Annotated in this window: 36 protein-coding genes, 1 riboswitch and 1 other annotated feature (1 of these 38 only partly in view); of the genes, 22 read left to right on the plus strand and 14 right to left on the minus strand. The window is 58.1% G+C overall.

The features are described from left to right. Both GPK89_RS01295 and GPK89_RS01300 read left to right on the plus strand, forming a co-directional pair. Positions 1-2,416: the 3' portion of a phospholipid carrier-dependent glycosyltransferase gene (locus GPK89_RS01295; RefSeq protein ID WP_215691087.1), read on the plus strand. 530 nt of this gene lie to the left of the window's left edge; only the last 2,416 of its 2,946 coding nucleotides appear in the window; its start codon lies off the left edge, out of view; it ends in the stop codon at positions 2,414-2,416. A 97-nt stretch (positions 2,417-2,513) separates the two neighbouring features. Then, positions 2,514-2,882: an endonuclease domain-containing protein gene (locus GPK89_RS01300; RefSeq protein WP_215691091.1), complete on the plus strand. Its 369-nt coding sequence runs from the start codon at positions 2,514-2,516 to the stop codon at positions 2,880-2,882. A gap of 330 nt (positions 2,883-3,212) precedes the next feature. On the opposite strand, the gene GPK89_RS01305 is transcribed toward GPK89_RS01300, so the two are convergent. Next, positions 3,213-4,448, minus strand: a complete 1,236-nt coding sequence (locus GPK89_RS01305; RefSeq protein ID WP_215691095.1) for a 6-phosphofructokinase — start codon at positions 4,446-4,448, stop codon at positions 3,213-3,215. 430 nt (positions 4,449-4,878) lie between these two features. Then, positions 4,879-5,141, plus strand: a binding site (T-box leader). 69 nt (positions 5,142-5,210) lie between these two features. On the opposite strand from GPK89_RS01305, the gene asnB reads away from it, so the two are divergent. The 17 genes from asnB (at position 5,211) to GPK89_RS01390 (ending at position 25,201) form a co-directional block, all read left to right on the plus strand. Beyond that, the gene (gene asnB, locus GPK89_RS01310) at positions 5,211-6,791 is read left to right on the plus strand and encodes an asparagine synthase B (protein ID WP_215691098.1); all 1,581 of its coding nucleotides are present in this window, start codon (positions 5,211-5,213) and stop codon (positions 6,789-6,791) included. 74 nt (positions 6,792-6,865) lie between these two features. Next, a riboswitch (THF riboswitch) is annotated at positions 6,866-6,979 on the plus strand. A 95-nt stretch (positions 6,980-7,074) separates the two neighbouring features. Then, complete coding sequence (locus GPK89_RS01315) at positions 7,075-7,665, plus strand: folate family ECF transporter S component (protein WP_215691101.1); 591 nt, start codon at positions 7,075-7,077, stop codon at positions 7,663-7,665. Between the two features lie 141 nt (positions 7,666-7,806). Further along, a complete protein-coding gene (locus GPK89_RS01320; RefSeq protein ID WP_215691104.1) occupies positions 7,807-8,832 on the plus strand; it encodes a LacI family DNA-binding transcriptional regulator in 1,026 nt (341 codons plus the stop codon). After that, positions 8,817-10,175, plus strand: coding sequence for an MATE family efflux transporter (locus GPK89_RS01325; RefSeq protein WP_215691106.1), 1,359 nt, complete (start codon positions 8,817-8,819; stop codon positions 10,173-10,175). Before GPK89_RS01320 ends, GPK89_RS01325 begins: the two co-directional genes overlap by 16 nt. Positions 10,176-10,472: 297 nt before the next feature. Next, a complete protein-coding gene (locus GPK89_RS01330; protein ID WP_215691109.1) occupies positions 10,473-11,804 on the plus strand; it encodes a BMP family ABC transporter substrate-binding protein in 1,332 nt (443 codons plus the stop codon). A gap of 302 nt (positions 11,805-12,106) precedes the next feature. Then, positions 12,107-13,648: an ABC transporter ATP-binding protein gene (locus GPK89_RS01335; RefSeq protein WP_215691111.1), complete on the plus strand. Its 1,542-nt coding sequence runs from the start codon at positions 12,107-12,109 to the stop codon at positions 13,646-13,648. After that, the gene (locus tag GPK89_RS01340; RefSeq protein WP_215691113.1) at positions 13,645-14,748 is read left to right on the plus strand and encodes an ABC transporter permease; all 1,104 of its coding nucleotides are present in this window, start codon (positions 13,645-13,647) and stop codon (positions 14,746-14,748) included. The genes GPK89_RS01335 and GPK89_RS01340 overlap by 4 nt, the downstream gene beginning before the upstream one ends. Position 14,749: 1 nt before the next feature. Next, on the plus strand, positions 14,750-15,742 hold the full coding sequence (locus GPK89_RS01345) for an ABC transporter permease (protein ID WP_215691118.1): 993 nt from the start codon (positions 14,750-14,752) through the stop codon (positions 15,740-15,742). A 312-nt stretch (positions 15,743-16,054) separates the two neighbouring features. Next, positions 16,055-17,725 (plus strand): efflux RND transporter periplasmic adaptor subunit, encoded by a 1,671-nt coding sequence (locus GPK89_RS01350; RefSeq protein ID WP_215691121.1) that lies wholly within the window; start codon positions 16,055-16,057, stop codon positions 17,723-17,725. A gap of 89 nt (positions 17,726-17,814) precedes the next feature. After that, positions 17,815-18,507: an ABC transporter ATP-binding protein gene (locus tag GPK89_RS01355; RefSeq protein WP_252261426.1), complete on the plus strand. Its 693-nt coding sequence runs from the start codon at positions 17,815-17,817 to the stop codon at positions 18,505-18,507. Beyond that, positions 18,494-19,804, plus strand: coding sequence for an ABC transporter permease (locus GPK89_RS01360; protein WP_215691128.1), 1,311 nt, complete (start codon positions 18,494-18,496; stop codon positions 19,802-19,804). The genes GPK89_RS01355 and GPK89_RS01360 overlap by 14 nt, the downstream gene beginning before the upstream one ends. Positions 19,805-20,087: 283 nt before the next feature. Beyond that, positions 20,088-21,434 carry an MATE family efflux transporter gene (locus tag GPK89_RS01365; protein ID WP_252261393.1) on the plus strand — a complete coding sequence of 449 codons (1,347 nt, stop codon included), beginning with the start codon at positions 20,088-20,090 and terminating at the stop codon, positions 21,432-21,434. 15 nt (positions 21,435-21,449) lie between these two features. Next, a complete protein-coding gene (locus GPK89_RS01370) occupies positions 21,450-22,205 on the plus strand; it encodes an exodeoxyribonuclease III (protein ID WP_215691131.1) in 756 nt (251 codons plus the stop codon). A gap of 290 nt (positions 22,206-22,495) precedes the next feature. Further along, positions 22,496-23,029 carry an RNA polymerase sigma factor gene (locus GPK89_RS01375; protein ID WP_215691132.1) on the plus strand — a complete coding sequence of 178 codons (534 nt, stop codon included), beginning with the start codon at positions 22,496-22,498 and terminating at the stop codon, positions 23,027-23,029. Continuing rightward, a complete protein-coding gene (locus GPK89_RS01380) occupies positions 23,026-23,556 on the plus strand; it encodes a hypothetical protein (RefSeq protein ID WP_215691133.1) in 531 nt (176 codons plus the stop codon). The genes GPK89_RS01375 and GPK89_RS01380 overlap by 4 nt, the downstream gene beginning before the upstream one ends. A 3-nt stretch (positions 23,557-23,559) precedes the next feature. After that, positions 23,560-24,093 carry a hypothetical protein gene (locus GPK89_RS01385; protein ID WP_215691134.1) on the plus strand — a complete coding sequence of 178 codons (534 nt, stop codon included), beginning with the start codon at positions 23,560-23,562 and terminating at the stop codon, positions 24,091-24,093. Positions 24,094-24,304: 211 nt separating this feature from the next. Beyond that, positions 24,305-25,201 carry a hypothetical protein gene (locus tag GPK89_RS01390; RefSeq protein WP_215691135.1) on the plus strand — a complete coding sequence of 299 codons (897 nt, stop codon included), beginning with the start codon at positions 24,305-24,307 and terminating at the stop codon, positions 25,199-25,201. Between the two features lie 178 nt (positions 25,202-25,379). Here the strand turns inward: GPK89_RS01390 and GPK89_RS01395 are convergent, their stop codons facing one another. The 13 genes from GPK89_RS01395 to GPK89_RS01455 form a co-directional block, all read right to left on the minus strand. Then, entirely contained in the window at positions 25,380-26,375 is a 996-nt protein-coding gene (locus GPK89_RS01395) for a LacI family DNA-binding transcriptional regulator (RefSeq protein ID WP_215691137.1), read from the minus strand. Positions 26,376-26,394: 19 nt separating this feature from the next. Then, positions 26,395-27,327: a carbohydrate kinase family protein gene (locus GPK89_RS01400; RefSeq protein WP_215691138.1), complete on the minus strand. Its 933-nt coding sequence runs from the start codon at positions 27,325-27,327 to the stop codon at positions 26,395-26,397. A 158-nt stretch (positions 27,328-27,485) separates the two neighbouring features. Further along, positions 27,486-28,223: a PT domain-containing protein gene (locus GPK89_RS16480; protein WP_215691139.1), complete on the minus strand. Its 738-nt coding sequence runs from the start codon at positions 28,221-28,223 to the stop codon at positions 27,486-27,488. Then, positions 28,147-30,555: a pectate lyase-like adhesive domain-containing protein gene (locus GPK89_RS01410; protein WP_215691140.1), complete on the minus strand. Its 2,409-nt coding sequence runs from the start codon at positions 30,553-30,555 to the stop codon at positions 28,147-28,149. The genes GPK89_RS16480 and GPK89_RS01410 overlap by 77 nt, the downstream gene beginning before the upstream one ends. 285 nt (positions 30,556-30,840) lie before the next feature. Continuing rightward, entirely contained in the window at positions 30,841-31,377 is a 537-nt protein-coding gene (locus GPK89_RS01415; RefSeq protein WP_215691141.1) for a DUF3592 domain-containing protein, read from the minus strand. A 36-nt stretch (positions 31,378-31,413) separates the two neighbouring features. Beyond that, positions 31,414-31,614, minus strand: coding sequence for a hypothetical protein (locus GPK89_RS01420; RefSeq protein WP_215691142.1), 201 nt, complete (start codon positions 31,612-31,614; stop codon positions 31,414-31,416). Positions 31,615-31,628: 14 nt separating this feature from the next. Then, complete coding sequence (locus GPK89_RS01425) at positions 31,629-32,507, minus strand: DUF3137 domain-containing protein (protein WP_215691143.1); 879 nt, start codon at positions 32,505-32,507, stop codon at positions 31,629-31,631. A 9-nt stretch (positions 32,508-32,516) separates the two neighbouring features. Next, on the minus strand, positions 32,517-33,224 hold the full coding sequence (locus tag GPK89_RS01430; protein ID WP_215691144.1) for a hypothetical protein: 708 nt from the start codon (positions 33,222-33,224) through the stop codon (positions 32,517-32,519). A gap of 81 nt (positions 33,225-33,305) precedes the next feature. After that, the gene (locus GPK89_RS01435; RefSeq protein ID WP_215691146.1) at positions 33,306-34,895 is read right to left on the minus strand and encodes a hypothetical protein; all 1,590 of its coding nucleotides are present in this window, start codon (positions 34,893-34,895) and stop codon (positions 33,306-33,308) included. A 40-nt stretch (positions 34,896-34,935) separates the two neighbouring features. Further along, positions 34,936-35,178 carry a DUF2442 domain-containing protein gene (locus GPK89_RS01440; protein ID WP_215691148.1) on the minus strand — a complete coding sequence of 81 codons (243 nt, stop codon included), beginning with the start codon at positions 35,176-35,178 and terminating at the stop codon, positions 34,936-34,938. Positions 35,179-35,439: 261 nt separating this feature from the next. Beyond that, a complete protein-coding gene (locus GPK89_RS01445) occupies positions 35,440-37,920 on the minus strand; it encodes a helix-turn-helix transcriptional regulator (RefSeq protein WP_215691150.1) in 2,481 nt (826 codons plus the stop codon). A 278-nt stretch (positions 37,921-38,198) separates the two neighbouring features. Continuing rightward, positions 38,199-42,944: a Spy0128 family protein gene (locus GPK89_RS01450; RefSeq protein WP_215691152.1), complete on the minus strand. Its 4,746-nt coding sequence runs from the start codon at positions 42,942-42,944 to the stop codon at positions 38,199-38,201. Between the two features lie 208 nt (positions 42,945-43,152). Continuing rightward, complete coding sequence (locus tag GPK89_RS01455; protein WP_215691155.1) at positions 43,153-45,642, minus strand: LuxR C-terminal-related transcriptional regulator; 2,490 nt, start codon at positions 45,640-45,642, stop codon at positions 43,153-43,155. A gap of 199 nt (positions 45,643-45,841) precedes the next feature. Here GPK89_RS01455 and GPK89_RS01460 point away from each other — a divergent pair, with 199 nt between their 5' ends. The 3 genes from GPK89_RS01460 (at position 45,842) to GPK89_RS01470 (ending at position 47,502) form a co-directional block, all read left to right on the plus strand. Further along, the gene (locus GPK89_RS01460) at positions 45,842-46,591 is read left to right on the plus strand and encodes an N-acetyltransferase (RefSeq protein ID WP_215691157.1); all 750 of its coding nucleotides are present in this window, start codon (positions 45,842-45,844) and stop codon (positions 46,589-46,591) included. A 357-nt stretch (positions 46,592-46,948) separates the two neighbouring features. Beyond that, positions 46,949-47,155, plus strand: a complete 207-nt coding sequence (locus tag GPK89_RS01465; RefSeq protein WP_215691159.1) for an antitoxin PHD — start codon at positions 46,949-46,951, stop codon at positions 47,153-47,155. Further along, positions 47,152-47,502 (plus strand): type II toxin-antitoxin system RelE/ParE family toxin, encoded by a 351-nt coding sequence (locus GPK89_RS01470; RefSeq protein WP_215691162.1) that lies wholly within the window; start codon positions 47,152-47,154, stop codon positions 47,500-47,502. Before GPK89_RS01465 ends, GPK89_RS01470 begins: the two co-directional genes overlap by 4 nt. The last annotated feature ends 132 nt before the right edge of the window (positions 47,503-47,634 follow it).

The following is a 47,634-nucleotide window of genomic DNA, read 5'->3' on the forward strand; positions in this document are numbered from 1 at the left end:
GCTGGCTATCAAGCCGCAGGCGCTGCTGTTCGGGCCGGTGCTGGCGGCCTGCTACCTGGCGGCTATCGCGCTGGAAGAAGATAAGCCCCGCGCCTTTGGCCGCTGCTTCGGCGGTGCGGCGCTGGCATTGCTGCCCCCGCTGGCGGCGGGGCTGCCGTTTTTCGGCATCGCACAGCTGCTCCCTAAGCTTGTAGAAAAGTACACAGGTACGATGTCCGGCTACCCTTACGCCACCATCAACGCCTTCAACTGGATGGCGGCGCTGGGCGGCAACTGGAAGGGCCTGGACGAGACGGTACTGCTGGGCATCACCTGGCAGCAGCTGGGGTGGTTCAATATCCTGCTGGTCACGGCGGGCCTGGCCTACTTTGCGGTGCGCAGCGCCCGGGGCGGCAGCTTCTCGCCGCTGCTGCTGGCGGCGTATTACGGCATCGGTGTGTTCACGCTGGCCCACTGTATGCATGAGCGCTACATGGTGCCCGGCGTGCTGCTGACCCTGCTGGCCGCTGCGCATTGGAACGATATCCGCCTTTACGCGGCCGGGGTGGGCCTGTCGCTGACCGGGTTCATCAACCTGGCCACGGTCTACTCGCTGACCGGCTCCGACGACGAATGGCTGACCAGCGCCACCAGTTCCACGGTGGCGATCTTGACCGGCCTGGTCGAGACGGTCTGCTTTGTGCTGCTGCTGTTTGCCATGTGGGATATCACCCGCCACAGCCACACGCTGCCCCTGCCGGAGCGTGAACCCGAGCAATCCCCGCTGCAGCCTGCCGCACAGCCGAAATGGACCCGCCGCGAGGTGGGCGCACTGCTGGCATTGACGGCGGCCACGGCGGTGCTGAGCTTTGCCTACCTGGGCAGCCGCACCGCGCCGCAGAACCCGCTGGACGCCACCGATACCGTACTGACCGAGACGGTGACGCCGCAGGGCGACGCGGTCTCGCTGTGGGTGTACCCGGGCATTTCCTTCGGCGGCAGTATGACCGTGACCGACGCTGCGGGCAATGTGGTCTTTGAAAAAGAACTGAACTACGGCACCTGCTTCAGCTGGACGGCCAACGATGTGGCCGCCGCGTCAGGGCAGCCCCTGACCGTGACCGTGCAGAACGCCCAGCTGTTTGAGCTGGCCTTCCGCGACGCGGCGGGGCAGCTGGTGCCGGCAGCGGGCGGCGGTGCGCTGCTTGATGAGCAGGCCGCTGTGCCGGACACTATCAGCCAGCTGAACAGTATGTATTTTGACGAGATTTACCATGGCCGTACCGGTTATGAGCAGCTGCACAAGATGCCTGTCTACGAGACGACCCACCCACCGCTGGGCAAGGATCTGATCATGATGGGCATTGCGATGTTCGGCATGACCGGCTTTGGATGGCGGTTCTCCGGTACGCTGTTCGGCGTGCTGCTGGTGCCGCTGGCCTGGTGCTTTGTGCGCCGCCTGACCCGCAAGCCATGGGTGGCGGCGGTCTCCGGCGTGCTGCTGGCGCTGGATTTCATGCGTTTTTCCCAAAGCCGCCTGGCAACGATTGACGTCTACGGCACGTTTTTCATCCTGCTGGGGGCGTACTTCATGCTGTGGTACTGCCAGCAGGTGCTGACGGCAGGCGTGGACAGCGCCCTTCTGCCGATGGCGCTGGGCGGGCTGGCCTTCGGCCTGGGCTGCGCGGCCAAGTGGACCGGCATCTACGCCGGGGCCGGGCTGGCGGTGCTCTACCTGGGCGTTCTGTACGCCCGCTGGCGGCAGAAGCAGCCCGGCTTCTGGGCAGAGTTCCGCACGGCGGCGGTGGGCGGCGTACTGTTCTATGTGCTGCTGCCGCTCTGCATCTACATTGCGTCCTACCTGCCGTACTGGTGGCGCAACCCCTCGTTCAGTCTGGGCGATTGGTGGCAGTGCCAGGTCTCGATGTATAGTTACCATTCCACTTTGCAGGCGACCCACCCGTTTGAGAGCCGCTGGTACACCTGGCTGCTGGGCCTGCGCCCGGTGTGGTACTACCGCAACGGCTATCTGCCCTACGGCACCAAGGCCAGCATTGTGGGCATGGCAGGGCCGGTCATCTGGCTGGCCGGGCTGGCGGCGCTGGTGGGCCTGCTGTGGCGGCAGGTCAGCGGGCGCGGCAGCCGCCAGGGCGCGGGCGTGCTGATTTTGTACGGCACGCAGCTGATCCCTTGGATGCTGGTGTCGCGGTGTACGTTCTTGTACCATTATTTTCCCAGTTCCATGTTCTGCCTGGCGGCGCTGGTCCTGGTGCTGGCCCGCATGAAGCGCCGCGACTGGGCCAGGCGCATTGCGGGCGGCCTGTGCGTGGCGGCGGCCGTTCTGTTTGTGCTCTACTACCCGGCCCTCTCCGGCCTGCCCATCCCCGCCTGGTGGGCGGATGCCCTGGAAGTGCTGCCGAGCTTTGGGTTCTATTAATAAAAAGGCTCCCTTGTCAAAGGGAGCAGTCGCCGATAAGGCGACTGAGGGATTCCAGGCCATCAGCCTTGCGAGAAACCGAAAGGAATCATTACTTATGACCGGCAAGCACAACAAAGAGCTGACTCCCATTGCCAGAAGGCTTCGCAAAGATATGACGAAGGAAGAACGTCACCTTTGGTACGACTTTCTCCGGGGGTATCCCATCCGCTTTCTGCGGCAGAAAGTTGTCGGCAAGTATGTTGTTGATTTCTACTGTGCGGCGGCAAATCTGGTGGTGGAACTGGACGGTTCGCAGCATTTTGAGGATGCCGGACGTGTATGCGATGCGGCCCGCACGAAGTTTTTGCAAAAGTACGGTCTGCGGGTGCTACGGTTTGCAAACAATGATGTGATGAAAAATTTTGAAGGCGTATGCACTGCGATTGACAAAGCGGTGCAGGAGAGGATGGAGCTGCTTCCGTAAGGCAGCAGGAATCCCTCCGGCCTCGTGAAGCTCGGCCACCTCCCTTTGACAAGGGAGGCTTTAGAAAAACGCCGCAGTAACGGAAGTGATTTCCCGTTGCTGCGGCGTTATTGTATTAAGGCAACACCGCACAATTCCCGCCTGACGGCTTAAGCACCGCTCCGGCGGCTGCGGCACGGCATCTGCGTTGCCAAAATGCTCGATAAGACATCCAGTATTATCTGCGCTTTTGGCTTAGCAGCTGCCGCACCTCGCTCGCCGTATCGGCACTTAGAATTATGCGGTATTGCCTTAAGCTTCTTTAGTTACTTTCTTCTCGAAGAAAGTGACTTACGCCTCCGGCAGGTAGATATGATGCGGTAGGCCCTCGACGTAAATCGGGGTCAGCTCGGCCTGGACCAGGGGCAGGGCGTAGGCCAGGAACTCATCCGTCATGGCGGTGTGGTCGGCGTTGACCCACTCCAGCGGCACCTTCTTTTCCAGGTTGGCAACCTCGCTGATGGGGTGCAGGCTCGTACCGCACTGGTACGGCGCGTTGGAAATGCGGTCCAGCGCGACCATCTCGCCGGTGTGGCCCTCAAATGCGGCCTTGGCGGCGGCACCACCGACCTGGTAAGCCTCGGTGATATCGGTGCGGCTCGTCAGATGACCCGCGCAGCGCTGCAGGGTAGAAAGCTCGATGCAGCGGGTTTTCGTGTTCAGGCGGCGGGCAACGGTGTTCGCCAGAAAACGCGCCGTGCCGGTTAGGGCCTTGTGGCCGAAAGCATCCACCGCGTGGACATCGTCGGCCAGCTCGCAGACGTAGCGGCCATCCTCGAGCTTGACGCCCTCGGACACGGCGATGACGATGGACGGCTTCTCCTTTTGCATCCGCTCGACCTTCTCCACGAAATGATCCACGTTGAAGGGCACTTCGGGCAGGCAGATCATGTCCACGCCCTCGCAGTCCTCGGCCTTGGCCAATGCAGCGGCGGCGGTCAGCCAGCCCGCGTTGCGGCCCATGATTTCAACAATGGTCACGTACTTGGTGCCGTAGACTGTCGCATCGCGGATGATCTCCTTCATCACGACACCGATGTACTTGGCGGCGCTGCCGTAGCCTGGAGTGTGGTCGGTGACCATCAGATCATTGTCGATGGTCTTAGGCACGCCCATAAAGCGGATGTCGCTGCCGATGTGTGCGCCGTAGTCGGCCAGCTTGCCGATGGTGTCCATCGAGTCGTTACCGCCGATGTAGAAGAAGTAGCCGATGTCCAGCTCCTTCAGGATCTCAAACAGCTGGATGTAGACGGCCTCGCCCTCGGCGGTGTGCCAGTCGGGCAGCTTGTAGCGGCAGGAACCCAGATAGCTGGACGGCGTGCGCTTCAAAAGCTCAATGTCCAGTGCGGTTTTCAGCTTGTCGTCCAGCACACAGGTGCGGCGCTCTAACAGGCCGGCCACGCCGTGCAGCATGCCGTAGACCTTGCCCGCGCCGCGGCGCTTGCAGCTTTCATACACGCCCGCGAGACTGGCGTTGATGACGGAAGTCGGGCCGCCGGACTGACCGACGATCGCATTTTTTGCCATAGTTTTCCTCCTTGCAGGCAGGGCCTGCAGCTTGTGGGTGGCGTGCCCGCGCAGGGTAGAGGCGCGGCGCAGAGCACACGAATATTGTCATCCTCAGTGTACCATGCGGCGGCGGTTTTGGCCATTGCGGCGGTTGCTTAGATGAAGGCGCGAGCGGCAGAACGATGCGATTCCGCAGGGTGGAACTGCGGTGCGCGGCAAAATTCGGCAGATGGAATAGCGTTCCATAGTATGGAATTTTGCATCACGAATATTTGCAAGAATCATTCGGCAACCTTGCAAAAATTGCGGAACCGGGGCAAAGTTGTGCAAGATGACGAAGCACGGCGCACCCGCCGTGCCGCCGACCTGCTGAAAAAAACAGGGCGGACGCCCAAAAATCTGAAATTTATTCTTGACAGGACTGCATGACCGTGTTATTCTTTACTCAACAAAAGCGTTGATGGGGAAAAGTACCGCCCAAGACCAGCACAGAGAGCCTGGCATTTGGTGTAAGCCGGGACGGTGACAGGGCGCGAAAGAACACCCCGGAGCTGCAGCCTGAAATGCAAAAAGTAGGGTGCGCCGCAGGCCGTGCGTTACAGCGGCAGCGTTTCAAAGGTGAACGTGTACGGAAAAAGTGACCGTATGCCTTTATTTCGGCTGCGGTAATTTAGGTGGCACCGCGGATCAAGACAGCGATTCGTCCTAATGACAGGGCGAATGGGCTGTCTTTTTGTTTTACCATTCGGAAAGTGTAAGACCGAAAAGGAGAAACAAACAATGTGCTGCATTATGGGTTATGCCGGGCATGATCTGCCCAAGGAAACGTTTACGGAGTATCTGCTGCGTACCACCAGCCGCGGGCCGGACGACCAGCGTGTGGCCGAGACTGAGTTCGGCCTGCTGGGCTTTGGCCGTCTCGCCATTATGGGCTTGACGCCCGAGGGCATGCAGCCCTTCTTCCGCGGTGCGGACTGCGTGGCCTGCAACGGCGAGCTGTACGGCTTCCGCCCCATCAAAGCCGAACTGGAAGCCGAGGGCTACACCTTTGAGTCCGACTCCGACTGCGAGATCATCCTGCCGCTCTACTACAAATATGGCCTGGATATGTTCAAGCATCTGGACGCTGAGTTTGCGATGATTCTGTACGACAGCCGGAAAAAGCTGCTCATCGCCGCCCGCGACCCCATCGGCATCCGCCCGCTGTTCTACGGGTACAGCGAGAGCGGCTGCATTGCCTTTGCGTCCGAGGCGAAAAACCTCGTGGGGCTGTGCAAAAAAATCTATCCGTTCCCCATCGGCAGCTATTACTGCAATGGTCAGTTCGTGCGGTACTGCGATATCGCCGACACCCCCGCGTACAGCCAGGATGAACTTCCCGATGTATTGACGAACATCCGGGAAAAGCTCGTCGCGGGTGTAGACAAGCGGCTGGATGCCGACACGCCGGTCGGGTTCCTGCTCTCCGGCGGTCTGGATTCCAGCCTGGTCTGCGCCATTGCGGCCAAAAAGCTGGGCAAGCCCATCCGCACCTTTGCCATCGGCATGAGCGAGGACGCCATCGACCTGAAATACGCCAAGCAGGTGGCTGACTACCTGCACGCCGATCACACCGAGGTCATCATCAACAAGGACATCGTCCTGGATGCGCTGGAAAGCGTCATTGCCATGCTGGGCACCTGGGATATCACGACCATCCGCGCGTCGGTGGGTATGTATCTCGTCTGCAAGTACATCCACGAGCACACCGACATCCGCGTGCTGCTGACCGGTGAGATCTCCGATGAACTGTTCGGCTACAAGTACACCGACTACGCACCCAGCGCCGCCGCGTTCCAGGCCGAGAGCCAGAAGCGCATCCGCGAGCTGTATATGTACGACGTGCTGCGCGCCGACCGTTCCATCAGCGTCAACAGCCTGGAAGCCCGCGTGCCTTTCGGCGACTTGGATTTCGTCAAGTACGTCATGGCCATCGACCCCGAGAAGAAGCTGAACACCTACGGCAAGGGTAAGTACCTGCTGCGCAAGGCTTTCGAGGGCGACTGGCTTCCCGAGAGCATCCTCTGGCGCGAGAAGGCCGCCTTCAGCGACGCGGTGGGCCACTCGATGGTGGACGATCTGAAGGAGTATGCCGAGACGATCTACACTGACCGCGAGTTTGCCGAGAAGTGCGGCAAGTACACCTATGGCCGCCCCTTTACCAAGGAAAGCCTGCTGTACCGCGAAATTTTTGAGAAGTACTACCCCGGCCAGGCAGAGATGATTGTGGATTACTGGATGCCCAACAAGGCATGGCCTCACTGCGACGTCAACGACCCCAGCGCGAGAGTGCTGGCAAACTATGGGGCGAGCGGGCAGTAAAATCCCCAAGGCTCAGCGGAAGAAAAACTTCCCCTTGCATTTCCCCAAAACCCGTGTATAATAAAAAACGATATCGCAGAGTAGGAATCCGCGCGTGGGGCGCTGCCCCAAAGTGCCTGACCAACGGGGAGTTGTGGCAGGACGAAGTAACCGCAAGGTTCGCGGTGCGGGTTCCGCATCCCACTGCTGCATGATGGTGTGCAACGGCGGATGCGGCGTTGTGCCCGTCCCAACCAAAATTGCCTCCTCCCTTGTGCGGCAAACGCACAAAGGAGGATTTTTTATGTGCACTGTATCCGAACAAACCCTGTCCGTCCTCACCCCCGACTACTGGCGCACCGCCCGGCGGGAACTGAACAACCCCCGCGTGCTGGCGTTCTCGGGCCTGGTCTGCGCTATGGCCATCGTGCTGGAAAGCCTGCCCATCTACCTGATGGGGCCGAGCCTGAAAATCTACTTTAGCTTTTTGGCCGTCTCGCTGGGATGCAGCTGCTACGGCCCGGTCGTGGGCATGATGGCCGGTGCCATCATTGACAGCGTCGGCTTTCTGCTCTCCGGCTACGGCGAGCCGTATTTCCCCGGCTACCTTGTCACGGCGGTGCTGTCGGGGCTGATCTACGGCGTTATGCTCTACCGCCGCAAACCGACGCTGCCGCGCATTATTGTGACGCGGCTCATCATCAACTACGGCAGCAATGTCTTGTTGGGCAGCGTGTGGAAAGCCATGCTCTACGGCAAGGGGTACCTGTACTACCTGACATCCGGTGCGGTGAAGAACACAATCATGCTGCCCATCGAGGTATTCCTGACCTGGGTCGTCCTGAACGCCGCCGCCAAGCAGGGATTGGACAGGAAGTTTATTCATAAGCGGTAAAGTATGCCCGGTGCTGGCGTTTTCACCAAAATTAACGGAAATTTTCTGTGCGTGGTTACGCGTTTAACCTTTGCCCTGGGGCGGCCTCTGCCGTATAATGGTAGTGCGTTGCATAATGGAAGTACAGAGAGGGGGCGCACCATGCAGGAAAATCGTATCCGCATTGTGGATATCGCAGAGCGGCTGGGGCTGAGCACGGCCACAGTGTCCAACGTCATCCACGGCAAGACGTCCAAAATGTCACCGCGCACGGCCCAGCGCGTCTGGCGGGAGCTGGAAGCTGTGGGCTATATCCCCGATATGGCGGGCGTCTGGCTGGCGCAGAAAAGCTCCCGCATCATCGGCGTGGTCGTCGACGACAGCCCCAAGTACGAGGGCAAAGTCCTGGAGGATGGCTTCGTTACAGCGTCGCTGAACGCACTCTCCCGCGAGGCAAACGAAAAGGGCTTCTTCTTGATGGTTAAAACCACCCGGACACTGGATGAGGTCCCGGCGTTTGCGTCGATGTGGCGGATGGAAGGGCTGATTCTGATGGGCTTCTGTGAGGCTGACTATGCCGCACTGCGCCAGGCCATCCGCACGCCCATCGTCGTGTACGACGGCTATATGCAGGGCTGTCCGGGTGTGGTCAATCTCGTGATCGACCACGCCGACGGCGGGCGGCAGGCCGGGCAATACCTGAAAGCCGCAGGCCACACCCGGGCACTCTGCCTGGCAGACAACAATATCTGCATGGACAAGGAGCGAATGGACGGCTTTGCGGCGGCCTTTGGCCCCGACCGTGTGACCCGCTGGCAGGTTCCGGTGCAGGCCCGGCCCCGGCAGCAGTTTTATGAAGAAAATTTCGCAGCTCTGCGCACATCCGGCATCACGGCCATCTTCGCAGTGTCGGATTTTTACGCGCTGGAATGTATGCGCTTTTTGCAGGCCAAGGGGCTGCGGGTGCCGGGGGATATGGCCGTTGTTGGCTTTGACGACAGCGAGGCCAGCCGCACCGGATACCCGTCGCTGACGACGGTACGGCAGGACGCCGCGCTGCGGGCGGGCATTGCCGTCGCCAGCATTGAGGCCATGGGCCGCGGCCAGAGCTGCGCGGAAAAGATCGTACTGCCGGTCACATTGCTGCCGAGGGAGAGCACAGGAGGCGTATCATGTCAAAATTTATAAGGGAACTGGGCAAAATTGCTGTGCCGGTCACACTGCAAAGTATGCTGCAGGCGTCGTTTTCTATCGTGGACCAAATCATGATTGGCCAGCTGGGGGCAGTCAGCATCGCGGCTGTGGGGCTGGGCGGCAACTATTCGATGATTTTCAATGTAGTCAGCGGCTCGGTGGGCACGGTGGCGGGCATTCTCATTGCCCAATTTCTCGGCGCAGGGGATAAAAAAGAGGCGTGGAGCAGCCTGACGCTGAGCACCGTGATAAGCCTGTGCCTGGCGGGGGTGTTCCTGGGCGTCTCGCTGGGGGCGACGGCGCAGATTCTGGGGCTGTACACAAAGGACGCTGCCATCATCGCCGAGGGATGCGTCTACTTTAAAATTATCGCGTTCTCCTTCGCGCCGATGGGCCTTTCCACGGTCTTGTCTGCCTGGCTGCGCTGCAGGGGGCACGCGAACATTCCCTTCGCGGCCAGCATCGGCGCGGTGCTTTCTAACGTGGTGCTGAACTATGTGCTGATTTTCGGCAAGCTGGGCCTGCCCGCCTGCGGGGTGCGCGGGGCGGCGATTGCCACGCTGGTGTCGCAGCTGGTAAATCTGGCGCTCATCGCGACGGGATTCCTACACTGTCTGCGGCAGGACGGCGAGCGGGTGCAGCCCTCGCTGCATTTTACCAAAATCACTCGGTGGGACTATCTGGGCATGATCACGCCGATTCTGGTCAGCCAGTTTTTGTGGAGCCTGGGTCAGAACGTGGAATCCGCCGTGTATGGACACCTGGGCACGCAGAATCTGGCGGCCTACACGCTGACCTGCCCGATACAAAGCCTCATCGTCGGGGCGCTCAGCGGACTTTCCGCGGCGGCGGGCGTGCTGATCGGCAAGCGGCTGGGCCGCAAGGAGTACGACGCAGCCTACGGCGACGCCAAGAAGATCATGGTCACTGGGCTGGTGGGCGCGGCGGTGGTTTCATCACTGCTGGTCGGGCTGGCCGGGCAGTACGTGGGGCTGTACCGCGTGGAAGACGAAGTCCGCACCCTGGGCCATATGCTGCTGGTGGTGTTTGCGCTGTATGCGCCCATTAAAGTGGAAAACATGATTTTGGGCGGCGGCATCCTGAAAAGCGGCGGCAACACCCGGATGGTCATGATCATCGACATAGCTGGCACCTGGGGCATCGGCATTCCGCTGTGCTTTTTTGCGGCCTATGTACTGCACTGGGGCATTGTGGGCGTGTACACGCTGCTGACGGCGGAGGAACTGTTCCGCCTTGTGGTGTCGCTGATGGTGTTCCGTAAGAGAAAGTGGATGGTGAGCTTGGCGAAAAAAGCAAAAACGCCAAAATATCCCTAGTATCGTAATAGTTCCGGTACTTATACAAAGCCCTCCAAAAGTCATACTTTTGCGCAAAAAAGTGTGACTTTTGCTTTTTTTTGTTGTGCGTTCTGCCCGATGTTGTGTGCACGCAGGCAAAACATTTACCCTTTTCGCCAAACTTTTCACAAAAATTTAAAAATTATTGCAAACGGTTTGTAAAGCGTCTACAATGGGTCATGCAAGGTTACAAAATGCGTTGATTTCCGGCACGTTCCGACAAAATGAAACGCATTTTTGCTATTTATGCACACACAACAGGGAGGAACAACACACATGAAGAAATTGATGGGTATTCTGCTGGCCACCTCTATGGTGTTCAGCCTGGCTGCCTGTGGTTCCACTGCAGACACCGCTGCAAGCACTGCCAGCACTGCCACTGCCTCTGCCGCTACTGCTGAGGGCAGCAGCGACAACCAGGCCCCCGACGTCAAGGTCGGTGCCATCATCCTGGGCGATGAGACCGAAGGTTACAGCGCCGCGCACATCAACGGCATCAAGGAAGCTGCCGCCGAGCTGGGCATGTCCGATGACCAGATCGTCTGGAAGTACAAGATCGCTGAGGGCGGCGTCACCGCCGACGCAGCCGAGGACCTTGTCGGCCAGGGCTGCAACCTGATCATCTCCAACTCCTACGGCCATCAGACCTACATAGAGGAGGAAGCCGAGAAGTACCCTGACATCAACTTTGTGGCCATGACCGGCGACTTCGCCGCCATCTCCGGCCTCGACAACTTCTACAACGCCTTCACCGCCGTCTACCAGAGCCGCTATGTCTCCGGTGTCGTCGCCGGCATGAAGGTCAAAGACCTGGTCGAGTCTGGCACGCTGACCCCCGAGACCCAGCCTGACAGCTTCACCGCTGACGGCAAGGTCAAGATCGGCTACGTGGGCGCTTACAACTACGCCGAGGTCGTCTCCGGCTACACCGCCTTCTTCCTGGGCGTCCAGAGCGTTTACCCCGATGTCCAGATGGAAGTCATGTACACCAACTCCTGGTTCGATATCGACAAGGAGGGCGCTGCCGCCGAGGCCCTGATCGCCAACGGTGCGGTCATCATCGGCCAGCACGCTGACTCTACCGGTGCCCCTGCCGCTACCCAGAAGCTGAAGGACTCCGGCAAGATCTGCTACTCCATCGGCTACAACATCGATATGCTTGCCACCGCCCCCACCGCTGCCCTGACCTCCGCGACGAACGTCTGGAAGGTCTACTACAAGGAGCTGTTCGAGGGTGCGCAGGCCGGCAGCATCCCGCAGGACTGGTGCAAGGGCTATGAGGATGGCGCTGTCGCCATCACCGACCTTGGCCCCGAAGTTGCCGACGGCACCGCCGAGAAGGTCGCCGAGGTTGAGGCTGCGCTGAAGGACGGCAGCCTGCATGTCTTCGACACCAGCAAGTTCACCGTCGACGGCGCGGAGGTCACCACCGCCCCCATCGACCTGACCTACTACGATTTCAGCACCGGTTCTCCTGTGGCTGTCTATCAGGGCGAGACCAAGGAGGCCATCTCCGACGGTTACTTCCACGAGGGTGAGCTGCGTGCAGCCCCGACCTTCTCCCTGCGCATCGACGGCATCATTGAGGATGCTGACCCTGTCGCCTGATTCTGATTGAGTCATCAAGGGAAGACTGCGGTAGAAACGCAGCCTTCCCTTTTGGTGGTTATATCTGTCGTTGCAAATCCGCCCCTACGAAGATGTAAGGGTCGGCCTCCACGATGCCCCGAACCGTTGGCCGCACCACAATCACAAAATTGTTCCTGCCTTGATTTTTTGAATCCCTGTAGGGGCGAGGCATGCCTCGCCCGCAGCGTGACCGCGATTGCCCGCTTATGGGTGGCCGCGCAAGGCTGCGGGCCGGGCATGCCCGGCCCCTACCTACTTGACTCTTGAAAGGAGCCTGCATAATGGCGCAGAACGAATATGCTGTGCGCTTGGAGCACGTTACCAAAACCTTCGGCCCGGTCGTGGCCAACAAGGATGTCTCCCTGGGCGTGCGCCGCGGTGAAATTCTGGCCCTGCTGGGTGAAAACGGCAGCGGCAAGACCACGCTGATGAACATGATCGCCGGTATCTACTTCCCCGATGAGGGCGAAATCTACGTCGGAGACAAGGCCGTGACCATCCGCTCCCCGCGTGACGCGCTGGATCTGGGCATCGGCATGATCCACCAGCACTTTAAGCTCGTGGATGTGTTCTCCGCCACCGAAAATATCGCCCTGTCCATGGGCGGCGGCGAAAAATTCGACCTGAAAAAAGTCCACGACAAGGCCCGCGCCATCTGCGAAAAATATGAGTTCAACCTCGACCTTGACCAGAAGGTCTACGAGATGAGCGTCAGCCAGAAGCAGACGCTGGAGATCGTCAAGGTGCTCTACCGTGGCGCGGATATCCTGATTCTGGACGAACCCACGGCGGTTCTGACCCCGCAGGAGACCGAGAAGCTGTTCAGCGTCATCCGCAACATGAAGGCCGACGGCAAGGCAGTTATCATCATCACCCACAAGCTGCACGAGGTGCTGTCCATCAGTGACCGCGTTGCCATCCTGCGCAAGGGTACGTATGTGGGCGACATTGCCACCAGGGACGCCGACGAGGCCAAGCTGACCGAAATGATGGTGGGCGAGAAAGTCGAGCTGAACATCGACCGCCCCGAGCCGGTCGACCCGGTCAAGCGGCTGGACATCCAGCATTTGACCGTGCACAGCGCCGAGGGTATCACCGTGCTGGACGACGCCTCCTTCCCGGTCTACGGCGGTGAGATTCTGGGCATTGCGGGCATTTCCGGCAACGGCCAGAAGGAGCTGCTGGAAGCCATCGCGGGCCTGCAGCCCACCGAGAGCGGCGCGAGCATTGAGTACTACGCCCCCGAGGCCAGCGCCCCGGTGCAGCTCATCGGCAAAAGCCCCAAGGCCATCCGCGAGGCGGGCATCCACCTCTCCTTCGTGCCGGAGGACCGCCTGGGCATGGGCCTGGTCGGTTCAATGGGCATGACCGACAACATGATGCTGAAAAGCTACGGCAAGGGACATTCGCCCATTGTCGACCGCAAGGCCCCGCACGACCTGGCCGAGACCATCAAAAAAGAACTGGGTGTTGTCACGCCCGATTTGAACACCCCCGTCTCCCGCCTGTCCGGCGGCAACGTGCAGAAGGTGCTGGTGGGCCGCGAACTGGCCGCCAACCCCATCGTATTGATGACCGCCTACGCGGTGCGCGGGCTGGATATCAACACGTCCTACACGATTTACCATCTGCTGAACGAGCAGAAAAAGCGCGGTGTGGCGGTCATTTATGTCGGCGAGGATCTGGACGTCCTGCTGGAACTGTGTGACCGTATCGTCGTGCTCTGCGGCGGCAAGGTCAACGGCATTCTCGACGGCCGCAAGACCACGAAGGAAGAGGTCGGTCTGCGTATGACCAACCTGGTAAAGGAGGAGCAGGCATGAGTCAGACTGCCGCTGCGGCCCGCGAGCCGCTGCTGCGCATTGCCAAGCGCGAGGGGACTACGATGCCCCAGAAGATCGCTGTGCGTGCCATTGCCATTCTGCTGGCGCTGGTCGTCGATGCGCTGTTTATCTTTTTTGTCACCGGCCTGAACCCGCTGGCCGTCTACGGCGTCATGTGGGGTGGCACCTTTGCCAACATGACCCGCTTCAGCTGGATGCTGCGCGATCTGTCCACGCTGCTCTGCGTCGGCATCGCGCTGGCCCCCGCGTTCAAGATGCGCTTCTGGAACTGCGGCGGCGAGGGTCAGATTCTGATTGGCGGCCTGACCGCCGCCCTTATCATGGTGTACCAGGGCAACAACCTGCCGCTGCCGCTGCTGTTTGCGGCCATGGCGCTGGGCAGCATTGCCGCCGGTGCGCTGTGGGGCTTCATCCCTGCGTGGTTCAAGTCCCGCTGGAACACGAACGAGACGTTGTTTACCCTGATGATGAACTACGTGGCAACGTCGATCGTCGCCTGCATGACCAACATCATGCGCGGCCAGGCGTCCAGCCTTGGCACGCTGAACAAGGCCACCAAGGCGGGCTGGTTCCCGGTCATTTTGGGCCAGCGCTATACGATCAACATCATCGTTGTCATTGTGCTGACCTTCGTCATGTACGCCTACCTGCGCTTCTCCAAGCAGGGGTATGAAATTTCCGTCGTCGGTGAGAGCGAGAACACCGCGCGGTACGCGGGCATCAACGTCCGCCGCGTCACGGTGCGCACGATGCTGATTTCCGGTGCCATCTGCGGCCTGTGCGGCTTCCTCATCGTCGCGGGCAAGGATCAGACGATTTCCACGGCCTCTGCCAATGGGCGCGGCTTCACGGCTATCATCGTGGCCTGGCTGGCAAAGTTCAACACCTTCTATATGGCGCTGATCTCCTTCCTGCTCGTGTTCCTGGAGCGCGGCGCGTCGGAGATTGCGTCCGCCTACTCGCTGAACGAGTACGCTGCCGACATCATCACCGGCATCATCCTCTTCTTCATCCTCGGCAGTGAGTTCTTCATCAACTACCGCGTCATCCCGCGCGGCGCACACAAGGAGGGCAAGTGATATGCACAGCAGTTTGATTGCATGGATTTTACGCGCCATCCCCTTTGGTACAATTATCATGTACGGTGCGCTGGGCGAGACTGTGACCGAGAAATCTGGCAACCTGAACCTGGGCGTGCCGGGCATCATGTACCTGGGCGGCTTTGCCGGCTTTGCCAGCGCCTGGGCCTATGAGAACACCGCCGCCAACCCGAGCGGCGCGGTCAGCGTTGTCATTGCCCTGACCTGCGCTATTCTGGCATCCATGGCGGGCGGCCTGATTTACGCATTCCTGACGATTTCCCTGCGCGCCAACCAGAACGTCACCGGCCTGGCGCTGACGACCTTCGGTATGGGCGTGGCGAACTTCTTCGGCGTGTTTATCTTAAACGGCGCCAGCTACTCCGCTGCCCCCATCGCCAACAAGGCATTCAGCGCCAAAATCCCGGTGCTGTCCACGTTGGGCGGCTTCGGGCAGGTCGTGTTCAGCTACGGGTTCCTCGTCTATGCCGCCATTGCACTGGCGATTGCGCTGCACTGGTTTTTGACCCGCACCCGCGCGGGCCTTAACCTGCGCGCCGTGGGTGAGAACCCCGCCACCGCAGATGCGGCGGGCATCAACGTTACGCTGTACAAGTACCTGGCAACCTGTATCGGCGCGGGCATCTGCGGCATTGGCGGCCTGTACTACGTGCTGGACTACAACCAGGGCATCTGGGCCACCACCGGGCAGATCGAGGCGCTGGGCTGGCTGGCCGTGGCGCTGGTCATCTTCACGACCTGGAAACCGCTGAACGCCATCTGGGGTGCGTACCTGTTCGGTATGCTCTACTGGCTGTATCAGTTCCTGCCAACGCTGCTGGGCATCACGATGGCAAGCCACATCACCGACCTGGTGCAGATGCTGCCCTACGTCGTTACGATTGTGGTTTTGATTGTGGTATCCATGCGCAAGAAGAAAGAAAACCAGCCCCCGGCACACCTGGGCCTGGCCTATTTCCGCGAGGAGCGGTAAACCCGGGCGAAAAAGGAGCGGGGTAGGGGCCGGACATGTCCGGCCCTCAGCTTGGCCCGAACTGTGCGGTATTCCATATGTTGCGGGCCGGGCATGCCCGGCCCCTACGGCACTAACAGGTTTTGTAGGAGGCGGCGTCCTCGACGCCCCGCAGGTCGATGCGGGCATCGACCCCTACCATAGCACGACTTATACAGCGGCACACTTTCCCAAAGGTGTGCCGCTTTTTCATGCTTCTTTCATAGTTTAAACACATTTACCCTCTATACTAAATTTTGTCAAAAAATCTCCACACACAGAAGGGAACCCGGTATGGCAGAACAAACAAAAACCCGGCGCGGTCCGTTGGCTTGGGTCAAACGACACAAAAAACTGATGATCTTTTTGGTCATTGTGCTCGTTATCGCGCTGGTCATCACCAACGTTGTGCGCAAGGCCAATAAGGCGGCCGCCGGTACGACCTACCAGTATGTGCGCACGACCGTCCTGCAAAAGACGACCCTCAGCGATTCGGTCAACGTCAACGGCACGGTAAAGTCCGGCAGCAGCGCCAGCGTCACCGCCTCGGATTCCGTCAAGACCTACAAGGTCACGGCGGTCAATGTGGCTGTGGGCGATACGGTCAAAAAGGGCGACGTCATTGCCACGCTGGACACCACCGATGTGGAAAAGCAGATCGCCAACGCCGAGCTGAAGCTCAGCGACACCCAGACCGACGCTCAGAAGAGCTATGACCAGGCTGTCGAGGATCAGTCTACCGACCTGGCCAGTGCCCGGGCGGATCTGGAAGAAGCCCAGAAAAAGTACGACACCCTCGGCCTGGATGACTACTACGGCTCAATGGCCGACGGCAGCAACAGCGGCAAGACGAACCGTGAGATCGTCACCGAGTATTACACCCGCTACGCTGAGGAAATTGCCGGGTACGAAAACACCCTGGCGAACCTGCGCATCCAGCTGACCCAGGCCCAGCAGGACGGCGACGCCGACCGCGCCGCGGGTCTGCAGGGGCAGATCGACGATTACACCAACCGTGAGAGCGTCGCCAAGGGCCAGTGCAGCATCCCGGAACTGGGCCTGCAGGGCTTTGACGCCATCAGCCAGTGCTACAACCAGATCGAGCAGCTGGCCCAGGCGCTGGACAAGGCCCAGCAGTCCTACCAGAAGGCTGCCACCGGCGCGTCCCGCAGTGTGGACAACGCCGAGACGAAGCTTGAGCAGTCCCAGCGCGAGGACGACACCCTGACCAGCTTGCAGACCGCACTGGATAACTGCACCCTGACCGCCACGATGGACGGCACCATCACGGCGCTGAACGCCACCGTGGGTGACGTGTGCAGCGGTGCAGTTGCCACCATTCAGGACGTGGACAACCTGACCGTCGAGGTCACGATCCCCGCCAGCTCGGTGGGCAAGCTGAAAGCCGGCATGCAGTGCAACATTACCAGCGATGCTACCGAGGACACCGTCACCGGCACGCTGACCCGCATTGACCCGGTCGCCAACGACAGCGGCAGCTTCGGCGCGACTGTCACGGTCAACAACCAGGACAGCGGCCTGCTCATCGGCATTTCCGCCAAAGTGGAGATCATCGTCAGCGAAAAGGATAACGTCTTTACCGTCCCGCGTGACGCAGTGGGCACCAACGACGACGGCTCGACCTACGTGCTGCGCAAGACCGGCGGCGAGGGCGTGGACATGACCTTTGAGCAGGTCGCCGTCACCGAGGGCGACACCAACGATTACTACGTTGAGATCACCGGCGACGACCTGAACGAGGGCGACGTCATCCGCGCCACGGCCGACCTGACCCAGGGCGTGGAGACTAGCTCGTCCGGCGATGGGATGCAGGTGATGGAGAACGGCGATCTTTACGTCGGCGACCCCAGCAATATGCCGGAGGGCACCGTGGTCATGGGCGGCGGCGACGCCCCGGCGGGCGGCCCCGGTGGCGGCGGCCCCGGCGGCCCGGGAGGTCAGTGATGCCGGAAAATACACAACAGTTCGCGCAAAATATCGCGCATACCCTGATTGGTGACGAGGCCGCGCACCCCGCACAGCCGCTCATCCAGATGCAGGGCATCCGCAAAAGCTACTACATCGGCCAGCCGAACGAGCTGGAAATCCTGCACGGTATTGATTTGACCGTCTACCCCGGCGAGTTCGTCGCCATCGTGGGTGAGTCTGGCTCGGGCAAATCCACGCTGATGAACATTATCGGCGTGCTGGACAAGCCCACAGCGGGGGAGTACGTGCTGGACGGCGTGAACATCCACGACGCCGACGACAACGACTTGGCGGCCATCCGCAACCGCAAGATAGGCTTTGTGTTCCAGACCTACAACCTGATCGGCCGCCAGAGTGCGCTGAAAAACGTCGAACTGCCGATGCTGTACGCGGGCGTCCCGGCGGGCGAGCGTACCCGCCGCGCCAAGGAGTGGCTGGACCGCGTTGGCATGGCCGAGCGCATGAAGCACCAGCCGAACGAGCTTTCCGGCGGCCAGAAGCAGCGTGTGGCGATTGCCCGCGCCATGGTCAACGAGCCTGCGCTGATTCTGGCTGACGAGCCGACCGGCGCACTGGACAGCCAGACCAGCCGCGTCGTGATGAACCTCTTTCACGAACTGCATGAAAAATACCACAAGACCATCGTGCTCATCACGCACAACCCTGAACTGGCCGAGGAATGCCAGCGGGTGCTGACGCTGCGCGACGGCCTGATCGTGGGCGAACGAAAGGGGACAGGCGAACGTGCAGCTTTTTGAGAATATCAGCATGGCGCTGACCAGCGTCAAGTCCAACAAGATGCGCAGCCTGCTCACGATGCTGGGTATCATCATCGGCATTGCAGCGGTCATCGCCATTGAAACGGTCGGCAACAGCATGACCGGCTCGGTCATGGACTCGATGTCCGGCATGGGTGCCAGCAACATTTCGGTCACGGTAACGCAGAAAAGCAGTTCCAGTACCTCGGGCACATCCCAGGGTGTCCGGCTGCGCCGGTTCATGGACTCACAGCCGTCGGATTCCGACCTCATCACCCAGGATATGATGGATGACTTTATGGCCACCTTCCCGACGCAGGTGGATCACATCGAACTTTCCCAGCAAGTAGGCGATGGGACGATTGCCAAGTACGGCGAACCGACCACGACCATCAAGACCAGCGTCAGCGGTGCCAATGCTGCCACACTGGAAAATCTTGGCGCAGATTCGCAGATTTTGTATGGGCGCTGGCTTGACGATGAAAAGGACGCAGGCCGCAGGGTCGCTTGTGTGTCAGAAAAATTCGTCGAACAGGCTGTCGGCGGCACCGCGCAGGAGGCCATCGGCAAGGCGGTCACGCTGACGATCAACAAGAATTTGTATACGTTCTATATACAAGGCGTATATAAATACACAGAGGAAGACTACTCCAGTATGTTCGGCGGCAGCGACGATGACAGCATCCAGACGAACTTTTATATCCCACTGGACGTGGCAAAGTCCATCGTCGGCGCGGGCGCAGGCTACCAGAGCATCACGGTGGTGGCAAACGGCGGCAGTGTGAACGTGACCACCTTTGTGGACACGGTGGGCGATTTCTTTGCCAGCTACTACACCCGCAACGATTCCTGGACCGCCAGCGCGTCGAGCCTGGCGAGCCTGCTGGATTCGATGTCTGAAATGATGAGCACGATTTCACTGGGCATTTCGGCCATTGCGGCGCTGTCGCTGCTGGTCGGCGGCATCGGCGTCATGAATATCATGATGGTCTCCGTCACCGAGCGCACCCGCGAGATCGGCACCCGCAAGGCGCTGGGGGCCCCCGCGTCGGCCATCCGGATGCAGTTCATCACCGAGAGCGTTATTCTCTGCCTGATTGGCGGTGCCATCGGCATTGTGCTGGGCCTGGGGCTGGGCGCAGCGTTGAGCAAGGCCGTGGGCTATACGGCGCGCCCGAGTCTTGCGGCCATTGTGATTGCCGTAGGGTTCAGTATGGCGATTGGCGTGTTCTTCGGGTATTACCCCGCCAATAAAGCGGCGAAGCTGGACCCGATCGAGGCGCTGCGGTATGAATAAAACCCCATGCCTTCCCCCTTGGGGCTGCGCCCGCAGGCGCGTGTCGGAGCGCAACCGCCGAAGGCGGCTCTTAGCGCGTAGACTGAAGGTAGCCCCGCAGGGCCGGATGAGGGGCGCGTCTATGGTAGTGTCCCCATAAAGAGGCAGTAAGGCAAGGCCGCCCCTCATCAGTCCGCTTCGCGGACAGCTTCCCCCAAAGGGGAAGCCTTTTATCTCCCCGCGCATTGCGCGGGGACTTTTTTTGTGGTATACTCAACCTGGGAAAGTGAGATGCTTTGAAAAATTGAAAAAAGAAAGGTTATTTACCAATCGGCAGCTGCTTACGCTGTTGTGGCCGCTCATCATAGAGCAGGCATTGGAAATCCTCGTAGGTATGGCAGATACTGTCATGGTATCCTCGGTGGGTGAGGCCGCCATCTCCGGCGTTTCGCTTGTCGATATGATCAACCAGCTTATCATTACGTTGTTCGGCGCGCTGGCTACCGGCGGCGCGGTCGTTACCAGCCAGCACCTGGGTGCCAAACGGCGTGAGGAGGCCGCCCACAGCGCCGGACAGCTCGTGACGCTCAGTGCCATTCTGGGTGTGGGCGTGGCGGCGTTCTGCCTTATCACCCGCACGGCACAGCTGCGGCTCTTCTTCGGCACGATCACCGACGATGTCATGCAGGCCTGCCTGACCTACTTTACCATCACGGCGCTGTCCTTTCCGTTTCTGGCATTGTACAACGCGGGCGCGGCCATCTTCCGCTCCACCGGCAACAGCGCAGTATCGATGAAAGTATCGGTCATCGTCAATGCCATCAACTTCTGCGGCAACGCGCTCTGCGTGTTTGTGCTGAAGATGGGCGTCGCGGGCGTCGCGGTGCCTACGCTGATTTCCCGCGCGGTGGGCGCGGTTATCATCCTGTTGCTGGCAGCGCGGCCCGACTATGTGCTGCAGATTACGCCCCGCAGCGTCACCCGGCTGGAAGGCAAAACTGTCAAGAGCATCCTGTACATCGGCGTCCCCTCGGCGTTTGAAAACAGTCTGTTCCAGCTGGGCCGCGTGCTGGTCGTCTCGATGATTTCGCTGTTCGGCACGGTGCATATCTCAGCCAACGCGGTGGCGAACAACCTGGACGCCATCGGCTGCATTGTGGGCAACGCCATGGGCCTTGCCATGATTACCGTCGTGGGCCGCTGCGTCGGTGCACAGGACTTTGAACAAACGAAATATTACACCAAAAAGCTGCTGCTGTGGGATTACATCGCCCAGGGCGCGGTGAATGTTACGGTGCTGCTGCTGCTCAACGAGATTTTGAGTATGTACACCCTGACGCCGGAGACCCGGGCGCTGGCGTTCACGCTGGTCATGATCCACGACGGCTTTTCAATTTTGCTGTGGCCGGCCAGCTTTGTGCTGCCCAACGCCCTGCGCGCCGCCAACGATGTGCGGTACACGATGGTGGTCGCCACGATTTCCATGCTGGTATGGCGCATGGGCCTGAGCTGGGTGCTCTGCGTCAATATGGGCATGGGTGCGGTCGGCGTCTGGTACGCCATGCTGGTTGACTGGGTCTGCCGTGTGATTTGTTTTGTCGCCAGATTTGCCACCGGGGCGTGGAAGAAGAATGCGGTGAAAAAAGTATAAAAAGGAGCCACCCACATGAAATTTATCAGCTGGAATGTCAACGGTCTGCGGGCCTGCCTGAAAAAGGGGTTTGAGGATGTGTTCAACACCCTTGACGCGGATTTCTTCTGCATCCAGGAAACGAAAATGCAGCCCGGGCAGGCGGATTTTGCGCCCGAAGGTTACACCGAGTACATATACAGCGCCGATAAAAAAGGCTACTCCGGCACGGCCATCTGGGCCAGGGAACCGGCGCTGTCGGTACGGTACGGCCTGGACGAGGATATCCACAACCACGAGGGCCGCGCCATCACGCTGGAATACCCGGACTTTTACCTCGTGAACCTCTATGTGCCCAACTCCCAGAACGAGTTGGCCCGCATCGACTACCGTATGCAGTGGGAGGATGACCTGCGCCGCTACCTGCAAAAGCTGGATGCCGAGAAGCCGGTCATCCTGTGCGGGGACCTGAACGTGGCGCACGAGGACATTGACCTGAAGAACCCCGGCCCCAACCGCGGCGCGGCGGGTTTTTCGGATCAGGAGCGCGGTAAGCTGGGCGAGCTGCTGGCGGCGGGCTTCACGGATTCCTTCCGCCATCTGCACCCCGACGCCACCGGTATGTACAGCTGGTGGAGTATGCGCTTCCGCGCGCGGGAACGCAACGCGGGCTGGCGTATCGACTATTTTCTGGTCAGTGACCGCATTGCCGACAAAATCGAGAAAGCGGATATCCTGATGGATGTGATGGGCAGCGACCATTGCCCGGTGGAGCTGGATATCAACCTGTAAAGCCTTCTCCCTGGGGAGAAGGTGGCCGCAGGCCGGATGAGGGGCGGCCTTCCGGTGGCTGCCCGGTAAAAGGGCGATAACGGCACACCTGCCCCTCATCAGTCTGCTTCGCAGACAGCTTCGGTCTCCGCGCTAAGAGCCGCCTACGGCTGTTGCGCTTCGACACGCGCCTGCGGGCGCGGCCCCTCGGGGGAAGCCAAAGAAGAAAACTTTTTTTAAAAATTCCCCCGCGCTTGCAATATCGGCGCCGGGGGATTCGTTTTAGTATACAGAAGGACAAAGCAAGGGAGGTGTGGGCACTGACAAATGAAGAATTTACCGGGCTGATGCAGCAATACCAAAAGCTCATCTACACGGTCTGCCTGCAATTTGTGCACGAGCCCCACACCGCCGAGGACCTGACCCAGGATACCTTCCTCTCCGCGTTTTCGGCTATCGACCGATGCGAGCCGCAGTATTACAAACAGTGGCTCGTGCGGGTGGCGGCCAACAAATGCAAGGATCACCTGAAAAGCGCCTGGGTGCGCAAGGTGGATGCCCCGGGCGACGATGCCCTGCCGGAGCCGCGCGGCGCACCCGGCAGTGACGCCGACGACCCGGCGGTAAACCTGGCCGACCGCGCCGGGGCCGCAGAGCTGGAACAGCTGGTGCGGAACCTGCGTGAGCCTTACGGAAAAATCGCAGTCATGTACTTTTTGGAGCACAAGGAAAGCACCGAGATTGCAAAGCTGGTGGGCCGCCCGCCTGCGACCATCAACAGCCAGCTGTGGCGCGCCAAACTGCTGCTGCGCCAGCAAATTACCGAGAGGAGGCAGAACGAATGAGCCTTTATTTTGATAACGAAAAACTCTTTGACGCCGAAGGCCATTTGACCGACGAGGGCCTGTACGCTTTGAAGGACGGCACTCTGGACGACTTGGGTGCGCTGGAGGCTGCCGAGCATCTGAGCTTCTGCGACTACTGCCTGCTGCGCTACACAGCCATGATCGAGGCTGCGCCCGACTGCATGAAACAGCCCATGCGCGACCTGATCCCGCAGGTGCAAAACCTGATGCGGCTGCGCAGCTTCCGCATTATGACAAACCGCTATGTGTCGGCGGCGGCCGCCGTCGTGCTGGGGTTTGTGATGTGGGGTGCGGTCAGGACCTTTGGCGTGCCCAACGCCGCCGCCCTGTTGCCGCAGCAGCCCACCGCCCCGCATGAGCGGTTCGGCACCAAATTCAGCACCGCCGTCAACGGCTTTTACAAGAGCCTCGACGATACCTTTAAAAACTTTACCCTGACCGCTGAGAGCGGCCTGGAACAAATGCGAACCAAACCGATCGGCGGCAGCACCGCCAAGGGAGAATGACCTATGAAAAAGAATGGATTCCTGACCTTTATCTTCGCCTGCATCCCCGGTGCGGGGCAGATGTACTACGGCTATATGCAGCGCGGCCTCTCGATTGCGATGATACTGATACTCTGCGTGATGGCGGCCACCGTCGTTGAACCGCTGCTGTTCCTCTGCCTTGTTATCTGGATGTACAGCTTTTTTGACACCTATGACCTCATCCGCCACATGGCGGCCGGTGAGCCGAAGGAAGATTCCCTGCTGGTTCTGGGCAATTATGAGGAGATCAAAAAGCTGGTCCCCCAGCATAACAGGCTGATTGGCTGGGGTCTGGTCGGCTTCGGCGTCTGGGCACTGTATGAGACATTCATCTCAACCTGGCTCTATACGCTGCTGTGCAATCTTGTGGGCAACGGCTACGCCTACGACATCATTACCGGCATACCGAATGTTGTCATTGCGGCATTGCTGATTTTCGCAGGCCTCAAGCTGCTGGGCCTGCACCCCGAAACGAAGCACGGCGATGACGAGCTGCCGCCGTATCCGCATGAATAACGCCCTGCCTTCCCCCTTGGGGGAAGGCGGCGCCGCAGCGCCGGATGAGGGGCGGCTGTGAGTAGGCTGCCTGTGTGGCTTCCACTTCCGGGTAGGGGTGGGATAGGTCCCGCCCGCTGCTGACCCACCGCCGCTGTGCCCGCCATACACGCGCGGGCCGGGCATACCCGGCCCCTACTGTGCAACGAAGAATAAATGAGGTAATAGAATCATGGACGAAAAAACCACCCCGAAAAAGACACGCCGCGTGGGGACGCTGGCGTTTGCACTGGTGCTGATCCTGGCCGGTGTGCTGCTGATGCTCTACCAAATCGTGCCGGCGTTCAACCTGCTGCAAATTGTAAAGTTCTCCCCGGTCATCCTCATTGTGCTGGGTATTGAAATGCTCGTGTACAGCGCCAAGCCCGATGTGCTGGTCAAGTTTGACTGGCTGGCCATGCTGGGTACGGCGTTCACCCTTTGCGTTGTCGGCGCGGCGGCGCTGCTGCCCCTGGCTGTCAGTGAGTGGGGCCCTGCCCGCAGCAGCGCCATAAGCCGCATCGAGACGGAAAAGGTGGACGCCCTGTACAGTGCCCTGACCGCCGACCCGGAGCTGAAAGCCAAAACGGGCTACTGCGGTGTCAACGTCTGGTTCAACCACGGCGCGGGCGGCAGCTACACGCTGCAAAGCGGCGACGACTGCGTGCTGAACGCCACCCTGACCGGCCCCTACGCCGACGCCGAGTCCTTTGCCGCCGACTGCATAGGCATTATGCAGCTGGCCGCGGACAAGGACCTGGGCTTTACGAGCTACCACTTTTCCAGCGGGGAGGACACCGACGACGGCATCAGCTACTACCTGGACTGCGTCGCCTCCTACCCGGCGGGGCTGACCGCTGCCCAGGTGGCCCAGCGCGTGCAGGCCAGCTACCACTATGACGGCTCCAGCTTCTCCAGCGAGGCCGACCGCGACGAGTACATCAAGACCCGGCTGCGCGATGATATCGCCGAGGAATACGCCAACGCCCACGACGATGTCTACCCCGACGACGACTATGTAGACGCCGAGGTCGAGCGGCAGTTCAACGAGCAATTTGGCATAGCCACCCCGGAGAGCGCGGCAGAATGATAGAAAAAAAGCAGGTATCCACGGTAAAACGTGGGTACCTGCTTTTTTTCATAGAGTTGTAGGGGCCGGGCATGCCCGGCCCGCGGCATAAGGGCAGCTGAGCGGTTATGGCAAGGTGGAGGGCCGGACATGTCCGGCCCCTACGGTGCGATATTGGGAAAGGGGGGAAGCCTTTGTATCACACGCTCTCCCCCAAAATAAGCTCAAACGGCACAACCTCATGCACCGCAGGGGCGTTATGCTCGATGCTGGCAAGCAAAATCTGCGCGGCACGCTGGGAGAGCAGCGCGGTGTTCTGGCGGATGGTCGTCAGCCGCGGCACGGTGAACCGCCCCAGCGAAATACCGTCGTACCCGGCCACGCCGATATCCTGCGGCACCCGCAGGCCGTGATCCTGGAAGGCGCGCACGGCCCCCAGCGCCATCAGATCCGACATGGCAAACACGGCGTCCAGATCGGGGCAGTGGGCCAGCAGGTACTCCGCCGCCGCGTAGCTCTCCTCCATGGAAAAGCGGGCGTAACCGTACTGCTTGTCAAAATCAAAGGGCAGGCCAAGCTGCTGCATGGCCTCCAGACAGCCGTCCAGACGCTGTTGGCTCGGGCGGCTGCAATCGGGCCGGTCGCCAATGATGCCGATGCGGCGGCGGCCCTGCTTGTACATATGCTCGATCATGACCTTTGCGGCGGCGCGGTCGTCCACGCTGACGCTGGACAGGTTCGGGATGCCCAGGCTCGCCGCATTGTTCGTCAGCAGCACGCAGGGGATGCCCAGCCCGGCCAGCTCCGGCGTGAAGCAGTGCGGGTGCGAGCCGATGAAAAAGATGCCGTAGGGCTTGCGCTCGGTGCAGAGCATCTGGGCGTAGGCCATCTCGTCGCCGGTCTCGTTGATGTAGTAGACCGTGGGCGTGTAGCCGCATTTTTCAACATATGCCTGCAATTTGTCCAGCAAATCCGCAAACAGGGCGTTCTTGGTGCCCTTTACCACCAGGGCAAGGCCCTCGTAGGCCTGCTGCTTCAGGTGCTTGGCGTTGGCATTGGGCTGGTAGCCGTACTGCGCCACCACGGCAAGGATCTTTTCCCGTGCCTCGGGGCGGACGCTGGGGTTATGGTTCAACACGCGGGAGACGGTCCCCACCGCGTAGCCCGACTCGCGGGCGATATCCTTAATGGTCAAAAGGGTCTGCCTTCTTTCCTCAATCCACCACTTCCACGTCCAGCCCGAACTCCTGCGGGCGGAAGCGGGGGCAGACGTTTTCGGCGGTGCAGATGACCGACGCCGCCAACCGGCTGCCAATTTCGCAGGAATCCGCCAGGCCCTTGCCGTAGGTCAGGCCAATGACCGTACCCGCAAAGAACGCGTCGCCCGCGCCGGTCGTGTCGATGACATCCACCTTCTTGGCGGGCACAATGCCGCACTCGCCGTTGGCGCGGGCGTAGACAGCGCCCTGGCCGCCCATCGTCACCACCATGCAGGGGATGCGGGCACTGCGCACATTGTCGGCCAGCACGCGGCACATGGCGGCGGGGGCAAGGTGGTCGTAATCGTCGGAGAAAAGCATCCCCGCCTCCTGCTGGTTGCAGACAAAACAGTCGATCTGCTGTAAAAAGTCGCGGCGCTCCATCGCAATGCTCATGTTGGAAATGACCGCATACACCCGCTTGCCGTACTTTTTGGCCGAGCGCAGCACCTGCTTGACCGTCTCTTTTTCCAGATCCAGCTCAATGGCGACGCTGTCGCAGTCGGCAAAGATGCCCTCCTCGTTCTCGGCCAGCAGGGCGGTCAGCGGGCGGGTGTCGGGCCGCTTCGAGATGGCGGCGGTCACGTCACCGTCATTGTCAAACACGGCCAGCCAGGTGCCCATGCCGTCATGCACGCGGCGGATGAACCGGGTGTTGACCTTGTGCTTGTCCAGTTTGTCAATGACGTCCTGGCCGGAGCCGGTGTCGTCCACCAGGCTGACGAAGGTGGGGCGCAGCTCCACATTGGCGATATCCTCGGCCACGTTGCGGCTGACGCCGCCGTGAACCTGCTCGACCCGGCCGGCGTTGCGCCCGCCCGGGATATAGGTGGATAGGGGATACCCCTTGATGTCAACAAAAACTGCGCCGATTACTACGATTCCCATGGTGTGTTTCCTTTCCGTTTGCTATAAAACCAGTGTACCGTATTACGGCAAAAATTGCAAGAATTTTACAATAAACGACACGCAGAGGCCGGACATATCCGGCCCCTGCAAATGCGGCATAAAAAATGTAGGCAGCCACGAACAGCTGCCTACACTTTTTATGAACGGTGTCTGTTTTTCTTATATGCCGTTACTGCCAAACCCGCGCCGCTGCAAAGCAGCAGGGCGGCCCACAAAATGGGGCTGCTGGTATCGCCGGTGGCGGGGATGGTGGATACCGGCTGCACGGTGGGGGCGGCCGTGGGCTGCACCGTGGGCTGTGCGGTCCGGCGGGGCTGCTCCGCAGCCTGCGGCGCGGTGGTGGGCTGCGCCGTGGGGGATGCGGTCGGGGTTGCCGTCGGCGGCGTGGTGGGCTGGGGCAGCTTGGCCGTCACGGTGTCGGCCCGGGTGATTTCCGTTTTTGCCGCAGCATCGGAGAAATACTTGTTGCAGTCGCCGCAGTGCCAATACTCAATGTTGCCTTCTTCGGCAGCGGTGGCGGCCTTTGCGGCAATGTGTTTCAGGTCGGCGTGGCTGTTCTGGTCAAGGCTGCCATAGCTTTCTTTGCAAATATCACAGACAGCCTTAGCCTTGCAGGTCGCTTTGCCGCCGGAGTGCGCCGCCTTATTAAATACCACGCCGCAGGTGCAGACCTGCCAGTGCTCGGTGTCGTTGTGTTCCCACTTGTCGCTCTGATGGTTGTGAGTATCGCCCTGTCCCTTGAACACCGGCAGGGTCTTACCCGCTGCATCCAGATACTTGCATTCGTCTGCCCACGGGTCAGCTCCGGTGCGTTCGCCAGCCTTGAGCAGCTCCCGCACTGTGCCGTCGGCAAATTCCCGTTGCAGTTTTGGCAATTGACGCCTTGTCGCCCCTGCCTTTCCTAATTACCGAGCCATCCAGATAGTAGCAGTTGGAGATTTTGTCAGAGGAGTAACTGCCAATGATCGCACCGGCATTTGCTGTTCCGGTGACCGTACCGGCGTTATAGCAGTTGCTGATCGTTTCATGCCAGCTGCATTGTCCGATGATCCCGCCAGCATGTCTGCCGGTGATACTGCCGACATTATAGCAGTCACGGACGATCAGTACGTAATCCATATTTAACGCAAATCCGATAATTCCGCCGGTGGTACCACCTTCGGTGCTATCACTTTGTACTACACACAGGTTGGCGCAATTCTCGAAGGTGCCGCCATCAGCGCCGCCCGCGATGCCGCCGGTATGTCCGCTGCCTTTCACAGAACCCGACACCGTCAGATTCCGGATGGTGCCGCCGAGCACATAGCCGAACAGGCCGACAAAATTCGCGCTGCTGTTGTCGATGGACAGATTTTTGATGGTATGGCCCTTGCCGTCAAATGTGCCGGAGTAGGAAAGACTCCCCCAATAAACGCCTTGACCAATGCCGATTGGCGACCATTCTTCGCCGCTCAAATCAATGTCTTCCGTCAATTCGACGCAGATTTTGGTTTCATCTGGGGTTTTGGCATTATTCACCTTATCCCGGAACCATTTCAGCCCATCGGCGGTGCCGATCTGATAGGGGTCGTTCTTCGTGCCGCTGCCGGTGGCAAGCGCGGGGGTGCCGGTGATTGTACCGTTGAACGTGCCGCCGGTGATGGTTCCGTTGTTGATGACCTCGCCGGTAAACGTGCCCTTTTCGATGATGCCGTTGTTATTGAGCACAGAACCCTTAAACTCGGTGACGCCCTCATCGCTACCGGTGATCATGAGCGTGACTCCATAATTTGAGCTATTATTGAGCACCACTTCGCCCGCGATCACGCCGCCGTTGGCATACAGATTTTGGGAAACAATGAAATTGGGACCCACCTCCATGTATATGCCGCTTCCGACAGCAGCAGAGCAGCCTTCGCCAACCTCCGCAAGGCCCGCTATGGTAAGGGTTCCTTCAGCAAATATACCGCCGCCATAGGTCGCTCCACCAGCGGTATTCTCGGCGCTGCAATTCCGAATGGCAGCCTGATCCTTTAGGGTGAGTGACGATCTGCTGCTGACAAAGACGCCGCCGCCGTAGCTCTTTGTCCAACTATCTGGAGAAGATGTCGTCACTTTGCAGTTCTCAATCACGGCATTGTCGCTCATGGTAAATGTAGTAGTATTGTTGTGGTAAGCCAAATAGACGCCGCCGCCCCCGGCGCGCGAGCTGTCCGCGATGCATTCGCAATTGCTGATGGCCGCTTTGTCGGACATGGTGAAGTTGCCGAGAACATACACGCCGCCGCCTGATGCATTACTCGAGACGGCTTTGCAGCAGCGGATGATGGCATTGCCGCTCATGCTGAAAGTGGCACTCTCGTTCTCCCCCACTGCCATATGCACACCGCCGCCGCGGTTCGCTGCACAACCGATGATGCTGCCGCCGGTCATGGAAAAGTTGCCCTCAACATGCACACCGCCGCCCTTGCCGCTCATCGCCGAGCAACCGACAATATTACCGCCGGTCATGAATAAGCTGCCGCCGACTTTGACGCACACAGCGCCGCCGGCTTCTTCGGTATATCCCTGTCCGTTGGGGTGTACCTTTTGGTACTGATAACCCGTGCCGCCGGTGATGACGCCGCCGGTGACGGTCTCGCTGCCGTTTTCATCCAGCACCCACAAGCCGTCGCTGTTGGGCTTGAACCTGTGCGTCGCGTTTGAGTTGCTGTCGATGATGGTCAGGTAACCGCCCTTCTCCACGGCCAGCAGACCGCCGTGCGTCTGATCGTTCTCGTACTTGAGCACATGGCCGTTCAGGTCGAGGGTGACGGTGCGGTTGACGGTCAGGGTGTTGCTGATGTCAATGTCCGTCGTCAGCTTGACGGTGTCGAAATTAACATCAGCAATCGCCTTAGTCAGCTCATCCACGGTGCTGACTTCTTTTTCCGTCGCGCTCCCGCCAATTAACGCCGTCAAGGCTGTCTCCGGCTGGGGGTCGGACACGTCCCCCTCCGGCTGGGCTGCCGCATCGTCTGCGGGCTGGGCGCACTTTTCACAGTTCTCCGGCAAAGCGCCCTCCGCGCCGCAGACGGGGCATTCCGCATTCATGCTTTCCGCCGTGCAGGCTGTTTCACAACTGCACTCGGGCGGGGTTTCCGTGCTTTCCTCCGCAAAAGCCGCTGTTGGCACAAGGCAGAGCACCATGCACAGGGCAAACAGGATGCTTACAAGCTGCTTTTTCATCATGTCTCCTTCTTCGCGCTGTTGGGCAGCAGTGCCCAAGGTATTTATAAAAATTATAGGGGTAAAAATCGCAAATTGTCAAGCCCTTTTTGAAAAAACATTGCGCAGTATCGAAAAAGCCAAAACGCAGCCGAACACGCGGACTATCTGCGAAAGAAATGCTTGCATGGAGAGATAAAACAAAAGTATGGCAGCAAGTATCCTGTTTTTTTGCAGCACGCGCTGCGCACACAAGTTTTTGGGGGCTGAAATGCGCCTGCTGCGACCCGGCATGGGTACGCAGTATCAGGAAATGGAAAGCATACCGGCAAAGGACATGATACCGAACCAGAGCAGGAACGCGGCAAACATAAAGAAGCACATCCCACCCAAAACAGGCTTTCGCGGCTTGTTTTCGGTAATACGGTCGGGCCGAGTGGGATCGTAATAACCGACCACCTGCCGTCCCAGTTCCCGCTTGCCGGAAACGGTCTGACGGCTTGCGTACCGGTAGGTTTTGCCGTTCACGGTGTACTCATAAGTTGGAAGATAGACTGTCTCCCGGCGCAGCTGTTCGCTGCCGTCCTCCTGCTGCTCCCACCGTTCATTGACCGATTCCTCGATCCATACCACCTTCATCATCGTGGTGCCTGTGTACCGCCGCACAGTATCCTCGTATTCCTTCTGCGCGCCTTTCCGCCGGCGCACCCCGAGCCATGCCGCCGACACAGCCCCGAGAATGAAACCGATTCCCGCTGTGATGTTCCGCGTAGATTCTATGGGACACGCCACAAACGCTATCGCAAGAACGATACTGATAATGAGGATTCGATTCTTTTTCATACGGCCTCCTTCACACCTCTGCCGGTGCCTTTCCTGTCACAATGCGGGCGGCTGGTTTTGCACCGCATCCACAAAGAGAAGGGTCAGACCGATATACAGGATGCAGGCCAACGCCAGCAGCACACAGATACTGATACCGAGGATGCGCACGGTTTTGTTTCGGCGCAGATATTTACGGCACAGCACGATGCCGATAACCGCCGATGCCAACAGCACCACAGCAAGCCAAAGCGGCATATTGCCCACCTCCTTTACGCGCCGCGGAACACATCGATCATATTCGTAAACCACGTCAGCTCACGGGTAAAGCGCTGGCGCAGCTGTGCCGGATCCTCACGGCCCTTGCCGAGGTCAAAAAAGCCGTGCCCGCTGTGAACCGCGAGATACAGTCTGCCGTCACGGTTGAGGTTTATGGCAAGCTTACCGAAGGAGGAATCCGCCAGCGCCAGAATTTTCTCTGCGCAGTCGGGCGTCAGAATGCGAAGGGCTGCAGCTTCATCATCGCTGCTTACATTAAAACGCTTATCGAAAGCCTCGTTTCCTGTCTGGATGGTTTTGCTGCCGAACAGCTTATCCATCCGTTCTCTTGGCCAGATGGTCAGCCAGGTCGGAAATTCCCGGTTCAGCTCACACAGCATCCACTGCCCGGTATAGACCTCACGCTCGTTTTTCTCCCACTGACCGGTTTCCTCGCGCTGAAACTCGTTCACCTCCGTCAGCCTGACGGTGCACAATTCGGTGGTCAGCCCCTGATAGGTTCCGCGGATATACCCGCTGCCGCTGCAATAGGTGTGGCCGGGCAGGGGGATGTTTGTATCCTTCGCATCCAATATGTGCGGGGTGGGATCCATCTGTATGTTGTCAAAGACTGTGCTTACAATATCCGGTGCCAGGGCATCGAAGGTCTGGCGGCCGGCCTGCTCCCTGGATTTTCCCTTTGCCGTCTGCCCCAGCGCGAGGATCAAAACGCCCGCAATGATCAGTACAAGATTGCCGCCCTGCACGATACCCGCAAAGACGACCACGCCGCCCAGCAGGGAAAGGAGCATTCCGCCCCATTTTCCGCCTTTACTCTTACGGAGCTGCTGCGAAAGCTGTTCATCCGTCAATTTTTTATTCTTCTCTTCCATATTCGTCTCCTATTCCGCCTTGCCGGTTACTCTCCGCCGGAAAAGCATATCGCCGTTCACGCTGTTGATGAGATCGCCGCTGACGCTGCGATCCAGCTGCAGGGTATCGCCGCTGCCGTCAAAGTGCAGCGTCACGCCGTTTTCGTCCGCCCATAGTGTGCCGTACTCAATAACATCTTCCTGATCATTTACAAATTCCCATGTCGCATCCTCATAGATACGCAGCCAAAGATTTTCGTCCGGGTACTCCCAAAGCCCTGCATACTCGCTTGGACTACCCTCGTCAGCCGGAACTGCGGACAGATCCTCCCGATAGACATAGCGCTCCTCCGAATCCCAGATCCAGATCAGATCCGTTGCATCCCCGTTTTCGTGGAGAAAGCTCACCCATACATCGCTCTCGCCGTCGCCGTCCAGATCGTCAAAGGAGATGCTGTGAAATGCCTGCTCCGCATCGGGAATGTCCATGGGGAAGGCGACACTGTCGAATAGCACCTGCTCCGGGATGTCCCGGTAGAAGGCTGCGCTGCTCTCGCTCACTGTGACCAGAACATCCACACTGTCGCCGTCATGGGTGATGGTTCCGCTGTCGATCACCATGCCGGTTGTGCGCCAATCATCCCCCGCCACATCATCGGAATTGCCGCAGGCAGCAAGGCACAGGCACAGCACCATCACCTGCGCAAGAAATGCGGTGTTCTTCCACCGGTTTTTCATGATACGCCTCCTTCCGGTCACTCCATCAGGTAATAAAGTGACATTGCGCGGCACCGGCAGCGCACGTTCAGAGCCTGTATCTTACTCATCAAAGTAGTCGCCCCAACCTTCGTCATCGTAAGAGTAATCGTCCCAGCCGTCACCGGGGTCAGACCACGGATCGTAGTCGTCGTAGTACTCATCCGAGTAATCCCAGCCGGCATCGTTGGATTCCATGTATTCGCCAGAATCGTCGTCAATATAGCCGTCCGAGCCGTAGGAGATGAACTCGTTTTCATAGCCGTTCCAGTACCACACGTCGCCGTCTTCATCATACCAGTAGTATGGCGTGCCGTAGTCGCCGGTATCGCCGGAATAGATTGCCTGAGTGGGTACGGGCTTGGGCGCGGTGCTCCATCCGGCGGTGTAGGAGATGGTTTCGAGCATGTTGTTGCAAATCTCAAAGTAGTTGTGGATTCGACCCTCGAGCGCGATGGTCGTTGCGACAAGCGCGTAGCCGGTCGGACCGTAGTAGCGAACCTCCATACAGCCGCGCACAGGCTGAGACGGACCGTCGGAGAAGATGGATCCGTCGAGCCACATATAACCGGTCAGACTGTAGTAGTCGCCGTTATCCTTGAAATCCGAGCCGAAGGATTGGATGAGCTTGTCGCCGTACATACCCTTCATAAAGTCGTCGAGCATCTTGACCATGTAGGGCTTCGCGCTGGCAGCGCCCTTTTCCATATAGGAATCATAGCCGGAGATAGGCTGGAAGGCAATCACAATATTGGAATAGTAGTCATCCGTTCCGTCTTCCATGACTGCGTTGAAGCTCAGCGAATTGTCAACATTCGGGTGTTCGTGTGCTTCCATCTGGATTGGATACTTGATGGATACATTGGTAAAGCTACCGGGAAAGCAGGCGGTCTGGTTCAGCTCGTCATCCGGTGTCGGCAGGAGCATAATGTACTCAGAGGCGGTAAGTGTGTTGCCGTTGGCGTCGCTCAGGTCGCCGTTAGCGGTCTGCCAGAGGGAAACAAGCTCTGTGTCGTCCTCCATGCAGAGCATGATGCAGTCATCTTCCGACACGACATAGCCGGGGCCGACTTGCTCGCCGTAGAGGTTGACGGCAATCCACTCATAGTTGTCGTTGATGACGAAATAGAACGGCGCGTTTTCAAGCTTCCAGCAGCCGGAGAAGCCTGACATACCGCCAGTCTGCCCAAGCTCTTCGGCCGTGTAGCCTGTCGGGGCGTTCTCGCCATCGCCGGCGTACAGATTGTCATATTCCTCCGATGTGCAGACCACGATGCTGTCGTCGCCGTCCGGAGACAGGAATACAACATAGTCGCCATCGTGGATTGTAAAATCCACTTCGTCAACATCGTTGTCGTACAGGACGTAGCTTTCTTCGTTGTAGACAAGAATGTTGAAGTCCGGAAGCTCAGACGGCTTGTAGGAACCAAGGCTGACTTCCATCATTCCTCCGCTCTGGAAGATACCGTCGACAAGCTCCGTGTCCCATTCATCGCTGGTCGAGGGCGTGATGCTGATAGATGTGATGCCGTGACCGCTGTGGTTTGCAAGCGTTATGTTGACCGGCTCTTCTTTTTCTCCGCAGCCGGTCAGAAGCAGCGCACTCAGCACGCAGCCGAGCGCAGCTGCCAGCATTTTTTGGATACAGTTCATGTCTTTCCTCCTTAAATTTCTCTATTTTGCGTTGCTTTTTTCATTCGTATGCCTGCTCTGCCATGGTCAAAATTTCGTCATGGCTTAGCTCCACATCGCCAAAGCGGACAAAGATGCCGTTGGTCACAGCGCTGTTCCACACCCGCGCATCAGCAAGCGGGCGAAACCGAATCTTATCCAGATACGGCTTCATATCCAGCAAAAGCCGACTTCCGGACACAAAATCGACCTGCAGAATATAATCAGGCAGCGGCGTGACAGCTGTGAGATACCTTCGGTTCAAGTGTAGGTCCTCCCTTCCGCAAAAATAAAGATCCACCGTACCTACATTGTACGGTGGATCGGGTGGGATAACCATTAACTAAAGGCTAGGGTAATACCGCATAATTCTAAGTGCCGATACGGCGAGCGAGGTGCGGCAGCTGCTAAGCCAAAAGCGCAGATAATACTGGATGTCTTATCGAGCATTTTGGCAACGCAGATGCCGTGCCGCAGCCGCCGGAGCGGTGCTTAAGCCGTCAGGCGGGAATTGTGCGGTGTTGCCCTAGGGCTTTTGCCCAAGCAGTTCGGCAAGCTGCTTTCGCTTGGTTCGGGTATCGCCGTCAATATGGAGTTTTGAATAGATTTGGTTCGCGTACTGCTTGACGCTTCCCTCGGAGAGATAGAGCTTTTCGGCGATCTCACGGTTGCTGAGCCGCTGCACCATCAGTTCTACAATTTCAAATTCCCGCGCTGTCAGCACATCAAATGCTGCCGGGCGCACGCTTGCGGCGTTTCGTACCATTGCCGCTTCGCCAAGGTCAGTGATCTTCACGATCAAGTCGTTCTTCATCTCGCGCGCAAGAATGGGCTGCAGGCAGTCGTAGTTCTCCACGAACGGCATCACAAAGCCGTCCGGTTCCGCGTCGGCAAGCGCTTTCCGCAGCCATACACGGGCCTCCTCGGTCTTGCCCAATTTCTCGTAGGCCGCCGCCGTCTGGATGCGGATATGCAGCGCCACCAGCGCGTAGTGCATCGCCTCGCACACCGCCAGCAGTTCTGCGCTGCGTCCCACCACCTTGGCATAGGCGCCTTGGGCAAGATACACTTGATTTTCGATCATTTCCATCATGGGCTTGCCCGGCGCAAGCATATTGACGGTGGAGAGCCTGTGCTGCGAAAAAATCTCCGGGATCTCTTCTGCTTCCCCCCGCAGCGCATGATAATAGGCACTGGTGGCACACCAGATGTTGATCCACGATGCATCGTGATATTGCAGCAGCTCTGCGTATCTTTCCGCAAAAGTATACCGCTGCTCCACATCGGTGTGCAGAGAAAGCCGCCGCGACAGGAAATCACAGCATAGCGCCATGTTGATTTGCCCATTGTCCCTGACCTGTGCGTAAGCGCGCTCCAGCTCGATGTGCGCATCGGTAAAATGTCCCTGGCAGAACAGCGCCTCTGCGCGCATGATGGTTTCTGCGCCCTGACCGTGGTTGTTCGTGACTTTATAGTAATGGGGCATACACTCATCCATCTCGGCCAGCTCGCCCTCAAGTTCGCCCGGTGCGCGGTAGAACATCATCAGGACGGACGGTGAGCCAAAGGTCCAGCCGCCGCCGGATTGGATGCTGATGGCCGGGCGGGACATCTGCCTGCTGGCACTGCGGTGCAGGCGGCTCATGGCACTGATGTCATTATAGCAGAGAAAACTCAGGATAAGGTCGCACTCACCCAGCAGGTTGCCGCGCTCCTCCGCCGACAGTTCCGGGTGTTCCGCAATGGCTGTCAGCAGCAGTTCTTTCAGCTCCAGCATCTTCGGGATCTGCCGCCATGTGAACATCCGCCGCATCAGGACCAGAATGGCAAAGGGATTGGCTTTCAATGTCTCGGCGGGGCATTTGTTCAATGCGTCCAGCACATCCTCCGGCTTCAGCGAGGCCAACAGAATGCCTGCATCACCGCGAATGACCCGCAGCAGCGCGTGGTAGTCCTCGCTTTTTCGGTAGGCGGCAATAGCGTGAAGATACTGCCGTTGGTTTTCATACCACAGCCCGAAACGCTCCCAATAGAGCTTTTGTGTTTCCGCCTTCATCTCGTGAAAGCTCCGTTCGGCACATTCCTTCATCATGTGATGAAAGCGATAGGTCACGCCATCCGGCAAACGCGTGACAAAGGCGTTCTGCTCGGTCAGCATGGCAAGGATCTGCGCCGCATCCGCATCCCCTGTGATGCACTGCGCCATTTCGACAGTAAACTCATCGGCAAGGCCCATTACCGCCAAAAACTCCCGCTGCTTTTCCGGCAGCGGATCGATCATAGCGGCGGTAAAAGTGGCGTAGATATCGGAGTTTCGGCTGGGCAGCACGCCGCGCTCGGAGAGGGTGCGCAGGTTCAGATACACGGCAGAGAACCAGCCCTCGCTGGAATAGAGAAGGCTTTCCACCTGCGCATCGGAAAGTTTTGTCCCGCAGCGGTGGGCATAAACCGCAAGCTCCGTATGGTTGAGGCGCAGTTGTTCCATGCCGATTTGATATACCTTGCCCCCCAGCCGCACCGCCTCCGCGGCGGGCAAAAAGCGATCACGGCTTGCAACGATTATATGCACATTGGCAGGCAGCCGATTTGCCAGCATACAAAGGAACAGGGGGGCACGCTTGTCCGTCAGCAGATGAAAATCGTCAATGAAGATGTAACAGGGAAATTCGCCCGCCAGCATATGGCAGAGATCGTCCACCAGCAGCCCGCCGCCTGCCGCGTCCGTTGGGCAGGGATACTCCCGCAGGAAGGTGAACCCTGCGCGGGCAAACGCCTCCTGCACGCTCTTCCAGAAAATCGCAAGGTTGTCGGAATACACGCTGATACGGATGATATGCAGCGCCTCCGCTTTGGCGTGCTCGCCGAGATACCAGTTCACCGCTGTGGTTTTTCCATAGCCCATGGGCGCGACCACTGTCGTCATGGCGCAGCGGGAAATAGGCCGCAAGCTCTCTTGCAGCCGCTCAGATATGTAAATGGTGTTCAGATTCCATTTTGGCTTTGGCATAATGCACACCTCCAACGAATTGGTTTTTGCATCCCCGGCGGATTTTGGATGCGGTGTATGGCTGCCTTTATGGAGGGGACTTCTCATTATTTCCATTTTACATCATCTTGTTCTGCACGGCAAGATGGTGTTTTTACATTCTTTTGCTATAGGTTATTCACCCCTCGATTTATGAGTCGAGGGGGATTCTGTTTGGCAGATAAAAGCAGACCCCCGCCGCACACCGCTGTTGCCGGCGGTATGGGAGGGGGTCTGCTATTTAGGGAACTATGAGAAAATTACTTTTTGCGCTTTTTGCCCACGATCAGCAGGGCAACCGCGCCGCCGCTGATAGCCAGAATAGCAATCAGCAGCGCCAGCGGGAATGTGTCCGACGTCTGCGGAATATGCGTCATCGGGGCAGGTGTTGCGGTAGCAACGGGCTTCGGGGCTGCGGTAGGTGCGGGGGTAGCTGTGGGTGCCGGGGCAGCAGAAGGCTCTTGGCTGGGGGTGACTGTGGGGGTGGGAGCAGGCGTGGCCTTCGGCGTGTAGGTGTTCGTAAAGGTCATGCTTGCGGGCACTTTCGTAAGCGCTGCCTTCATCTTGCCGGTGCCATCGTCCTGCACCTCAACTGTAAAGGTGTAGGTCTGGTCATCATAGCTTACGCCTTCGGCGTCGCCCTTAACCTCCGATACCGTGTAGGTGTAGGCGGTGGGGGCGGCGTCGCTGTTGTCGTGGTCGAGGTCCTTATAGGTCAGTGCAAATGTCACCTTGCCGCTGGCATCGTTGGTAGCGGTCAGGCCATTGTGCGCTGCGTCCTCCGGGCAAGACAGCTTAAAGGTAAATTCGCCTGCGTTCAGAGCACGGCCGGTCAGGTTCTTTTGCAGGGTAATGGTTACTGCGTCGGAATCCGCTGCGGCATAGCTGTTGCGGAAAGTCGGCGTTACGCCAGCCCCCAGCGGGGTGGTCTTGTCGGCCTTATAATAGGCCCAGCTCTTGATGGACAGTTTGCCGTCGCTGTTCACATCCTGCAATTCCACGCGCAAAGTGTAAACCGTGGTGTCGTAGGTAATGCCATCGTCGGCATCGACAGGCTTGGCCTCGCTGATGGTATACCAATGCACCAGCAGGTTTTGCATTTCCTCGGTCGGCGCGATTTCCTCGCCGTTGTTGTCAACGGGGGTCAGCGCAAGCAAAGAGGGCTGGCGATGCACATCGGGCTGGTTGCCCTCGGTGGGCTGCTCGGTCTCGGTGGGCTGCTCGGTCTCGGTAGGCTGCTCGGTCGCAGTAGGCTGCTCGGTCGCAGTAGGCTGCTCGGTCGCAGTAGGCTGCTCGGTCGCGGTGGGCTGTTCGGTCGCAGTAGGCTGCTCGGTCGCGGTGGGTTGTTCGGTCGCAGTAGGCTGCTCGGTCGCAGTGGGCTGCTCGGTCGCAGTGGGCTGCTCGGTCTCGGTGGGCTGCTCGGTCTCGGTGGGCTGCTCGTCCTCAACGGGCTGCTCGTCCTCAACGGGCTGCTCGTCCTCAACGGGCTGCTCGTCCATCAGGTCGGCAAACAGTGCGGCATACGTTGTCTGGGCTTGGCTGAAACCAATGGGGCTGAATTTCACCGTGCCGTCAGCATTGTTCGTGCCGGTGGAAACTTCGTTGCCATTTTCATCGGTCACAATGAAGTAGAACTCGCCCTCCTGCAGATCGCGGCCGGTCAAAACCTTGGTGGCTTCGGGGGTAACCTTGACATCAGCGCCCGCCGTTGCCGTGTAGGTGTTTACAAACTGTGCGCCGCCAACGGTTTCGCTGTTCAGCGTATAGACGGGGGTGCTTGCCACAAGCTTACCTTCGCCGTTATCGGTGACTTCGAAAGTGACCTCGTATGCACGGGTATCATACCCGATGCCGCCGAGGTGGTTATTTACCTCGCTGATGACATAGGTCTTTTTGCCTACGTCGGCCGACGTGAAATTCAGGGTAAACGTAACTTTGCCGTCTGCCTCGTTCTTGGCGGTTTGAATAACCCTGCCGTTTTCACTCAAATTGAACGAGAAGTCGTCCTTGTTCAGTGTGCGGTTGCCGACCACGACATTCAGCCTCTTGGTGGCGTTCAAGGTTACCTTAACGTCGCTTGTGGAATAGGTGTTGGTAAACTTGACACTATCCGCGGAGGCACCATCTTTCGTAATGGTGTGACCTGTCATTGTCAGCTGGCCGCTGCCGTCGTCCGTGATGGTAACCGTCACACTGTAGGAGGAGTTGTCATACGAAACACCGGGGATTTTACCTTCGGTGGGGATATTCTCGGTGATTTTGTACTCATAAGTGCCGGGTTTGGTGAAGGTGATACTTCCGAAGTCAAAGGGAACCTGCGCTCCGTCGCCGGTGAGGCCTTCAGTATACGCCACATTTGTCTGTATATATGTATTAGTCACATCATCTCTCAGCGGGGCACCATCGACAGCTTCCAATTTGAAATCGAAATGATCGTTTTGGTTCCAATTGCGGCCCGTCAAAATCTTTACGCCGCCAAACGGGTAATTGCCGTCATCAGGTTTCACGGTAATCGGGGCGGGGTTATAGGTGTTTGTCACCGTGACTTCTTGGGCTGTACCTGCCGTGACCGTGCCCTTGCCGTCGTTCGTAATGTTCTTGGTATAGTAGGTGGGCAGATTTTCTTCCGTGATGGTATAGGTGCTGCCTGCGGGCAAGCCTACAATCTCGGCAGTCTGGTCTTTTTTCAGGGTGAAAGTATCGCCGCTCTTGATGGGTTTAGTACCCTCAATACCGGTAACGGTGTAGTTGTAGCTGGCATTGGTGTCCAAGTTCGTGCCCGCCAACTCAAACTTCATCGTAAATTCGGCGTTAGCGTCCGGGTGCAGACCCTCGTCGGTTACCACATTCTTGGTAACTTTCAAGCTGCCGGTGGCGTTCATGGTCAGCTTACCGTTGTTGCCAAGGTACAGCACACCCTCGTCTGTGACAAGATTCCACTGGAAGTCAATGCGGCGGTCGGCGGTGCCGGTCTCGTTTTTGTCCTTATCGCCCAGCTGGTTATCAATGGCGGAGGGCAAGCTGCCTTTTTTGATGCCCTTCTTGATGTAGCACTTGCCATCTTCTGTTTTAATGCACTCTTTGATTTCGTTCTGAGTTGCAATGCTAACGGGCACATAGTCGGTCTTGGAAACCGTTTGAGTACGATCACCGGGATCAAGCTGCAAGTAGTTCAGCTTATAGTAATAGGTCTGTCTCGGCTTTACCACTGTGGCCGGCGTATCTCCGCTTTTACTGGTGTACAGCAGGGTATCCTCGGTGTGATAGTAGAAGCTGTTGCTTGTTGCAGGGGTAAAGGTGGCAGTGGTCGAGCCGATGGTTATGTTGTCTGCCGTTTTTTTGCTAGGATCAAATTTGTTGGAGTAGAAGCTGATTTTGCCGTTTTCGGCGTTATCCGCAACGTAGGCGGCAAGGTCGGTGTCGTTAAAGTTGCCGGACGCAATCTGCTCGCGCACACCCTTTTTAAGGCCGACAGAGTAGATGACGCTGATGGGCTGGGCGTTGTTGACTTCCAGCTTGGGGGTGCCATCGGTGTTTGTGGCCTTATAATACCGCAGGGGCAGCATACTGGCAGGGATCTGGACCTGCACGCGGTCGCCGACACTGCCGCTGCCATGGGTGACGGTGATAATGATGTGGCTCAAATCGGCTGTATTGGGGTAGGCGCCGCTGACCGTGTCTTTATGCTCACCCTTAAAGATATAGGTATCCGCCGTGTCGGTGGAGGTTTTGTCCACCTGCGTAAAGACCTGGTCGGAAAAGGCAACGGCCTCAAAGCTCTTGACTTCCATATAATCGCCCAGGGGATCATCGAAAGTCACGTAGCCTTCTTTCTGGGGCTTGTCCGTAACCTGCGTGGGGCCTGCCGGTGTGGTAGATACAGACGTGAAGATGTCCGCAAAGACATTCTTCAACTCATCAGCGCTGGAAGCCGCCATATAGTAATTTGCCTTGTCAGGTCTGTTGCCGAAGTTCCATTTCCAGGTACCGAGCAGCCCCCATGGATCATAAGATTCCCCGGTGTAAGTGGCAGAGGGGTAGTTGCTGGAGACCGCCTGCATGAACTTGTTTTCTTTTGAAGCTCCGCTGACATCGGCCTTCGGGTCAGCACCCTTAAAAATGCCGACCGTGTAAACCTCGGCACCTGCCGCCTTGAGGGATTTAGCCGTTTCAATCGCTTTGGAAGCAATGCTATTGTCAAACCCGTTGTCATTGTTAGGCGAGCCATCGGTAAAGAAGATGACGACCTTTTTGGCATTGGGGCGCGCATTATTCAGCACAGTTTGGGCATGCTGCAAGCCATAATCTGCCCGTGTGGCACCGCCAGGCTTAATCTTGTTGACTTCCTTTTTGAGGTCGGGGGCATTGGCGGCATTACATACGGTAAGATCCTTTACGATCTGCGAGTAGTTGTCTCCGAGCGAGTTGGTATCATTGCCAACTGCTTTCCTGTATTCGCCCGCAAATTTCACGATGGAGAGCTGGATTTCCTTCTCTTTATCCGTGATTTTCGCGTTCTGGGCTGCGGCGCTGTCAATAAAGGTATTGACAGCGTTTTTCAGCGCGTCTATGCGCTTTTTGCCACCGCTCATGGTGTCCTTCATACTGCCGGAGGCATCCAGCACCATGACAATATCCAGGGCCTGCGTATTGGTGGTGGTGGTAGACGCATAGGAGGACAGCGCAGACAGCGCGACCAGGAAATCAGCGTCTTTGATTTTGGACACCTCGATGGCGGGCTGGTCTTTCAGTTCGCCGCTGAAGGTGATTTTGTCTTCCTCCACCGTTTTGTCGGCCCAAATACGGCCGGTGGTGGCGTTGTTATAGCCCTGCGTGCGCTCCCACGCATTAAACGTGTTGGGGTCGCTGATGGTTGTACCGTTGGCCGTTACCTGTCCATCACCAGTACCCCCCTCCAGTGCATAGGCAGGGACAGGGAGCAACACCGTGAACAGGAGTGCCAGCATCAACAGGGCGGTTTGCAACCGTATAAGTTTACTGTGCATAGTTTCTATTCAATCCTTTCTCTTTATTGCGGGGACATCTATAAATAAACAGGGCCAAACCCCGGTGTGCCTGATAAATATATCCGGATTTACTTGAAATTGCCCTTATCGCTTTTCCTTAAAATAGTCTAAGCAGACAAAAGGGTACAAAAATCTACTATACCTAGTATAGTACAGTGGATTTATCTGAATATCTATTACCCAAAGGTTAACAATTTGCCATCCATGCGGCCAGCCGCCGGCGTTTGGAGCGGGTGTCCCCCTCAATGTTTAGCTTAGAATAAATGCGGTTGCAGTATTGCTTGACGCTGCCCTCGGACAGAAACAGTCTCGCTGCGATCTCACGGTTGGAAAGCCTTGCGGCAACCAGGGTGCAGATTTCGCGCTCACGCTCTGTCAGCGCATCAAACCCCGCCGGATAGGCACGGGCATACAGGAGCCCGGCGCTGTGCGTCTCCAGCGCCTCCCCAAGCGCCTGAATCCGGCTAGTAAAAGCATCCTGCGGCATATCCTGCAAAAGCGGTTTTAGATAGCGGTAGTTCTCCGCAAAAGGAAGCACCAGACCATCCATTTTTGCTTCCTGCAGGGTCTCCTGCAGCAGCGCGGCAGCCTCAGTCTGTTTGGCCATCATCGCGTAGGCGGCGGCCGTCTGGATGCGCAGGTACAGCGCGACCAGACTGTAACGGAAAGCGGCGGCGCCCTCGAGCAGCTTTTCACTTCGGCCTATGACCTTCGGCCACGCCTTTTGGGTCAGATAGACCTGATTTTCAATCAGCAGAATCATCGGACGCCCGGGCGCAAGAAAGTTTATGCCCTCCAACCGATGCAGGCGGAACGGCTCCGGTATCGCTTCTTCCTGCCCGAGCAGCGCATAATAGTAGGCACAGCAGGCATCCCAAAAGCGTACCCACGGGGCATTGTGCTGTTGCTGCAGCAGCTCATAGCGCCCCAGCGGTGTATAACGCGGGGCACCCTGCCCGAACAGGGAAAGCCGAAGCGAGAGAAAGTCACCGCAGAGCGCAATATTCTCCTGCCCGCTGCCGTCCGTCTGCGCATAGGTGCGCTCCAGCGCAATCATTGCATCATCAAGCTGCCCGCGCGTAAAAGCAGCTTCCGCCTGCATCAGGCGGTCAGCCCCTATGCCGTGATCATCTGTAATTTTACAGTAGTGCGGCATACAGCGGTCTAACTCGGCCAGCTCGGCATCCAGCGCACCGGGCTTGCTGTGGTACATCATCAGCACTGAGGGCGAATTAAATGTCCAACCGTTCGCTTTTTGAATACTGATAGCTGGGCGCGTCATTTTTTCGCTGGCGCTGCGGTGCAGTACGCTCATGGCCGCTATATCATTATAAAAAAGGAAGCTTGTGATCAAGTCGCACTCCCCTAACAGGTTGCTGCGGTATTCTCCGGGCCATGCGGGGTGCTCGTCAACGGTCTCCAACAGAAGGTTTTTCAATTCCAGCATTTTGGGAATCTGATGCCAGTTGAACATACAGCGCATCAGCACCAGCAGGGCAACCGGGTGTTCCTTCAGCGTTGATTTTGGGCAGGCATCCAGATCGGCCAGGGCTATTTTGGGCCGCGTGATAGCCAGACGAATGCCGGTGTCTTTCTCAACCACACGCAGCAGCGCATCATAATCGCCGCAGGCACGGTAGGCCGTCATGGCGTGCAGCAGGTGCCCATGCTGCTCATACCATTGGCCGTATCGGTCGTAATAGACGGTCTGCTTCTCCGCCGGCAGCTTATGGAACGCCCGCATGGCGCAATGCTTCATCACGTGATGGCAGCGATACCGGTCACTGTCCGGCAAGCGCTTTACAAAAGCATTGCGGGTGGTCAAATCTGCCAGCAGCTCGGCGGCATCCGCCCGCCCTGTGACAGCTTTGGCCATTTCGATGGTAAACTCATCGGCCAGACTCAGCACGGTTAAAAATTCCTGCTGCATGGGCGGCAGCGGGTCGATCATGGTAGCCGTAAACAGGTTGTATATATCAGAACCGCGCTCCGGCAGGGCACCGCGGTCCGCCAGGGTTCGCAAATTCAGATAGACGGCTGAGATCCAGCCCTCCGTCGCGTAGAGAAGCTGCTGCAGCTGACTCTCTGTCAGGTCGGCACCGCAGCGGCGGGTGTAGACGGCGAGGTCATCCTTGTCCAGCCGCAGCTGCTTGGGGCCAAGGATACATACCCTGCTGCACAGCTTCGTGATTTCAGCTTCCGAAAGAAAGTGGTTTCTGCTGGCTATAATGATATGTACATTTTTAGGGAGCTGGACAGCACATTTGCAAAGAAAATGTGCGCAGCGGGGACCTCGCAGCAGATGGTAATCATCCAGAAAAATATAGAACGGGCCTGTTCCGGCCAACGCGCGGTTCATGTCATCCATCAACAGCATGACGCCTTGAAGATCCGATGGCAATTCATATTGGCGCAGGAAATCAAGGCCCGCATGTGCAAAGGCTGACTGTGCACTCCGCCAGAAGATTGCCAGACTGTCGGAGTAAATGCTGATGCGAACCACCCGTGTACCGGGTACTTTGCTGCGTTCCCCCAAAAACCAGTTGACGGCGGTGGTTTTACCGTACCCCATGGGAGCAACCACGCAGGTCATTGCGTATTGGTCGATCTGCTGCAGCTGTGCCTGCAAGCGATCCGACATATAGATGTCATTCAAATTGGTATTTCGATTTTGCATAATCGTGACCTTACAACCGATCAAGTCCATCACTTTTGAACTTACTGTAATTATTATAGTACAAAATCGCCTCAAAAACAAGAAAAACCGATGTTTTGTGGCAGCATTGAACTTCAGGAACAGGTAAGGTATAATAAGCACAGGAAAAAACCAGTATGAAAGCGCAAACCGTTCCAGTTAAAAAGGAAAGTGATCGACTATGGACTATATCCGCATCACGAAAGAAAACATTGACAAGGAGCACATCTGCTGTGCCATGTCCGGCAAGCAGTGCCTGGCAAAAAAGGAATGGCTCAAACAGCGCTTTGACGAAGGGCTGGTTTTCTGCCGCAGCGTGGAGCGCGGCAAATGCTTTATTGAATACATCCCGGCGGAAAACGCCTGGCTGCCCATTGAGGCGGAGGGCTGTCTGCACATCAACTGCCTCTGGGTCTCCGGGGCGCTGAAAGGCCACGGCTACGCGAAAGAACTGCTGGCCCGATGCGTCAACGATGCCCGGGCGCAGGGGCGTAAGGGAGTGTGTATTCTGTCTGCCGAGGGACGCAAGCGCGAATTCCTGGCCGACGCCAGGTTTCTGGCACATGAGGGCTTTTCCACGGCGGATGTGTCCGACTGCGGCATCACGCTGATGTACCTGCCGCTTTCCCCTGACGCTGCGCCGCCCAAGTTCAAGCCCTGTGCCAAGCACCCACAGGCTGCAGAGCCCGGCTTTGTGCTCTACTATACCGACCAATGCCCTTTTACCTGTTATTGGGTGCCGCGCGTGGCAGAGACTGCCCGGGCCCACGGCATCCCGCTGACCATACACCACATCACCGACCGCGAGACTGCGCAGAACACGCCCGCCCCGGTCACGACCTATGCCCTGTTCCGGGATGGGAAGTTTTTGACACAGGGTATCCAGTCCGATAAGAAGTTTTTGGCACTGGCAGGCAAGGCTGATTCCTGACCGCGCTGGTGAGCGCATTCGGACGAGCATATACAACAGCCCCTCTTTACTTGTTCCGTTACACATTCGACCAACTGTAAAGTATAGAAGCATTTTCATAAACCTTGTCGTTATGAGCTTGTTCTATGGTTTACAGTTATAGTTTACAGTGCAAATAAATCGACAGCAGCGACAGCGCGTATTGGGCTGTACAGGAGAACATCAACGCCAGCTTTACGAGCAGGGGTGTTGGCTGTTGGTTTTGCTCCACCGCCGAGGGCCAGTGTACCTACTGGACTGTTACGTTCAACGAAAACTCCTACTTGTTTTCATACAGAAATTATGATATAATTTCTGTATGAAAGAGAGGTGCTATCTATGCCGAACATTCGTTCCAGCGCAGATCTGAGAAACAACTACAATGACATTTCCTCTTACTGCCATGCCTACAACGAGCCGGTCTTTATTACCAAAAACGGTAAGGGCAGCAAGCTGCAAGAGGGCCTTGCCGACATTGACGCTGGGAACACACGCCCCTTTGCCGATGTTATGGCTGATTTGCGCCACCGCAGGGAGCGCAGATGAAATACAACATTCATGTCACCCAAGCCGCCGAGCGCGATATGGCGAACGCCTACGACTATATCGACCTTGTACTGAAAAGTCCAACTGCCGCCGACAAGCTGTTGGATGTAGCCGACGAAAAAATCGGAGCACTGGCAGAATTCCCGCACAAATTTGAAGTCATTTCCGACAAACTGCTTTCCCTATGGGAAATCCGCTTCACCATCGTTATGAACTACCTTGCGTTCTATACGGTGGACGATGCCACGCAAACCGTGCATATCGTGCGGTTTCTCTACGGCAAAAGCAACTGGATCACCATTCTGAAAACAGATGCAGCAAACGGCAGTTTGCCGGTGTTCTCATAACCGAATATTTTATCTGGGCGCTCACTTTTGTGGGCGCTTTTTCTATTGGAGAAAAACATGATTTATGACGAACTTATTGAAGAATTAGCGTTGACCCTGCTTACAAAGGCAAGGTATGAGGGCTGTATTAGC

This window comes from Gemmiger formicilis, assembly GCF_018784445.1.
GTDB lineage: Bacteria > Bacillota > Clostridia > Oscillospirales > Ruminococcaceae > Gemmiger.

Excerpts from the sequence above, each read along its gene's own strand:
- GPK89_RS01300 (WP_215691091.1), top strand. The coding sequence starts at position 2,514 with ATGACCGGCAAGCACAACAAAGAGCTGACTCCCATTGCCAGAAGGCTT.
- GPK89_RS01305 (WP_215691095.1), bottom strand. The coding sequence starts at position 4,448 with ATGGCAAAAAATGCGATCGTCGGTCAGTCCGGCGGCCCGACTTCCGTC.
- asnB (WP_215691098.1), top strand. The coding sequence starts at position 5,211 with ATGTGCTGCATTATGGGTTATGCCGGGCATGATCTGCCCAAGGAAACG.
- GPK89_RS01315 (WP_215691101.1), top strand. The coding sequence starts at position 7,075 with ATGTGCACTGTATCCGAACAAACCCTGTCCGTCCTCACCCCCGACTAC.
- GPK89_RS01320 (WP_215691104.1), top strand. The coding sequence starts at position 7,807 with ATGCAGGAAAATCGTATCCGCATTGTGGATATCGCAGAGCGGCTGGGG.
- GPK89_RS01325 (WP_215691106.1), top strand. The coding sequence starts at position 8,817 with ATGTCAAAATTTATAAGGGAACTGGGCAAAATTGCTGTGCCGGTCACA.
- GPK89_RS01330 (WP_215691109.1), top strand. The coding sequence starts at position 10,473 with ATGAAGAAATTGATGGGTATTCTGCTGGCCACCTCTATGGTGTTCAGC.
- GPK89_RS01335 (WP_215691111.1), top strand. The coding sequence starts at position 12,107 with ATGGCGCAGAACGAATATGCTGTGCGCTTGGAGCACGTTACCAAAACC.
- GPK89_RS01340 (WP_215691113.1), top strand. The coding sequence starts at position 13,645 with ATGAGTCAGACTGCCGCTGCGGCCCGCGAGCCGCTGCTGCGCATTGCC.
- GPK89_RS01345 (WP_215691118.1), top strand. The coding sequence starts at position 14,750 with ATGCACAGCAGTTTGATTGCATGGATTTTACGCGCCATCCCCTTTGGT.
- GPK89_RS01350 (WP_215691121.1), top strand. The coding sequence starts at position 16,055 with ATGGCAGAACAAACAAAAACCCGGCGCGGTCCGTTGGCTTGGGTCAAA.
- GPK89_RS01355 (WP_252261426.1), top strand. The coding sequence starts at position 17,815 with ATGCAGGGCATCCGCAAAAGCTACTACATCGGCCAGCCGAACGAGCTG.
- GPK89_RS01370 (WP_215691131.1), top strand. The coding sequence starts at position 21,450 with ATGAAATTTATCAGCTGGAATGTCAACGGTCTGCGGGCCTGCCTGAAA.
- GPK89_RS01380 (WP_215691133.1), top strand. The coding sequence starts at position 23,026 with ATGAGCCTTTATTTTGATAACGAAAAACTCTTTGACGCCGAAGGCCAT.
- GPK89_RS01385 (WP_215691134.1), top strand. The coding sequence starts at position 23,560 with ATGAAAAAGAATGGATTCCTGACCTTTATCTTCGCCTGCATCCCCGGT.
- GPK89_RS01390 (WP_215691135.1), top strand. The coding sequence starts at position 24,305 with ATGGACGAAAAAACCACCCCGAAAAAGACACGCCGCGTGGGGACGCTG.
- GPK89_RS01400 (WP_215691138.1), bottom strand. The coding sequence starts at position 27,327 with ATGGGAATCGTAGTAATCGGCGCAGTTTTTGTTGACATCAAGGGGTAT.
- GPK89_RS01410 (WP_215691140.1), bottom strand. The coding sequence starts at position 30,555 with ATGAAAAAGCAGCTTGTAAGCATCCTGTTTGCCCTGTGCATGGTGCTC.
- GPK89_RS01415 (WP_215691141.1), bottom strand. The coding sequence starts at position 31,377 with ATGAAAAAGAATCGAATCCTCATTATCAGTATCGTTCTTGCGATAGCG.
- GPK89_RS01420 (WP_215691142.1), bottom strand. The coding sequence starts at position 31,614 with ATGCCGCTTTGGCTTGCTGTGGTGCTGTTGGCATCGGCGGTTATCGGC.
- GPK89_RS01425 (WP_215691143.1), bottom strand. The coding sequence starts at position 32,507 with ATGGAAGAGAAGAATAAAAAATTGACGGATGAACAGCTTTCGCAGCAG.
- GPK89_RS01430 (WP_215691144.1), bottom strand. The coding sequence starts at position 33,224 with ATGAAAAACCGGTGGAAGAACACCGCATTTCTTGCGCAGGTGATGGTG.
- GPK89_RS01435 (WP_215691146.1), bottom strand. The coding sequence starts at position 34,895 with ATGAACTGTATCCAAAAAATGCTGGCAGCTGCGCTCGGCTGCGTGCTG.
- GPK89_RS01445 (WP_215691150.1), bottom strand. The coding sequence starts at position 37,920 with ATGCCAAAGCCAAAATGGAATCTGAACACCATTTACATATCTGAGCGG.
- GPK89_RS01450 (WP_215691152.1), bottom strand. The coding sequence starts at position 42,944 with ATGCACAGTAAACTTATACGGTTGCAAACCGCCCTGTTGATGCTGGCA.
- GPK89_RS01455 (WP_215691155.1), bottom strand. The coding sequence starts at position 45,642 with ATGCAAAATCGAAATACCAATTTGAATGACATCTATATGTCGGATCGC.
- GPK89_RS01460 (WP_215691157.1), top strand. The coding sequence starts at position 45,842 with ATGGACTATATCCGCATCACGAAAGAAAACATTGACAAGGAGCACATC.
- GPK89_RS01465 (WP_215691159.1), top strand. The coding sequence starts at position 46,949 with ATGCCGAACATTCGTTCCAGCGCAGATCTGAGAAACAACTACAATGAC.
- GPK89_RS01470 (WP_215691162.1), top strand. The coding sequence starts at position 47,152 with ATGAAATACAACATTCATGTCACCCAAGCCGCCGAGCGCGATATGGCG.